This window comes from Pedobacter arcticus A12 (assembly GCF_000302595.1).
Taxonomy (GTDB): Bacteria; Bacteroidota; Bacteroidia; order Sphingobacteriales; family Sphingobacteriaceae; genus Pseudopedobacter; species Pseudopedobacter arcticus.
Window position 1 is genome coordinate 575,629 of sequence record NZ_JH947128.1, and the last position, 57,671, is coordinate 633,299.

The 57,671-nt window shown below is 37.6% G+C and carries 60 protein-coding genes (2 of these 60 only partly in view); 52 read left to right on the top strand and 8 right to left on the bottom strand.

The window, feature by feature from the left end; all coding sequences use genetic code 11:
• The 15 genes from B176_RS0118340 to B176_RS0118410 all read left to right on the top strand — a co-directional run.
• On the top strand, positions 1–779 hold the 3' portion of the coding sequence (locus B176_RS0118340) for a glucosaminidase domain-containing protein (protein WP_017260301.1). 46 nt of this gene lie to the left of the window's left edge; the window shows 779 of its 825 coding nt (coding positions 47–825); its start codon lies beyond the left edge, outside the window; it ends in the stop codon at positions 777–779.
• A gap of 4 nt (positions 780–783) precedes the next feature.
• Positions 784–1,527, top strand: a complete 744-nt coding sequence (locus B176_RS0118345) for a hypothetical protein (protein ID WP_017260302.1) — start codon at positions 784–786, stop codon at positions 1,525–1,527.
• A 72-nt stretch (positions 1,528–1,599) separates the two neighbouring features.
• Complete coding sequence (locus tag B176_RS0118350; protein ID WP_017260303.1) at positions 1,600–3,087, top strand: oligosaccharide flippase family protein; 1,488 nt, start codon at positions 1,600–1,602, stop codon at positions 3,085–3,087.
• Between the two features lie 5 nt (positions 3,088–3,092).
• The gene (locus B176_RS0118355; RefSeq protein ID WP_017260304.1) at positions 3,093–3,995 is read left to right on the top strand and encodes a glycosyltransferase; all 903 of its coding nucleotides are present in this window, start codon (positions 3,093–3,095) and stop codon (positions 3,993–3,995) included.
• Between the two features lie 19 nt (positions 3,996–4,014).
• Positions 4,015–5,199: an anhydro-N-acetylmuramic acid kinase gene (locus B176_RS0118360; RefSeq protein ID WP_017260305.1), complete on the top strand. Its 1,185-nt coding sequence runs from the start codon at positions 4,015–4,017 to the stop codon at positions 5,197–5,199.
• A gap of 88 nt (positions 5,200–5,287) precedes the next feature.
• On the top strand, positions 5,288–6,010 hold the full coding sequence (locus B176_RS0118365) for an SDR family NAD(P)-dependent oxidoreductase (protein ID WP_017260306.1): 723 nt from the start codon (positions 5,288–5,290) through the stop codon (positions 6,008–6,010).
• Positions 6,011–6,559, top strand: coding sequence for a hypothetical protein (locus tag B176_RS0118370; protein WP_017260307.1), 549 nt, complete (start codon positions 6,011–6,013; stop codon positions 6,557–6,559).
• Positions 6,560–6,565: 6 nt separating this feature from the next.
• The gene (locus tag B176_RS0118375; RefSeq protein ID WP_017260308.1) at positions 6,566–6,826 is read left to right on the top strand and encodes an acyl carrier protein; all 261 of its coding nucleotides are present in this window, start codon (positions 6,566–6,568) and stop codon (positions 6,824–6,826) included.
• Position 6,827: 1 nt separating this feature from the next.
• Positions 6,828–8,180, top strand: coding sequence for a beta-ketoacyl-[acyl-carrier-protein] synthase family protein (locus tag B176_RS0118380; protein ID WP_017260309.1), 1,353 nt, complete (start codon positions 6,828–6,830; stop codon positions 8,178–8,180).
• On the top strand, positions 8,177–8,989 hold the full coding sequence (locus B176_RS0118385) for an enoyl-ACP reductase FabI (protein ID WP_017260310.1): 813 nt from the start codon (positions 8,177–8,179) through the stop codon (positions 8,987–8,989). Before B176_RS0118380 ends, B176_RS0118385 begins: the two co-directional genes overlap by 4 nt.
• Complete coding sequence (locus B176_RS0118390) at positions 8,990–9,382, top strand: holo-ACP synthase (RefSeq protein ID WP_017260311.1); 393 nt, start codon at positions 8,990–8,992, stop codon at positions 9,380–9,382.
• 65 nt (positions 9,383–9,447) lie between these two features.
• Positions 9,448–9,951 carry a type II RES/Xre toxin-antitoxin system antitoxin gene (gene parS / locus B176_RS0118395; protein ID WP_017260312.1) on the top strand — a complete coding sequence of 168 codons (504 nt, stop codon included), beginning with the start codon at positions 9,448–9,450 and terminating at the stop codon, positions 9,949–9,951.
• Positions 9,952–10,410, top strand: coding sequence for an RES family NAD+ phosphorylase (locus B176_RS0118400; protein ID WP_026063448.1), 459 nt, complete (start codon positions 9,952–9,954; stop codon positions 10,408–10,410).
• Between the two features lie 5 nt (positions 10,411–10,415).
• A complete protein-coding gene (locus B176_RS0118405; protein ID WP_017260314.1) occupies positions 10,416–11,243 on the top strand; it encodes an alpha/beta fold hydrolase in 828 nt (275 codons plus the stop codon).
• The gene (locus tag B176_RS0118410) at positions 11,233–11,886 is read left to right on the top strand and encodes a lysophospholipid acyltransferase family protein (protein ID WP_017260315.1); all 654 of its coding nucleotides are present in this window, start codon (positions 11,233–11,235) and stop codon (positions 11,884–11,886) included. The genes B176_RS0118405 and B176_RS0118410 overlap by 11 nt, the downstream gene beginning before the upstream one ends.
• A gap of 250 nt (positions 11,887–12,136) precedes the next feature.
• Here B176_RS0118410 and B176_RS0118415 read toward each other — a convergent pair whose 3' ends face one another.
• Positions 12,137–13,321, bottom strand: a complete 1,185-nt coding sequence (locus tag B176_RS0118415) for a THUMP domain-containing class I SAM-dependent RNA methyltransferase (protein ID WP_017260316.1) — start codon at positions 13,319–13,321, stop codon at positions 12,137–12,139.
• A gap of 62 nt (positions 13,322–13,383) precedes the next feature.
• On the opposite strand from B176_RS0118415, the gene B176_RS0118420 reads away from it, so the two are divergent.
• The 3 genes from B176_RS0118420 to msrA all read left to right on the top strand — a co-directional run bounded on the left by B176_RS0118420 (position 13,384) and on the right by msrA (position 16,582).
• Positions 13,384–13,755 carry a DUF3127 domain-containing protein gene (locus B176_RS0118420; protein WP_017260317.1) on the top strand — a complete coding sequence of 124 codons (372 nt, stop codon included), beginning with the start codon at positions 13,384–13,386 and terminating at the stop codon, positions 13,753–13,755.
• A gap of 520 nt (positions 13,756–14,275) precedes the next feature.
• The gene (locus tag B176_RS0118425; protein WP_026063449.1) at positions 14,276–15,814 is read left to right on the top strand and encodes a YifB family Mg chelatase-like AAA ATPase; all 1,539 of its coding nucleotides are present in this window, start codon (positions 14,276–14,278) and stop codon (positions 15,812–15,814) included.
• Between the two features lie 93 nt (positions 15,815–15,907).
• Entirely contained in the window at positions 15,908–16,582 is a 675-nt protein-coding gene (gene msrA, locus B176_RS0118430; RefSeq protein ID WP_017260319.1) for a peptide-methionine (S)-S-oxide reductase MsrA, read from the top strand.
• A 92-nt stretch (positions 16,583–16,674) separates the two neighbouring features.
• Here msrA and B176_RS0118435 read toward each other — a convergent pair whose 3' ends face one another.
• The gene (locus B176_RS0118435; RefSeq protein WP_017260320.1) at positions 16,675–17,319 is read right to left on the bottom strand and encodes a hypothetical protein; all 645 of its coding nucleotides are present in this window, start codon (positions 17,317–17,319) and stop codon (positions 16,675–16,677) included.
• A 426-nt stretch (positions 17,320–17,745) separates the two neighbouring features.
• On the opposite strand from B176_RS0118435, the gene B176_RS0118440 reads away from it, so the two are divergent.
• From B176_RS0118440 to B176_RS0118490, 11 genes are all read left to right on the top strand, one after another.
• Positions 17,746–17,982 carry a DUF2249 domain-containing protein gene (locus B176_RS0118440; protein WP_017260321.1) on the top strand — a complete coding sequence of 79 codons (237 nt, stop codon included), beginning with the start codon at positions 17,746–17,748 and terminating at the stop codon, positions 17,980–17,982.
• Positions 17,983–17,990: 8 nt separating this feature from the next.
• Positions 17,991–18,938 carry an iron-sulfur cluster repair di-iron protein gene (gene ric, locus B176_RS0118445; protein WP_017260322.1) on the top strand — a complete coding sequence of 316 codons (948 nt, stop codon included), beginning with the start codon at positions 17,991–17,993 and terminating at the stop codon, positions 18,936–18,938.
• A gap of 52 nt (positions 18,939–18,990) precedes the next feature.
• Entirely contained in the window at positions 18,991–19,803 is an 813-nt protein-coding gene (locus B176_RS0118450; RefSeq protein ID WP_040540912.1) for a DUF2249 domain-containing protein, read from the top strand.
• Position 19,804: 1 nt separating this feature from the next.
• Positions 19,805–21,088, top strand: coding sequence for a hypothetical protein (locus B176_RS0118455; protein WP_017260324.1), 1,284 nt, complete (start codon positions 19,805–19,807; stop codon positions 21,086–21,088).
• Positions 21,085–21,408 (top strand): metal-sulfur cluster assembly factor, encoded by a 324-nt coding sequence (locus B176_RS0118460; protein ID WP_017260325.1) that lies wholly within the window; start codon positions 21,085–21,087, stop codon positions 21,406–21,408. Before B176_RS0118455 ends, B176_RS0118460 begins: the two co-directional genes overlap by 4 nt.
• 3 nt (positions 21,409–21,411) lie before the next feature.
• Positions 21,412–21,843, top strand: coding sequence for an RrF2 family transcriptional regulator (locus B176_RS0118465; RefSeq protein ID WP_017260326.1), 432 nt, complete (start codon positions 21,412–21,414; stop codon positions 21,841–21,843).
• Positions 21,844–22,023: 180 nt separating this feature from the next.
• Positions 22,024–22,155, top strand: coding sequence for a hypothetical protein (locus tag B176_RS21515; RefSeq protein ID WP_017260327.1), 132 nt, complete (start codon positions 22,024–22,026; stop codon positions 22,153–22,155).
• Between the two features lie 12 nt (positions 22,156–22,167).
• Positions 22,168–22,356 (top strand): carboxymuconolactone decarboxylase family protein, encoded by a 189-nt coding sequence (locus B176_RS21315; RefSeq protein WP_202803363.1) that lies wholly within the window; start codon positions 22,168–22,170, stop codon positions 22,354–22,356.
• Positions 22,357–22,477: 121 nt separating this feature from the next.
• Positions 22,478–23,002 carry a DUF488 domain-containing protein gene (locus B176_RS0118475; RefSeq protein WP_017260329.1) on the top strand — a complete coding sequence of 175 codons (525 nt, stop codon included), beginning with the start codon at positions 22,478–22,480 and terminating at the stop codon, positions 23,000–23,002.
• A 24-nt stretch (positions 23,003–23,026) separates the two neighbouring features.
• The gene (locus B176_RS21320; protein WP_017260330.1) at positions 23,027–23,809 is read left to right on the top strand and encodes a hemerythrin domain-containing protein; all 783 of its coding nucleotides are present in this window, start codon (positions 23,027–23,029) and stop codon (positions 23,807–23,809) included.
• 474 nt (positions 23,810–24,283) lie between these two features.
• On the top strand, positions 24,284–25,003 hold the full coding sequence (locus B176_RS0118490; protein WP_017260332.1) for a ThuA domain-containing protein: 720 nt from the start codon (positions 24,284–24,286) through the stop codon (positions 25,001–25,003).
• Between the two features lie 6 nt (positions 25,004–25,009).
• On the opposite strand, the gene B176_RS0118495 is transcribed toward B176_RS0118490, so the two are convergent.
• From B176_RS0118495 to B176_RS0118515, 5 genes are all read right to left on the bottom strand, one after another.
• Positions 25,010–25,603: a hypothetical protein gene (locus B176_RS0118495; protein WP_017260333.1), complete on the bottom strand. Its 594-nt coding sequence runs from the start codon at positions 25,601–25,603 to the stop codon at positions 25,010–25,012.
• A 164-nt stretch (positions 25,604–25,767) separates the two neighbouring features.
• Positions 25,768–26,325, bottom strand: a complete 558-nt coding sequence (locus tag B176_RS0118500) for a GNAT family N-acetyltransferase (protein WP_017260334.1) — start codon at positions 26,323–26,325, stop codon at positions 25,768–25,770.
• A 15-nt stretch (positions 26,326–26,340) separates the two neighbouring features.
• Positions 26,341–27,795: an FAD-dependent oxidoreductase gene (locus B176_RS0118505; RefSeq protein ID WP_017260335.1), complete on the bottom strand. Its 1,455-nt coding sequence runs from the start codon at positions 27,793–27,795 to the stop codon at positions 26,341–26,343.
• 318 nt (positions 27,796–28,113) lie between these two features.
• Positions 28,114–28,812, bottom strand: coding sequence for a DUF421 domain-containing protein (locus tag B176_RS0118510; RefSeq protein ID WP_026063453.1), 699 nt, complete (start codon positions 28,810–28,812; stop codon positions 28,114–28,116).
• A gap of 8 nt (positions 28,813–28,820) precedes the next feature.
• Positions 28,821–29,222: a hypothetical protein gene (locus B176_RS0118515; protein WP_017260337.1), complete on the bottom strand. Its 402-nt coding sequence runs from the start codon at positions 29,220–29,222 to the stop codon at positions 28,821–28,823.
• A 212-nt stretch (positions 29,223–29,434) separates the two neighbouring features.
• On the opposite strand from B176_RS0118515, the gene B176_RS0118520 reads away from it, so the two are divergent.
• Genes B176_RS0118520 through B176_RS0118550 form a run of 7 tightly spaced genes read left to right on the top strand, consistent with a single transcriptional unit; the run spans position 29,435 to position 36,848 of the window.
• Positions 29,435–31,111, top strand: a complete 1,677-nt coding sequence (locus B176_RS0118520) for a GMC oxidoreductase (RefSeq protein ID WP_017260338.1) — start codon at positions 29,435–29,437, stop codon at positions 31,109–31,111.
• Positions 31,112–31,113: 2 nt separating this feature from the next.
• Positions 31,114–32,559: a Gfo/Idh/MocA family protein gene (locus B176_RS0118525; RefSeq protein ID WP_017260339.1), complete on the top strand. Its 1,446-nt coding sequence runs from the start codon at positions 31,114–31,116 to the stop codon at positions 32,557–32,559.
• A gap of 10 nt (positions 32,560–32,569) precedes the next feature.
• A complete protein-coding gene (locus tag B176_RS0118530; protein ID WP_017260340.1) occupies positions 32,570–33,142 on the top strand; it encodes a gluconate 2-dehydrogenase subunit 3 family protein in 573 nt (190 codons plus the stop codon).
• Between the two features lie 16 nt (positions 33,143–33,158).
• Positions 33,159–33,854: a 3-keto-disaccharide hydrolase gene (locus B176_RS0118535; RefSeq protein ID WP_017260341.1), complete on the top strand. Its 696-nt coding sequence runs from the start codon at positions 33,159–33,161 to the stop codon at positions 33,852–33,854.
• A gap of 6 nt (positions 33,855–33,860) precedes the next feature.
• Complete coding sequence (locus B176_RS0118540; protein WP_017260342.1) at positions 33,861–35,090, top strand: nucleoside permease; 1,230 nt, start codon at positions 33,861–33,863, stop codon at positions 35,088–35,090.
• Between the two features lie 4 nt (positions 35,091–35,094).
• Positions 35,095–35,973 carry a hydroxypyruvate isomerase family protein gene (locus B176_RS0118545; protein ID WP_017260343.1) on the top strand — a complete coding sequence of 293 codons (879 nt, stop codon included), beginning with the start codon at positions 35,095–35,097 and terminating at the stop codon, positions 35,971–35,973.
• A 5-nt stretch (positions 35,974–35,978) separates the two neighbouring features.
• Entirely contained in the window at positions 35,979–36,848 is an 870-nt protein-coding gene (locus B176_RS0118550; protein WP_017260344.1) for a sugar phosphate isomerase/epimerase family protein, read from the top strand.
• A 136-nt stretch (positions 36,849–36,984) separates the two neighbouring features.
• On the opposite strand, the gene metK is transcribed toward B176_RS0118550, so the two are convergent.
• Positions 36,985–38,238, bottom strand: a complete 1,254-nt coding sequence (gene metK / locus B176_RS0118555) for a methionine adenosyltransferase (RefSeq protein ID WP_017260345.1) — start codon at positions 38,236–38,238, stop codon at positions 36,985–36,987.
• A 192-nt stretch (positions 38,239–38,430) separates the two neighbouring features.
• On the opposite strand from metK, the gene B176_RS0118565 reads away from it, so the two are divergent.
• From B176_RS0118565 to dxs, 16 genes are all read left to right on the top strand, one after another.
• On the top strand, positions 38,431–39,312 hold the full coding sequence (locus B176_RS0118565) for a diacylglycerol/lipid kinase family protein (RefSeq protein ID WP_017260347.1): 882 nt from the start codon (positions 38,431–38,433) through the stop codon (positions 39,310–39,312).
• Between the two features lie 11 nt (positions 39,313–39,323).
• Positions 39,324–39,683 (top strand): translation initiation factor, encoded by a 360-nt coding sequence (locus B176_RS0118570; protein WP_017260348.1) that lies wholly within the window; start codon positions 39,324–39,326, stop codon positions 39,681–39,683.
• Positions 39,684–40,110: 427 nt separating this feature from the next.
• Positions 40,111–40,938: a MotA/TolQ/ExbB proton channel family protein gene (locus tag B176_RS0118580; RefSeq protein WP_017260350.1), complete on the top strand. Its 828-nt coding sequence runs from the start codon at positions 40,111–40,113 to the stop codon at positions 40,936–40,938.
• 64 nt (positions 40,939–41,002) lie between these two features.
• Positions 41,003–41,614, top strand: a complete 612-nt coding sequence (locus B176_RS0118585) for an ExbD/TolR family protein (RefSeq protein WP_017260351.1) — start codon at positions 41,003–41,005, stop codon at positions 41,612–41,614.
• Between the two features lie 18 nt (positions 41,615–41,632).
• Positions 41,633–42,184, top strand: a complete 552-nt coding sequence (locus B176_RS0118590) for an ExbD/TolR family protein (protein ID WP_017260352.1) — start codon at positions 41,633–41,635, stop codon at positions 42,182–42,184.
• A gap of 50 nt (positions 42,185–42,234) precedes the next feature.
• A complete protein-coding gene (locus B176_RS0118595) occupies positions 42,235–43,056 on the top strand; it encodes an energy transducer TonB (protein WP_017260353.1) in 822 nt (273 codons plus the stop codon).
• A 236-nt stretch (positions 43,057–43,292) separates the two neighbouring features.
• Positions 43,293–44,186 (top strand): PstS family phosphate ABC transporter substrate-binding protein, encoded by an 894-nt coding sequence (locus B176_RS0118605; protein ID WP_017260354.1) that lies wholly within the window; start codon positions 43,293–43,295, stop codon positions 44,184–44,186.
• A 22-nt stretch (positions 44,187–44,208) separates the two neighbouring features.
• The gene (locus B176_RS0118610; RefSeq protein WP_026063455.1) at positions 44,209–45,885 is read left to right on the top strand and encodes a tetratricopeptide repeat protein; all 1,677 of its coding nucleotides are present in this window, start codon (positions 44,209–44,211) and stop codon (positions 45,883–45,885) included.
• A gap of 131 nt (positions 45,886–46,016) precedes the next feature.
• Positions 46,017–47,072, top strand: coding sequence for a glutaminyl-peptide cyclotransferase (locus B176_RS0118615; protein ID WP_040540915.1), 1,056 nt, complete (start codon positions 46,017–46,019; stop codon positions 47,070–47,072).
• Between the two features lie 42 nt (positions 47,073–47,114).
• On the top strand, positions 47,115–47,429 hold the full coding sequence (locus tag B176_RS0118620; RefSeq protein ID WP_154648043.1) for a DUF6660 family protein: 315 nt from the start codon (positions 47,115–47,117) through the stop codon (positions 47,427–47,429).
• A 159-nt stretch (positions 47,430–47,588) separates the two neighbouring features.
• Complete coding sequence (locus B176_RS0118625) at positions 47,589–51,953, top strand: CusA/CzcA family heavy metal efflux RND transporter (RefSeq protein WP_017260358.1); 4,365 nt, start codon at positions 47,589–47,591, stop codon at positions 51,951–51,953.
• 4 nt (positions 51,954–51,957) lie between these two features.
• Entirely contained in the window at positions 51,958–53,160 is a 1,203-nt protein-coding gene (locus B176_RS0118630) for an efflux RND transporter periplasmic adaptor subunit (RefSeq protein ID WP_017260359.1), read from the top strand.
• Between the two features lie 872 nt (positions 53,161–54,032).
• Entirely contained in the window at positions 54,033–54,737 is a 705-nt protein-coding gene (gene pyrH / locus B176_RS0118635; RefSeq protein WP_017260360.1) for a UMP kinase, read from the top strand.
• Positions 54,738–54,805: 68 nt separating this feature from the next.
• Positions 54,806–55,369, top strand: a complete 564-nt coding sequence (gene frr / locus B176_RS0118640) for a ribosome recycling factor (RefSeq protein WP_026063457.1) — start codon at positions 54,806–54,808, stop codon at positions 55,367–55,369.
• A 209-nt stretch (positions 55,370–55,578) separates the two neighbouring features.
• Entirely contained in the window at positions 55,579–55,767 is a 189-nt protein-coding gene (locus B176_RS20005) for a PLDc N-terminal domain-containing protein (RefSeq protein ID WP_017260362.1), read from the top strand.
• 127 nt (positions 55,768–55,894) lie between these two features.
• A protein-coding gene (dxs, locus tag B176_RS0118650; RefSeq protein WP_017260363.1) for a 1-deoxy-D-xylulose-5-phosphate synthase crosses the window boundary here: on the top strand, positions 55,895–57,671 show its 5' portion. The gene runs 155 nt beyond the window's last position; 1,777 of the gene's 1,932 nt are visible here — the first part of the coding sequence; its start codon is at positions 55,895–55,897; its stop codon lies beyond the right edge, outside the window.

Genomic DNA, 57,671 nt, shown 5'->3' on the forward strand with positions numbered 1-57,671 from the left:
CTTGCTCCTCAAAAAAAAGCCTACATCATCAAAACAAACAGATTGAAAAAGTAGCCAACAAGCAAACAGCTGGCAACTACACCAATTATACAGTGACAAGCTATATCCAAAGATTTAAGGGAATTGCCATTACAGAAATGAACCGTTATGGAATCCCAGCCAGCATTACCATGGCACAGGCGATTTTAGAATCAGGAACCGGAAAAAGCGATTTGGCAAAATATGCCAATAACCATTTCGGGATAAAATGTACAAGCGATTGGAAAGGCAAAGGCTATTATAAAGATGATGATAAGAAAGACGATTGCTTCCGAGTATATAAAAACCCAGAAGAGAGTTTTAGGGATCATTCCGAATTTTTAAAAAGAAAGCGTTACGCCTTTTTATTTGAGCTAGATAAAGATGATTACGTTGGTTGGGCAAAAGGACTTAAACAAGCTGGCTATGCTACCAATCCCAAATATCCAGATTTGTTGATTAGTTTGGTGGAACGTTATGACCTTCATCAGTTTGATAAACCTGAAGGAAAATATGAAAAAATCAAACGTGAGGACAAGGTGTTATCAGACATCAACAGAAACATCCCTAACGAACCTAGAAAAGACAAGGAAAAAGATGCTACACCTATTTTAGCTGGCGACAATTACCTGGTGCAACAAGGCGATACACTTTATAATATTTCTAAACGTTTTGGACTCACCGTTGATGAGCTAAAAGCATTAAACAACATGACCGATGATTACATCAAAATTGGTCAAGCCTTGAAGGTTAAAAAATAATTTATTGAAACATTTAATAACGTTACTTACCTTGATTTTTATTGGCGTAAAGCTTTTTGCACAGCAAGAACCTTTAGCAGGATTGGTATTTGACAAAGACACCAAACAACGGTTAAACCGGGTAAGCATCACTAACCTGCGAACAAATGAAACCGTTTACAACAACAGTAAAGGTGAATTTTCAATAGCCGTAAAACCAGGAGATTTTTTAATAAGCAAACTGAACAACTACAAAAACGATACGCTAAAAATCAGCAATCAAACTGCGCTAATTATTTACCTCCAGCGTTTAGCCATTCCTTTACCCGAAGTGCTTTTTAAAGATTCTGTTTTGCAGGCAAAAGCAAAGTACGAAGAAACAAAAAAAGCTTTTAACCAAGCGGTAAGGCTGGGCAACAATAAAGATATTTTGAACATTAGCAACGGAAATGTAGGTTTAGGTATTGATGCAATATGGAGTGCTTTTAGCAAAGAAGGGAAAAACGCCCGACGCTTAATGGAAATTATGGAGCGTGATTATCAAAATAACATGATTGATCAAATTTTTAATAAGGATTTGGTAAGTCGTGTAACTGGTTTAAAAGGAGACCAGCTTTTGGTTTTTATGCTCAACTTTCGTCCTTCTTATGCCTTTGTAATGCAGGCCAATGAATATGCTTTGGGCAGTTTTATTAAACAAGCCTATATGCGCTTTAAAATGTCGCCCAACTTTCAAGATTTAAGTTCTTTCAAGCCCATTAAAGAATAAATTCAGCAAACATCAAAATGTTTATCTTTGCCCTTTAATTTTTGCCTAGAATCAAAAACTAAACTATAAACATTGAACCTATTAAAAAAACAAGGCTTCTTTAACAGCATTACACTTTATATAGGTACAGGGCTCGGCTTTTTTAATCTTATTATTTTATTTCAAAGGTCGTTAACAGCAGAACAAATAGGTTTTTTCGGCTTAATGACCTCTGTTTCTTTGTTATATACACAATTTGCCGCACTGGGTTTTAACAGCGTAATTACCCGTTATTTTCCTTATTTTAGATCCGAAGACCGTAAACATCAAGGTTTCCCAACATACGTTTTCAAAATCACCAGTATTGGCTTTTTAATAGTAACTGCTGTTTATGTTTTTGGAAAAGAGTTTGTGATCGACTTTAAAGGAGGTAATAAAGGCTCGTCTTACTACTATCAATATTACTACCTTATTATCCCAGTTGCACTTTTTACCTTTTGGTATAGCCTTGCAGAAACTTTTGCCCGCACCACTTACCATAATATTCTCCCTTCTTTCTTGCGAGAAGTATTGCTTAAAGTTTTTACAACTATTGGAGTCGGTTTGGTTTATTTCCAGTGGTTGGATTACCAGGATTTTGTTTATTGGTATGTGATAGCCAACGGAGTTATTCTACTAACTTTATTGGCCTATTTAAAAAAGCTTGACTTATTACGGTTTAAAGCTGTTGAAGCACCGGTAAAAGAAAAATCATCAGAGATTTTACGTTATGGGCTTTATTCTATGTTGGCTGGTAGTTCCATCACCATGATTCAGAATATAGATACCATTATGCTGAAAATTTACACCAGCGAAGAAATGGTAGGCTATTACTTCACGCTTTTTGCGATGGCATTGGTGATTAACTTACCTGCAAAAGCTTTCGGGATAACATCATACCAAATTATTGCGGATGCTTGGAAAACAGATGATTTAAAGAGAATCAACAAAGTATACAGCAAAACATCTTTAGTGCAGTTTATGATTGGCTGTCTGTTTTTAGTTGGTTTAATTGCCAACTGGCACAACATTTTAATTATGTTGAAAAAACCAGAATATGCAGATTTCTATTATGTATTTATTGTAGTAGCACTGGGTTTTTTAGTAGATATTACTGGCGGTTTAAACGGAATCATCATTATATTTTCTAAAAAATTCAAAATAATGATGCCTATATTATTAAGCGCTGTAGCATTATGTGCTTTATTAAACGTAATTTTTATTCCCATGTTTGGGATATTAGGCGCCGCATTAGCTTATAGCATTACCACACTGGCACTTAATTTTACCTATTGGCTTTATTTATTATTAAAATACGGTTTACAACCTTTTAGCTTTGCTTTTATTAAACTAATTATCATTGCTTTAGCGGTACTTTTCATCGGGATTTATCTGCCAGTAAGCGATAGTTTCTTTTTAGATGTTCTATTTAGATCTAGCTTAATGGCAGTAATTTACCTTTGTGCCGTTTACTTTTTACACATTTCAACAGATATTAACGAGGCCATTAACCAAGTTTTGAATAAATTAAAATCTAAATAAAAGTAATGAACAATTTAGCTCCCATTGCACTTTTTGTTTATAACAGGCCAGATCATACCCGCCAAACCGTAGAATCTTTAAAAGCTAACCATCTAGCTTCAGAAAGTGACTTCTTCATTTTCGCGGATGGTGCTAAAACCGAGAAAGATGAAGAAGCTGTAAAGCAAGTGGCAGATTATATTGCAACCGTTGATGGATTTAAGTCGGTGAATATTGTTAAACAGGAAAAAAACCTTGGACTTGCTAATTCTGTTATTAACGGAGTTACACAATTAAGTGAAACTTACGGAAAGTTTATGGTTTTCGAGGATGATTTGATTTGCTCTGAACACACCCTAACTTACCTTAACGAAGCTTTAGACCGGTATAAAGATGAAGACCGAATTTTACACATTTGTGCTTCCATGCATCCGCTAAAGTTAGAAGATAATATGCCAGAAACCTTTTTATATCGAGCGCCACATAGTTGTGGTTGGGCAAGCTGGAAAAGAGCTTGGGATAAATTCAATCCAGATATCGACGATTTAATGTCGCAGTTTGATGAGCAAAAAATCAAAGATTTTACGTTCGACGGAAAAATGAATTTCTGGAAACAGATGAACGATTTCAAAAACGGCAAAAACAACTCTTGGGCTATTAGATGGTATGCTTCTGTTTTTTTAAATAAAGGTTTAGCATTAAACGTAACGCATTCTTTAATCAAAAATATTGGTCATGATGGTTCTGGCGTACACTCAAATATTGAAAATACGTACGATGTAGAAATCTATCCAAAGCCAATTACGGAATTCCCGAAAGAGATTAAAGAAAATAAAACCATGTACAATGTGGTAAAATCCTTTTATGCAAACAGAAAAGGAAGCTGGCTTGATCGTGGGATTAGGTTTCTTCGTCAGAAACTAGGTTAACTCAAGCTAAATTCTTTCTATGAAAACCTGCATCACAAAACTCAATACAATTTCCTTAAAAAAAGAACGCTTAATCATTGGATTAATGTCGGGGACTTCCTTAGATGGTTTAGATATCGCTTTGTGCCGATTAAAAAACAGCGGATCGGCAACCCAAGCTGAGATTATTGATTTTGAAACTATTCCTTACAGCTTATCCTTTAAAAACGAAATCAAAAAAATCTGCTTTAAGCAACAAATTGATTTAGAAAAGCTTTGTTTGTTAAACGATGAAATTGGGAAATTACACGGCAACTTAATCAAGCAATTTTTAATAAGCAGAAACATTGATGCTACAACCATTGATTTAATTGCAAGTCATGGCCAAACCGTTTTCCACTCACCAAAACGACTTCGCAAAGCAGATGATTACGGAAATGCCACTTTACAAATTGGAGATGCAGACCAAATTGCAACAATTACTGGTATTATCACGCTGGCAGATTTCCGTCAGAAAAATATTGCAAATGGTTACGAAGGTGCACCTTTAGCTATTTATGGCGATTATTTGTTATTTAACTCCAATGAAGAAAATCGTGTTCTACTAAATATTGGAGGCATAGCAAACTTTACGCTATTACTTAAAGATCAAAGTTTTGAGAACGTTTTAAGTACAGATACTGGTGCAGGGAATACGTTAATGGATCAATATGTTGCTCAAAATTTCGAAAACCTTCCGTACGATAAAAATGCGGAAATCGCTTTCAAAGGTAAAGCAGATGAAAACCTTTTGAATTCATTATTGAATCATCCTTTTTTTGGTGCTTCCTTACCAAAAACAACTGGACCCGAGTTATTCAATTTAGCGTATTTAAATCAGGCATCACAAAATTCAGGAAGTCTAGGATTATCACATCACGATATTTTGGCTACCCTAAACAGATTTACAGCTTGCGGTATTGCTAGCGCAGTTAAAAAAGCGAATTGCCCGAACGAAAGTGTAGTTTATTTAAGCGGTGGAGGCGCTCATAATCCGTTACTAACAGTGAATTTAAAAAACTTACTCCCTAATCTAACTTTTAAAAACCTAAGCGTTTTAGGTATAAATCCGGATGCTAAGGAAGCATTGCTTTTCGCCATTTTAGCAAACGAGACCATCGCTGGAAATCAATCTGTTTTTGGAAAAAAGAGTTTGAGCATGGGTAAAATAAGTTTGCCACATTAGCAGAAGAATAATTAGGCATTTTTTCGGGATGTCGCGTATTATAACGTATATTTTCTATTTTTGAAATATTGTTTTAAAAGAAATATTTGTGGGGAAACCAAAAGTTTTAATTACCGGGGCAAGTAAAGGTTTAGGTTTAGCAATGGCAAAAAAACTAAACAACGATTACTGTTTGATTTTACATGCTTCCAAAGCCGAAAACATAACGGAATTCACCGATGGCAACTACATTTTAGCTGCTGATTTATCAAATCCGGAAGAGCTCAAAGAATTTTGTAAGCAAGTCAAAAACGAACATGGCGATGACTTGTACGCAGTAATTAACAACGCAGGTATGTCTTTGGATAAACCCCTAACCTTCCAGCCCGAAAAAGATATTGATACCATGATTGCGGTGAATTTAAAGGCACCCATTATGATCTCAAAAACAGTAGCTAAAATTTTTGGATTAAAGGGCAAAGGCGTAATCATCAACGTAAGTTCTTGCGTTGCAGAAACAGGCAATGCTTTTCAGTCTGTTTATGCAGCTACAAAAGCAGGATTAATTGCATTCTCAAAATCACTAGCAAAAGAGGTTGGCATACTTTACCATAACCACCAAATCAGAATTTTAAGTATTTCACCAGGGTTTATACAAACGCCAATGACGGATGCCATCCCCGAAACAGAAAAAGAGAAATACCTAAAAATGATACCTGCACAAAGATTCGGCAATGCCGATGAAATAGCGGAAACGGTTGCTTTTTTGATTTCAGACAAGGCATCGTATATCAACGGAAGTAACATTGACATCAACGGAGGCCTTTTTTAAATGGAAAACTTAATCGGTGCTTTACCCAAAGACTTTCTTTTACACGGTGATACAAAAAGACTATTAGACAATTACCATTGGCATGAACCAAAGATTGGAATTGCAGCCAGCTATACGCCCACTGCTTTTGATGTAAATGATCATTTCGGGGTTTTTAGAGGGGTAGATCAAATTGAAGCATTCGCCCAAGCCACCATTGTTTCTTGCGCTACTTTTTTAGAGTGTGAGAAACAAAAATGTACACCCGAGGATTTAAAAACCAATTTTATCCCCGCATTTATAAGTATTGGAAACGTATATTTCCATAACTATATACAAGAAGGTGATACTTTTCTAAGTTTAGGAAAAATCAAATTCTATAAATTTAGGCAAATGGTTGCCGATGGTAGAATTTATAAAGTATCAAAAGATTTAGATTTAGACCTTTACTTTAGCGATTTTAGCGAAACAAAACTAGATAATTACGAACTAAGCGAAGATTTCACTTTAGTAGCCGAACTATTTGATATAACCGGCAGAGCACTAAAGAAAGAAGCATTTAAACAATAAAACAACATGGAAAGACAAGAAATTATTGACGGCATAGTAGAAATACTAAAGACCGTAAGAACAATAGATCAAGAAAAATTAGCAAACATTACAGAAGAAACTGATTTTTTAACCGACTTAAACACACCATCAACAGAATTAATCAATATCGCTGCTAAAGCAGAGCAAAAATTCGGCGTTGAGTTTGAAGATGACGACATTGACGATTTAGGGTCAACAGTAAAAGATATTGTAGATTTGATTTTAAGAACTAAAGAAAGAGGGTAAGATGATATTAGGGGGTAGAAAAGTAGCAGTAGTTGGCATGGGTGGCGCATTTCCCACATGTTCTAACCTAACCGATTTTTCTGATAAGCTTTTCTCAAACCAAAGTTTAATTAGAGAATGGGATGTAGCAGTAGCCCGAAATAAACAAGTTCGTTCCACAGTTTCTGGCTTTATCAGCGAGGCAGAAATGAATCTGGAAGCAATTTACTCTCCTCTTTCAGACACCTATCCAGAAGTTTATATCGATTTACTGAAACGTATTCCCGAAATCAATTTATCTACTGCAGATGTTGGCAGTATTTGGGCAATGTTGGGTTCGCTCGACGCTATAAAAATGGCTGGCTGGACAGATGTGGAAACGCAATCTGAAGGAACAGGCGTTTTAGTTGGCTCTGGTGGTGGCGGTCACGTTATACAGCGTAACGCTTGGCACAGCTTTTTTGAAATGGGCAAAAAATCGCGTTTGGCCGGTTCGCACACGGTAGATCGATCTATGGTTTACAGAGATGCGGCGAATGTTTCTTGTTTGATTAAAAACCGTGGCGTTTGCGAATCAATAGGTTCTGCTTGCGCAACTGGGTTAGGAAATATTGGCTATGCCTACCGTTTAATTGCTTTTGGACTGCAAGACCGAGCTGTTGCAGGTGGTGTGGAAGGCACTTCGCTGGAAACATTCATTGGCTTTGACGCCATGCAGATTTTAAGCCGTGGTTTTAAACCAGAGGAAAGTTCTCGCCCATTTGATAAAGATAGAAACGGTTTTGTTTGTTCCTTTGGCGCAGGCATTGTTTGTTTGGAAGAATATGAAATGGCGAAAGCCCGGGGCGCAAATATCCTAGCTGTAATAGATAATTATTTCAATAATTCCGATGGTGATGGGGATATGTTTTATCCGTCTTTTGCTGGTCAGAAAAGGTTATGGAAAGGCTTGCTAGGTGATTCTGGAATCAAACCTGATGTCGTTAAAGTTCACGGAACATCAACCCCTGTTGGCGATGCTATCGAATTATTAAGCGTAGTGGATGTTTTAGGCGCTAAAGATTACCATATTTCTGCACCCAAATCTCAATTCGGCCATATGTTAGGCGCTGCCGGTGCGGTTGAATTTATCACTGCCGTGATGATGCTACAAAAACAGGAAGTTTTACCTTGTTTAAATTCAGATAATTTAAATGAAGATCTAGAGAAGTTTCAACTAACAGAAAAATGGGAAGGTTCAAAATCTCCCTTAGCCGCTTACCGAGACTTATTGCCGAAACAAAGTTTAAAAAAAGAGATCAATAGTATTACTTGCTTAAATTACGGTTTTGGCGGTACTAACAGTGCTATTTCAATTTCAAAAGACAATTCATGATCAACAATCAAAATAAAGTAGCGGTAGTTTTTGGCGTAAGAAATGACAGTTCTATTGGCTTTCAGGTTGCCCTAAAACTACATCAATCTGGTTGTAAAGTTGTGTTAAATTACGTTGACGATACCAAAGCTGATGTTCTTTATTTAATGGAACAACATGGAATGGATAGCGCTTACGCTGCAAATGTTGATGTACGGAATGAGGAAGAAATCAAATCTTTTTTAACCGCTATTTATAAAAATCTAGGACCAATAGATTACGTATTACATGGCGTTGCTTTTGGAAGCCAAAATGTGATGTGTTACAGTTTGCCTGGTAGTGATGAACCTGCACCTTCATACATTGATATTCCTTTCGAAGAATTAATGGATTCGTTTAATATTAGCGCTTATTCTTTATTGAGGATTTGTAGGGTTGCCGAGCCTTTGCTGGCAAAAAATGCATCTGTTTTAACTTTAACTTATAATGCATCTCAAAGAGTTTTTCCTGGTTATGCCGGAATGGCTGTAAACAAAGCTGCTTTAGAAAACATCATGCTTTATCTGGCTAGTTATTTTAGGAAAAGTGGTGTAAGAGTAAATGCAATATCTGCCGGATTGGTGATGACAACCTCTGCTGGAGGTATAAATGGTGTGCGTAAGTTACGGAAGCTAGGTAAAGTAACCGCTCCTTTAGGAAATATTGCAGCTTCTGATGTTGCAGACGCTGCGCTCTATTACTTCTCAGATTTATCGAAAAAAGTCACTGGGAACATCCATTTTGTTGATGGTGGCTTTAATATTATGGGCGTAGCTATCGAGGATATCTAAATGAAAACATTGGTTGACGAATTAAACAACAACCAAGAATTTGCCGTAGGCAATGATGTGGTTTTTTTACCCACCTTTAGCCATTCGTTTAATCCATTATTCCAGAATAAAGTTTACACCGAACAAGAAATTGCCTACTGTGAGCAGTTTGATGAGCCTTTATTAAGATACGCCTCTACTTGGGCGGCAAAAGAAGCCGTTTATAAAGCCATAAAGCAAATAGAATCCAAACCTCTTCCGTTCAAAAAAATAGAAATTTTGCGGGAGAAAATTGCTGGAAAACCAACAGTAAACTTGCCTCACTCCTATGTTCATTTTAAAATAAGCCTAAGCATAAGCCACGACGGAGATTACATTTGGGCAGTTGCAGTTTTAAAGTTGGAGAAAGTATAAGAAAAACTTGCAACCTTAAAACATTTGTCTTATTTTTATGGACAGGTGTCTAAGAAAATGAAGCTATGGTTGGCAAAAAAAACAGTTTTGAGTACAAAATAAATAAACAATTAAATTCTTTGTTTAACGAGCCAGAGGTGGCAGGTTATGCAGTTAGGCAAAATAAAAACATCACCTACACTGATTTTTTTGAAGATAAAATGATGGTTATCGCGGCTATTAGAGCTGGCGTTCCTTACGCATTATTTGACGTAATACAAGAAAACGCTCCTTTCTCGGAAGATAACTGGGCTGATTTTTTAGATGTTTCAACCAAATCATTACAACGCTATAGAACCGCAGACTCATTTCATTTTAAACCAATACATTCAGAAAAAATACTGGAAATGGCTGAAGTTACTAGTCTTGGCTTAAGTGTTTTTGGCAATATGGAAAAACTAAAGCTGTGGCTAAACACACCTAGTTATGCTTTGGGCAATTTAAAACCTATCGAGCTCATCAGAGATTCTTATGGCAAAGAATTGGTAATTGCAGAACTCACAAGAATTAACTACGGCATACTGGTATAAATGGAGGTTTTTAGACTTTCGAGAGAAATGTATGCAGATGAGCTATCGGGAGCTGGTGCTGCTATAAAAGGGGGGCGTTGGAACTCCATAGGCTTTGAGCTTATTTATACCGCAGGCAATAGATCTTTAGCAATGGCCGAAGTTGCAGTGCATTTTAGCTTGGCTACGTTGCCTGATGATTATATGATGGTAACTATCGATATTCCTGATAATTTACTGGTTAAGGAATTTTACGAAATTGATTTACCCAGAAACTGGAATGCTTTCCCACACCCTTCATCGACGCAGAAATTAGGTGATCAGTTTATCTTGAAAAACAAATATTGTATCGCTAAAATACCATCGGTTGTTACTAAAGGCGATTTTAACTTTTTAATTAATCCTAATCATAAAGAATTTAAGAAAATAAAAATCAACGAGATCGAAAAATTTCCTTTTGATAAACGGATATTTAGATAACAGCAATGACCAATCACTACTTTGAAAATAAGCTGGTAAAAATGCACTATTACCAATTTGGTAATGGGCCTAAAGCCATGCTCTGCTTTCATGGTTACGGAATGCATGGTAAACAGTTTCGCCAATTGGAAGAACGTTTTGGAGCTAACTATACCTTTTATGGTTTTGATCTGTTTTTTCATAAAGAGACCAAGTTATTGGATGAGAGCGTTGCGAATGTTAAGCAAGGAATCACGAAAAAAGAACTTACGCAACTATTTTTAGACTTTTGTAAAAGCAAATCAATAGATAAATTTTCTATCCTTGCTTATTCAATGGGGAGTTTTTATGCCTGCACTTTGGCAGAAGAGGTTGCCGAAAAAATCAACGAATTTATTGTTGCAGCGCCAGCTAGTTTAAAACCCGGTAGAATAATCACTTTTTTTAGTAAAAATACCATCGGGAATAAATTATTAGAACATTTAGCTTTGAGCAATAACGGGATGACAAATCTCCTTGCCACTTTAAAAAGAGTGAAAGTAATTGACGCAAAAGCACATGAAATTTTATACCGAGAAATTGCAACACCAGAATTACGTTTTAGCTTTTTTGCCTGTGCTACCTATCTCCGTTTTTTAAAATTAGACATTCAAAAATTTACCGAAGAGCTAAATCAACACAACGTAAAAAGTATTTTTATTTTTGGGAAACGAGATCATAGCTATCCTGCTAAAATCGGCGATAATATAATTTCTAAAATAACGAATGCGCAACAACTCGAGATTGATGAAAACCACGATATGATTAACCAAAACTTTGCACAAACATTAGCAACGCTATTAAATGATCATTAAGGAAAAAAAAATCCCTAGACTATTCTTCAAAATCGGCTGGTTTTTTATCAGTTGGCTGGTAGCTCGGCGTTTTAACAAATTGCAAATCCATCCTATCGATATCGCACCCAATAGCTCCTATCTATTGTTATGCAATCATTTTAGTTTTTGGGATGGATTTTTAGCAGCTTATCTGGTAAAACATTCGATCAATAAAGCCCAAAGAGTAAACGTAATCAATTTTATGTCTGTCAAAAAACAGATGCAAATGAATCCTTGGTTAAGGTATACAGGTTCTTTTTCGGTATCGCCTGGAAAAACAAGTTCTGGAAAAAGTGTTGCATACGCATCAGAAAAATTAAATACACCAGGAAATGTATTGGTTTTATATCCTCAAGGCAACTTAGAATCTTGCCATGTTCGAGAAATAGCCATGAAAGACGGAATTAATGCGCTTATCCCACAGATTAAAGGTAATTGCCAGATTATTTGGAGCAGTAATTTACTCGAGTATTTTGAAGGTTTAAAACCATCCATTGATTTCCACTTACTCGATTGTGGCACAAACCACAGTTTCAATTTCGAGAACCTAACAGAAAAAGTTAATCAACACCATCGTTTAGCATTGAAAAAGCAAATTAGGTTTACCGAAGAAAAGCTATAAACAGACTCACCATTTCTTCTGCATCACATAATTTCGACGACAGTGAAACATCCCACATGCGAAGTCTGCTTTTAGAAAGTGACACTTACTTGTGAGATGTTTCACTATCGTTCGACATCACGCAGACTAGAAACATAATTCAAATACCAAGTTTAAATTTCGCGTTAACGATAGTAGCGACATCCTTTTTGTTTGTTATGCAAAAAGATATAGCGCAAAGCGTATTAAAACGCCCTAAATAAAAACCTACCTAAACTGCTTCCTCTACTGGCTTTTCTCGCTTGCTACCGTCGTAAAGTTCGTATTCTAACAATCTACAATCTAATTTTCCATTATAAAACTCAATTCTTTTCGACGCTCTTAATCCAATTTTCTTCGCTAAATCTGGGTTGCCGGTAAAAATATAACCGTTATAACCTTTGCAACTTTGCTTCATAAAATCGCCCATACGCTTATAAGTTGCTTCCAATTTAGAATGAACTCCTAAACGTTCGCCGTATTCTGGATTAAACATAATTACACCTTTACCCTCTGGCATTTCGGTGTCTGCAAAATCACAAGAGTAAAACTCAATTAATTGGTCTACACCCGCAGTCTGCGCATTTTTTACAGAAATATCTACCGCATCATCAGAAATATCTGTAGCGATAATTCTAAAATCAATCTTCTTTACAATCTGGTCTTTCAATAGCCTTCGCTCCGCAAAAAACACTTCCTCATCGTAACCTAAAATATGCATAAATCCATAGTTCATACGTAGCAAACCAGGTGCTCTTTTAGTCGCAATTAAAGCGGCCTCAATAGCCAAAGTTCCGGAACCACACATGGGGTTTACAAAGTTAGATTGTTGGTCCCAACCGGTTGCAAAAATAGTCCCAGACGCTAAAGCCTCCAACATTGGTGCTCTTCCTGGGATTTTACGGTAACTGTGTTTTGCTAAAGTTTCACCAGCGCTATCTATAAAAATCTCTGCTTTTTCATTCTTCCAGTAAAGGTGAATTACAGCTTTCGAATAATCAGAACCGGAATCTGGACGAATCTTATGTTTTTCTTTAATCCGATCTACAATTGCATCCTTAACTCTTAGGTTTGCAAACAGCGGAGTAGTGATTGTAGGGTTATCCACATTTGAAGTCACAGAAAAATATCCACTAAAATCTATCAAATTTTCCCATTCCAATTTCACCAGTTCTTGATGTAATTCATCATGGTTTTCGGCGTTAAATTCATGTAACCGGTAAAGAACCTGACTGGCACAGCGTAGATTGAGGTTCAGCTTGATACAGTCGTTAAGACTTGCTTTTAATTCGAGCCCAGTGGGAAAAACGCGGATAGGCTTAAAGCCCAAATCTACCACCTCTTTTTCGAGGTAAGTTGATAGTCTTTTGTTGCAAGTGATGATAACCTTTGCGGGAGTGTTGAAAACTTGATTCATATAGGCGCAAATTTACTGAAATAAATTTTAGAGATTTGGAACAGATTCAAACGATTTAATTTATGGATGTCAAAGGAAAAGTTCATTTCGTATCTGATGTAATTAATGTTACAGATACATTTAGAAAAAGAGAGTTAGTGGTAGAATTTGCTGAAAACCCTCAGTATCCCGAATTTGTGAAATTTGAAGCAATCCAAGACCGTGTATCTTTAATGGATGACGTTAAAGTTGGTCAGGATGTAGAAGTTTTCTTCAATTTAAAAGGAAGAGAATGGACAAATAAGCAAGGTGAAAAACAATATTTCAACACTTTGCAACTTTGGAAGGTTAACGTATTAGGCGCAGCAGAAGCTGGCTCTCAAGCTACACCAGCTTACGCACCACCAGTTGATATTTCATCAGCTCCGGGCGAAGATGACGACCTTCCGTTCTAAACAGCCTATTTTCTAATTACAATGCGATAAAAAGCGGCTTCAACATCCCACGTTGACCCGCTTTTTTTATGCCTTTTTTTCAGAGATTAATATGGGTTTGTCCTGGCGTTTTAACACGCTATACGTTTTATCTTTTTTTGTGTCCTTCGACACCGCTACCATTGACGTTATTTATAACTTCCTATTAATAGCAGAACGGTTTTGTCCTGCTGAGCCCTCCGACAGGCTCAGGATAAACTTAGTCGAAGCATAAAGCCCATCGCTCCCCTTCGACTCCGCTCAGGGTGACACCCCCTTGTATTGTTGATAAATCATGAGTTTTAACGTCATTTCATATTGATTTATATGAAATATATTAGACCTCAGGATGACAAAAAAAGGATGCCACTGCTGTCGTTAACGCAAATCCTTGGTGATTGAAAATAATTTCTAAAGCGAATTGCCATTAGGATTAAAAATTTTCATAAACCAATTACAATTTTACTAAATTCAGCCATCTAAACTTTCGGACTAAATTATGATGCCTGTAAAAACCTATGGAAGTGCAGTTTATGGTGTGGAAGCCATTAACATTACCGTTGAAGTAAACATCACCTCGGGCAGCAAATATTTTGTGGTGGGTTTGCCCGATAATGCGGTAAAGGAAAGTATTTTGCGAATTGAAAGCGCTGTAACTTCTAGTGGTTGCCGTATGCCACGACAAAAGATTGTGGTAAACATGGCTCCAGCCGATATCAGAAAAGAAGGTTCGGCTTATGATTTAACCATTGCAACTGGCATATTGGCAGCATCAAACCAAATTCCTTCCGAAGAAATTGGGCACTATTTAATTATGGGCGAACTTTCTTTAGATGGCGAAGTAAAACCGATTAAAGGTGCTTTGCCCATCGCAATCCAAGCAAAAAAAGAAAAATTTAAAGGATTTATTTTGCCTTTGCAAAATGCTAGGGAAGCTGCAATTGTTAGTGATATTGAAATTTACGGGATTAGCCATGTTAGAGAACTGATTGATTTTTTTGGAAAAGGGATTAAACCAGAACTCACCATTGTTGATACCCGCGACGAATTTTACCACGCCATAAACGATTATGACGCAGATTTTGCTGATGTGAAAGGTCAGGAAAATATTAAACGGTCTTTGGAAATTGCAGCTGCCGGCGGACATAATGCAATTCTAATTGGCCCGCCCGGAGCAGGAAAAACGATGTTAGCAAAACGTTTACCAACGATTATGCCTCCGTTAAATTTATACGAAGCTTTAGAAACCACAAAAATCCACTCTGTTGCAGGCAAACTCTCTGCTTCTGATGCGTTAATTACTCGAAGACCTTTCCGTTCGCCACACCACACAGTTTCTGATGTAGCTTTGGTGGGCGGTGGCACAAACCCACAACCTGGAGAAATTTCCTTAGCACATAACGGGGTTTTGTTTTTAGATGAATTGCCAGAATTTAAACGCTCGGTGTTGGAAGTAATGCGCCAGCCCTTGGAAGAACGCCGAGTTACGATTGCTAGAGCAAGAATGTCCGTAGATTATCCGGCTAGTTTTATGCTGATTGCTGCGATGAACCCTTGTCCTTGTGGCTATTACAATCATCCCGAAAAGGAATGCGTTTGTGGACCAGGAGTAGTGCAGAAATATTTAAGCAAGGTTAGCGGACCGTTATTGGACCGGATTGATTTACACGTTGAGGTTACTCCAGTTAATTTTGATGAACTAGCATCCGAAAGAAAAAGCGAAAAAAGCGAAGTCATCCGTCAACGTGTAATTGAAGCTCGATTGATGCAGGAAAAACGTTTTGAAGACCATGAGAATATTTACTGCAACGCACAAATGAGTCCGCAGATGGTTAGGGTAATCTGTAAAATTAACGATGCTGGTCAGCTTTTATTAAAACGGGCTATGGAAAAATTAGGATTATCTGCCCGAGCTTACGACCGCATTTTAAAAGTTGCCCGTACCATTGCAGATTTATCGCAAAGCGAGGAAATTGGTTTGGAGCATTTGGCTGAAGCTATCCATTTTAGAAGTTTAGATCGAGAAAACTGGGCTGGATAATGACAATCTGATTAAAAACTTTTTCATAGCTCTTTACGTTAATCTTGTAGAATTTAACAATAAAAATCATTTAATCTTTATTGAATTTATAAGATGAAAAAGTATATCAAATTATTAAGTCTCAGCTTATTTGCCATTATCATTTCGGCTTGCAATAGCAACGGGCAATCAAACAATACTAAAAACCAAAAAGATTTAAAAATGGACTTGACACCCCCAAAAGGGGAAGCCGTTGTAGCTTTTGCAGAAGGTTGTTTCTGGTGTAGTGAGCATATTTTTGAAGCTGTAGTTGGTGTAAACGATGTAATTTCTGGTTACGCAGGTGGCACAACTTTGAATCCTACTTATGATTTGGTAAACACAGAAACCACTGGCCATGCAGAAAGCATTCTGGTTTATTACGACCCAAAAATCATCAGTTATGATGAACTGGTAAAAGTTTTTTTCGCATCTCATGATCCAACTACCCCAAATCAACAAGGTCCGGATAAAGGAAGCTCTTACCGTTCTATCCTTTTTTACCAAACGCCGGCAGAAAAAGAGATTGCAATGAACGAGATTAAGCAAATCAGCGGTTCTGACCGTTTTCCCAAATCTTTAGTGACAGAACTGAAGCATTTAGATGCGTTTTATAAAGCCGAAGATTATCATCAGGATTATATCAATGGAGGAAAGGGACTCATGAATCCTTATGTAAAAGGTGTTTCTATTCCGAGGTACGAGAAATTTAAGCGAGAGTATAAAGGGAAGTTGAAGAAGGGTGCTTAGTACGGATCTGTTTTCACAAGTGACTTTTTTTGATTTAAAAGGTTCGACAAGCTGCGAACCTTTTAATTTATACTTACAGATTTGTTTTAAACCTATTTAGCGTAAGGAAAGTTTCTGCTTACTTTTCTCATCATTCTCTCAATCAAATCGTCGGTTGATGACATGATATTATCGTCCATCGTTTTAAAAAATCTCCACAATAGTTCCCCATCGGAACCATTATTTATCGTCAAAATAGACGTTCCAGATCCAGTTTTTCCCCCAAAGCCACCAAATACAACAGCACTAGCAATTGCGCCAGCCTCGGACTTTGACTGTTCAGATTCAAATGTTCCACCAATCACCGCGTCTGCACCTAAAGCCTTTGCAACTTCGTCTTTTGTAAACTCATCTAACTTGTCTAACATTCCAGCTTTTTTAAGTAGAATATTTGTTTTATCGACATCTTGGAAATCTACCGTGTAGTCCTTCTGCCTTCTCAAAAGAAACGTATACATACTATTTTGAACCGATTTGGACATGGAGTTTTCTTGCTCTTTATTTGCCTCGATACTAAAATTTTTAGGCTGTTTACGATACTTAATCGAAACTTTAAAAGGTAAAATAGCAACAATTTTATGTTTGGCGATTTCACTTTTCAATTTTGGGCTTTCAAAAATTTGTTTTGCTGATTCTTGCCCATAAGAATTTAGCGCTACACCTAGTGTAACAGCTAGCATAATTAGATATTTTCTCATATTGTTTAGTGAAGCGAAATTATAAATATTTCTTAACCTTCAAGTCTCAAAACGATTTTTTTTTTCGATACAGATTAATATTTATATTGTAGTGAACTATCAATTTAATATTTATCGATTGATAGCTTTAGATTATCACAATTAGAAAGGCCGATAAAATTAGGGTATACTGGCTGAGTCAATTTGAAGCCTGCTAACGGTAGATGACAGCACTACTTACCGACTTGCTTTTTGGGTAACAACTTGAAAAAAACTAGACCAAAGCTTCTAAAGAATACAGAAAAGTTCCGTTAGACTTACAGACCAAATATCACAACCAGAATCAGTTTTTGACATTCATATTAAATAATAAAAGTACTTCAATACTTTTATTAAGAAAATAAACCTACCTTTACTTCCATATTAATCACCCAAATCAAATAAACAATGGAAAATACAACAGAAAACATTTTAGATGTTACCAAACTAGCACCACAACAAAAGCACCCTACAATTTTCGAGCGTTACGATAATTTAAGCGCTGGCGAATCGCTTATACTTCACAACGATCACGACCCAAAACCACTTTATTACCAATTGGTAGGTTTACGTGGCGATGTATTTACTTGGGAATATTTAGAACAAGGTCCCGCTTTATTCAGAATTAAAATCACTAAAAAATAATAACCATCATGGAAGCTGTATTAGAAAACATTTTAAACGTTACACTTTTAGAACCAAGGGTAAAGCACCCTACAATTTTTCAACGTTATGATGACCTGGCAGAAGGCGAAACTTTAACCATCCTCAACGACCACGATCCAAAACCTTTATACTATCAACTTTTAGGAGAAAGAGGAAACGTGTTTACCTGGGAATACTTAGAAGAAGGACCACAATGGTGGAAAATTAATATCCGTAAAAACATTGCGGGCGAAAACGAGGAAACCTTAGGAGAAATCGCTGTTAAAGACTTGCGTAAAGCAGAGATTTTCAAAAAATATGGAATAGATTTCTGTTGTGGTGGTAAAAAAACCGTAAAAGAAGCTTGTGCAGAAAAAGGCTTAGATGTAACCAAAATAGAACAAGAGCTACAACAGATTGACAAAGCTCCAATTACCAGAGGTGTACCTTATGACGAATGGGTAATTGATTTTTTGGCAGATTATATCGTGAACACACACCACAGCTATGTTAAAAAAAGCCTTCCTGATCTTTTGACTTACACCAAAAAAATTATGCAGGTACATGGTCATGCTCATCCAGAATTGGTAGAAGTTAGCGACCTTACCACCTCAATCGCCAAAGAAATGACTCACCATATGGGCGAAGAGGAAGAAGTAGTATTTGCTTATGTTAAAGAATTGGTAAAAGCAGATAAAGACACTGTTTTAGATACCGACAAAATCGCTGTTATCGCAGAAATGGAAAAAGAGCATGATGCTGTTGGTAGAATGTTGGAACGGATAAGGCTAATTACCAAGGAGTACACTTTACCAGCAGATAGTTGCGCCAGTTATGCACTTACTTTTAAATTGCTACAAGATTTTGAAGCCGATTTATTCCTGCACATCCATTTAGAAAACAACATTCTTTTTCCGAAAATGGTTAAATTACAGGAAAGTTTGCAAACAAACTAAGCTGAATTCCGTCGGGCTTTTGCCCGACGATAATAATTTGGAAATAAAAACCATGGAAAAGATAGATGTAAATTCGAAAATCGGGAAAATTATAAAAGCACATCCAGATGCACTGGAAGCAATTATAAGTATAGATCCGAAATTGGAAAAGCTCAGAAACCCGGTATTAAGAAAAATATTGGCCAACAGAACCAGTATTGCCATGGCCTCAAAAATGGTGGGACATAGCGTTGAAGCATTTTTCGCCAAGCTAAAACCTCTTGGTTTCGAAATCGATGGCGAAACGGCACCCATTGAAATTGAACAGCAAGACATTCCGGCTTTTGTTTTACAGATTACAAAAGAACAGGTTATTGATTTTGATGTCCGCGAACTATTGACTTCTGGTCAAGATCCTCTAAAACTAATCCTAGAAAAAGTACAATCGGTAAAAGCGGGTCAAGCGCTTAAAATCATCAATACATTTGAACCTATTCCCTTGGTTAAAATGCTCGAGAAAAAAGGATTTATCATTTATATCGATAAAGTAGCCGATGACCTGATTGAAACGTATTTTTACAAACCTAACGATGCTAAAGACCTCACAGAAGACCCTGTCGAAGCCACAGAAGGCAGTGGCTGGGGCGCTTTAATTACCCGCTTTAAAGATAAATTGGTAAAAATTGATGTTAGAGAATTGGAAATGCCCCAACCCATGCACACCATTTTAGGCGAGTTGGAAAACTTACCAAAAGACAAAGCGCTGTTTGTTTACCATAAAAGAATCCCTGTTTTTTTATTGCCAGAGCTGGCAGAACAAGGTTTTGAATATCGTATCCAAGAAATAAGCGATGGCGAAGTACACCTTTTGATTTATAAAGACTAAAATGTTTATAGCAGGCGCAAATAGTCCGATTAAAAACACCGATTATCGTGTGGTTCTTCCTTTTTATGCTTACGCGGCCTTGGCTTTTTTAGTTGCTACGGTGTTAATGATGGCAGATGTTGGTGCTTTTACGCAACATCATTTCAATGCAAAAGCTTTAGCCATTACACATACCATGGCTCTGGGCTGGGGCACCATGATGATTTTAGGTGCTAGCCATCAGCTGTTTCCAGTGTTAATTGAAGGTAAACTGCACAGCAATACCTTAGCTTATCTTTCCTTTATCTTTGGGGCAATCGGCATTCCAATGCTGGTATACGCCTTTTATACTTTTAATTTTGGGCTAGTAGCACAAGCCGGAGCAATCGCGGTTAATCTTGCCGTAATCAGTTACCTGGTAAACTTAACCATTAGCATTGTGCAAACTAAAAAACACAACGTACATGCCGTATCGGCTTTTACCGCTGTAATCTGGTTACTGGTGACAACGCTTGTGGGCTTGTTGCTGGTCTATAATTTTCAAACACCAATCTTTACACAGGCATCTATTCATTATCTATCGCTCCATGCACATTTAGGTATTATAGGCTGGTTTTTATTAATGATTATTGGTGTTGGCGCAAGGTTGATTCCCATGTTTTTAATCTCTAAATACGAGAATCAAAAAACCTTATGGTGGATTTATTGGCTCGTCAACGGTGGCTTAATCAGCTTTATCATCATTTTTATATACGGCGGCAATTTCCTAATTACTTTAATCCCTGTTGCGCTAATTGGCGCTGCAGTAATACTATTTGGCCGTTTTATCTACAAAGCTTATCAAAAAAGAATCAGAAAAAAAGTAGATGAACAGGTACAAACCTCTATGCTCTCCGTAGCTTTAATAGGCGTTCCCTTAGTCATCATTATAGGTGTAATCCTTATCTTTTCTACTTTAGGAAACCAGCAGTTTGTAACCCTATATGGTTTTACCATATTCTTTGGTTGGATTACCGCTATTATCCTGGGGATGACTTTTAAAACCCTCCCCTTCATCGTTTGGAACAAAGTATATCATGATATCGCCGGTTTAGGCAAAACACCAAACCCAAAAGAGCTTTTTAAAAATAATATCTTCATTGCCAATATCATCAGTTACCTTTTAGGCTTCGTAATTCTTAGCTTTGGAATTATCAACAGTAACATCATCGCGTTAAATATTGGTGCAGGGCTGTTACTATTAAATGCATTACTTTACAATATCAATGTATTCACAATTCTATTTCATCAATCAAAAATAAAATGAGCGTTGCCACAAATAACGAACTAAAAAGCACTATTGCTTTAACCGGTTTATACCACGTAATAGATCCAGAAATTGGATTGAATATTGTTGATTTAGGTTTAGTTTACGAAATTCAGTTTAATGAAGACGAACACGTAATCACGGTAATTATGACGCTTACTACACAGTTTTGCCCCATGGGCGAATCTATTGTAGATGCAACCAAGCAAGCTATGCAAGAAAGCTTTCTGGATTACGAGATAAAAGTAGAACTGATTTTTGTACCGGCTTGGAGCCCCGATATGATTTCTGAAGAAGGTAATACATTTTTAAACGGATAAAATATGTTAAGCAATACTTGTAAAACTGCGATAAAAGCAGTGATCTACCTAGCATCAAAAGAACACCAGAATGAGAAAGCTGGTGTAAAAGAAATTGCGCAAAACATCGACGCAAGTGAACATACCGTGAGCAAAATTTTGCAAAATTTAGTCAAACAGAAAATCATAAATAGCATAAAAGGCCCAACAGGTGGCTTTTTTATTTCCGAACATCAACGCCAGCAACCCATTATAAATATCATCAATACTATTGATGGGGTTGATGTTTTTACCGAATGTGGTTTGGGCTTAAGCAAATGTTCATCTACACATCCTTGCCCCATACATGATCAATACAAAATAGGACGAGAAATTTTACAGACCATATTTACACAAAACAGCATCAATGTTTTATGCGAGCCTGTAGAAAACGGTTTGGCGCATTTAATAGGTTAGTGTTTACATTTTTTCCCGATGTTTATTTAGGGCGCTTTTACACGCTTTCCGTTATATCTTTTTTGTCTCCCGGGCGCTTAGTCCAAAACAACAAAAAAGGATGCCACTGCAATCGTTAGCGCAAAAACAAGCGCTAGAAAACAATTTTCACTGTATTAAAATAATTAAATAACATACATTATGGACAATCAATTATTCCCAGAGACTACTGCAGAACTTTTAGAAAAAAAAGGAAAACTAGCTCCAGAAAATCTAGAAGCTTGGCGAAATTTCAGTAAAACCGTATTTAAAGCAGGTGCGCTTAGTGAGTAAACCAAACAATTAATTGCTATTGCCGTTGCACACGTAACCCAGTGCCCTTATTGTATCAGAGCGCACACCAAACAAGCCATGCGAAAAGGTGTAACCAAAGAAGAAATTATGGAGGCAATTTGGGTAGCTTCAGAAATGCGGGCAGGCGCCGCTTATGCCCACGCAACAATTGCAATGGACGAAATGGAGAAATTCGGTTAATATTAAGGAAAACCTGTACCATTAACCAATATCAGTCCTCCTACTTTTAGCTTTATACTTTTGACTTAATACTTTACACTTATTCCAATACTAGCATGGTTTATGAGCGACTCATATCATCATGAATCATCAACAAAAAACCATTTGGACAGTTGGGCATTCAACCCATAGCGCAAACGAGTTTCTCAGTATTTTACAACATTACCATATTGAACTATTGGTAGATGTGAGACGTTTCCCAGGTTCAAGGAAATTTCCATGGTTTAATCAGAATGTGTTAAAAAGCTTTTTGAGCGATAATGGAATTAATTATGTTCATCTTGGAGATTTAGGCGGAAGACGTAAACCTAGTGTAGATTCTGTAAATACAGTTTGGCGGCACCCTGCGTTTAGAGCTTACGCAGACTTTATGGAATCTGATGAATTTAAAGTAGGTATTAAAGAACTGCAAGAATTAGCATCCGTACAAAAAACGGTAATCATGTGCTCGGAAGTACTTTGGTGGCGATGTCACCGTTCTATGATCGCCGATTATTTAAAAGCACATGACTGGGAGGTGATGCATATCTTGTCAATAGAAAAATCAACCGAGCATCCATATACACAGCCTGCAAAAATAGAAAACGGCGGGCTAACCTACCATTGAGCAATAATTTAAAATTAAGCAATCATGAAAACACCAACTTATTACGACACTGTTAGCGAAGCGATAAACGAACTCGCCAAAAAAGGCTATACCACAGATTTTGAAGTGCTGAAAGAACACGACTGTTTGGTTTGTAAACAAACAGCACAACAACTTTCTCCAGATGAATTTGTGATTGATGAAACCCATCGTTTTGAAGGCGAAACCGACCCTGGCGATGAAATGATTGTTTATGCAATATCTTCGCAAAAACATGGCGTAAAAGGAATTGTTATCAATGGCTATGGCACTTATGCCAATCCCGATGTTTATAAAATAGTGGAACGTTTAGAGAAGAAAACATCAGTAAAAGAAAAGCCCATTAAACGCAGTGAAACTCTAAAGCCATTGAGCAGAGAGCATCACCATGCTTTGCTATTGTGCTGGAAAATAAAAAACGGCTTTAACAAAGGCGCTTCTGCCGAAAGGATAAAAAAATATGCCGACTGGTTTTTTGAGAATCACCTTCTACCGCATTTTGATATTGAGGAAAAATATGTTTTTACTGTTTTAGGCGATGAGCACCCCATGGTAAAACAAGCGAAAGCAGATCATCAAACTCTAAAGCAACTTTTTACAGCAGGTAATAGTTTAGAAAGTGACCTGCGCAAAATTGAAGAAACGCTACAAAATCACGTAAGGTTTGAGGAACGTACTCTGTTTAATGAAGTTCAAAAATACGCTACAGCAGAACAACTGAGTGACATTGAAATGTTCCATGTGGAGGGTAAATTTATAGATAATGTGGAAGATCCTTTTTGGGAGTAAGAGCCTGTTTAAAATTTATATTGTAATTTTTTATAGGTCTCTTTTGAGCAAGAGAGCGCCCGCTACGTTGAGGTCTAATATATTTCCTACAAATCAATATGAAATGACGTTGCTTATTTGTTGGTAATTCTTTTTGATCTCGCCATTGAAATTAATCTCTTGACAATAATCCTCGTAGAGGCTACCGCTTTGTAAGTCAATATATGACAGAAAGGCTCCGTAGGAGCTACCCAGCCCGCTTTGTAGATAAAAGACTGCAAAGGGTAGCTCCTAACGGAGCAAATACCTATATAGTAGCCGAGGTAAAAAGCGGTAGCTCCTAACGGAGCAGGACAGGATCTAAGTATTTAAATTAGTTTTATAACGTGGGTTATTTAGTTGTTAATTTTTCCAGAAACGGAATTGTTTTTTAGGGAACTCAATACGACTTAATACGACTTAATACGACTTAATAAAATAAGCCTAGCTTTAAGCATGAAAAAATTTATCAGCCTTCTTTTCCTAACCGTGTTTGCAATTGCTGTAAATGCACAAACCAATGTTCTAATTTTTAGTAAAACAAATGGCTTTAGGCATAAGTCTATTGAAAATGGTCAAAATATGTTTAAAACCTTGGCAAAAGAACACAACTGGAAACTTACATTTTCGGAAGACTCGCTGATCATCAACAACAAAATTCTGGCAAAAACCAAAGTATTAGTCATTTTAAATACTACGGGAGATATTTTTGGAAGCAAGGAAAAGAAAGCGCTACAAAAATACATCCATAAAGGTGGTGGAGTGGTAGCAATACATGCCGCTACCGACACTGAAATGGAATGGAAATGGTACGTTGACATGGTTGGTGGCGCTTTCAAAAGCCACCCTAAGCAACAAAGTGCAACCATAAACATCGTCAATCATGATTTTAAGGCTATGCAGCATTTTGATAAAACTTGGATCCATTTTGATGAATGGTATAATTTTAGAAATCCGGTTAACCCAAATGCAATAGTATTGGCCACAGTTGACGAAAAAACTTATGAAGGTGGAACAATGGGTGCGCATCATCCAGTGGTTTGGTATCAAAACTATGATGGTGGCAGAGTTTTTACCACCACTTTAGGACATACCAAAGAAAGTTATACAGATGCGGATTTTGTAAAAATGATAACGGAAGCGGTGATTTGGGCGGGTGGAAGAAAACCTAGATAACGCTATTTAGTTTAAAATCTTAAAATCCCACTGCAGTTTTTTAGTCTGGATTAATGTTCGCCAATTGATAAAAAAAAGGCAAAACAACATAACAAGTCCTAAAATCAAACCGGCTACAGACTGCCAGGACATTGCACCATCTATTAAACTCTGGGTATTCTTTGAGGCATAGTCGCTTAAATGTATGGCAACAGTATCACTTGTAAACTTCCCAACTAAAAAAGCTGGAATAATGTATCGTGGTTTTAATTTTGAGATTCCAGCTCCCAAAAAAAGTGGCGTAGTAGGCAGAGGCAATAACGAGTACGCAAGTACAACCAGCTGACCTTTCCAAACTTTCTCTCTCATGGTATCTCCCAAAAATTGAATATCTTCATTTTTCGAACTTTTTAGATACTTTTTAGCCAAAACTGGTGCATACAGAAGCAAAATATATCTTCCAAATACCGACCCGGCGACTCCTATTATAATAACTAGCCAAACATTTAAATCAAATATAATCTGGAAAAACATCATGATTGTAAACGCCGGCGGGAAAGGGAATGGCACAATATCAAACAATAGTGCACCTAAAAAAACGAAAATATACTGCCACCACATGGTTTAAAAAATTTGTTTTAAGAACATTTTACTTGATTTGGTACCGCTATTGAATTCCATAAACAGATCAAATGTTTCGAACACTACCTAAAATCAATCGAAGATATAACTTTAATTAGTCCCTTGATTATTTCATAAGTTTTTAGATAGAAGCCTTCCACAAATTACGGTTTCATTTGAAGATGTTTCAGCCGTTTCCCGAGCAAGCCTTTGTACCCAACCAACTCGAAACCTAAGCTCAAATACAATTTTTCGGCGTTTGGATTTTCTTCGTCCACTAATAAACCAAGCGTATATTTATTATCGTTAACGTATGTTTGAATGATGTATTTTAAAAGCTTTGTTCCAATGCCTTTCCCTTGATGTGTAGCACTTACTCCTATTGTATCGATATAATATTCGCCTTGTGCTGTCTCCTTCTCGGGATTAAACTCCTTTGCATAACACTGTTTGAGGTAAGCTAGAACAGGCGCTCTTAGTTGTTCTAATTTAGCGCCGTCGTAAATATTTAATGTGCCTATAACTTCGTTTTCTTCTTCGGCTACAAAACAGTTTTTATATGAATATTGATTGTTTTCCTGTTCCACAAAATATCGCAAAAAAGCTTTTGCTTTGGTGGAATCCTTGACCCCGATGAACCCATAAACAACATCTTGCATAGCAAGGAGCATATGTGCAGCAATAATTTCGGAGTCCTGTATGGTTGCTTTTCTGATGATCATTCTGATTGTTATTTATTAAACATCCTTTTTCTTAATAACCCTTCCTCGTGGCTCATCACCCTCGTAAAGTGCAATTTCCGAATGTAAGAACACTGCTGCATCCGCGGAATCTTTTACTTTAATAGCGCTGCGTTCTAACATTTCTGTTTCAAACTCATTTAACACAGCTTCTCTTAATCCTGTTTCCCGCCAGTTAGATAAGGATCTACAATTCCGAAAAACTCCTCGGGCTAATGAAAGTGCATCTAACAAAGCCTGATTGGCACCCTGTCCTTTAAACGGACTCATAGGATGAGCAGCATCTCCAATCATAGTCGCAGGACCGCCTTTACCTAACAATTCCGATGTTAATAATTCCCGATCATAAACGGGATAACCAGAAACTTGGGATTCTAGCGTTGCTGTTAAAATCTGAGGGATAGGACTGTGCCATTGTACTCTACGACACGCTTCTTCCTTAAGTGCATGGGCTCCGAGTCTACTCAAAGCTATCGCTTCTTCTTCTAGCATCGGAAAACTTAATTGCCACATTACCGCGTCGGTGGAATATGGCATCATGTAAATCCGCTCATTACCATTGGCGGTTTGAAACACTGTAGCCGAGTCCAACAACGCACTCTCAAGCCCCTGAAGAGCCACCAACGGACAAATACCCAATATCACAATACAGCCAAGATACCTTAAGGGTGTAATTTTCTCGCCAATTAACAAGTTGCGCACCGCACTACGAATACCATCTGCACCCACCAATAAATCGGCTTTAGCAGTTTTCAGTTTCCCATCCACTTCAAAATTTAGCTCGATACTTTCATCCTTGCATTTTTTAAAATCAATCAATTGGTGCCCCCATTTTACCACACTGTCTCTGCCCAGTTGTTCTAAAAGTGCTAAGCGTAAAGATTGTCTGGCGATATGCACATTAGTCCGTTTTGCATAGGGTATTGTAGCTTCCTGCATCCATTTTCTCACGCCCCACTCACCAATAATATCTCCATCGGGTTTGTGAACAACATGTTTTGTTGAAACCAAACCCTCTTTTAAGGTAAAAATCCCGAATCCTTCAATTGCTTTACTAGCTTGCTGCAAGGTAAGTCCATATCCCTGAGAACGGGACTCGAAGCCATAATCTCGTTCATAAAGGGTAAAGGGAATTCCTCTGTGTAAACAGGCCACCGCAAGTGCAACACCCCCAATTCCGCCACCAATAATAGCTACGTGTGGGTAAGTTTCATTCGGTGGGGGTGGGATATTGGAAGCCACCAAGCCGGATCCGCCACAATTCGGGCATGGGTATAAGCCGCCTTTAGGGATAACTGGAGGTATTCCTTCAGAACCAGTTTTTAAAAATTCATCTAAAGCAATCTGGTAGTGTAATCGTAGCTTTTTTCGAAGCTTACGCCTTTTTTTGCCCCGCCCTTGGCACTCAGCACAAACAGTCCAACTAGCGAATGCATTTTCTACCTTTTCCAATCCTGTTTATAATATTTTATTTGGAGTTTCTGTATAGGGCTTTGTAAATCCAATAATGCTTTTCATTTTCTATCTTACCAAAAGTGCCTCTAAATATCTATTTCAGATAATCGGCGCAGTAATCCTAAGCCCTTCAGAGCATTTGTGAGTATTTTTAAAAGTGTTCAAATTTTTTATGCTGAAAGCCTAGAAGACTTATAAAGACCTACAAATCTAATTATATTTAGGCAAATTATTCTGGTTAATCCAAGTGCAACAATCGGTCAAACCTATCTCAATAGAGATTTAACAGAGATTCATATCCGCTCGGAAAAAAAATTATGCTATCCTTAGCTCATCTGTAGCCATCACCCACTCGTCTTTCCCGCATCGGTCGCACTCAAGTTGCTTGGTTTCACTTACCGAATTGCAAATGTTTGCGCAAAATTTACAAGCGTACAGCTCGCCTACCTTAAACTGCAAAACAAGGTTATTAAATTGATGTGGTAAAATCGGTAAGCCAGGTTGCACTTCCTCATCTCTGTAAAAGAAAACACTAACCTGTCCGCTAGTTTCTAACAAGGCCAACTTTACCTGGCCAATATGTGTAACATTCCTTAACCTCAATTCGGCAAAAAATTCATTCTGTGCCAACGATTCCTTTTTAAACTTATCGATTGCAAATTCCCCTTCTTCTATTAAATAAATCGCTTCCCCTTCTAACCATTTTTCTATCCTTTTTGATTTGGTTATCAAAAAAGTAGTTAAACGATAAAGTATCATTATAAAAATGAAAACACATATGGTAGGTAATAAACCCACATTCTCATAAAAAAGAGGATCGCCAGCAGCAGAACCTAAGGTCAAAATAATAACCAGTTCAAAAACTGAAAGTTGCTGTACCCCACGCCTACCTGCCATTTTTAATACCAATAGCGCAACAATGTACATTACAATACACCTAAATAACACCTCAAACAGAAACACGTACGGCAACCCGTTCATCAGTAATCTGTCGGTCTCAAAAATTTCCTTCATATTATTCTTTAAATCATTCCACCTTGGCTATTCGATTCCACATAGGGAATATCTCTAGTGCTTTCAGGTTTATTGGTATAATCAGAGATCAGCCACAATACAAATACAAAAATTGCTAATCCTATAAAAAGCTCTTTAGATAAAAAACCATCAATGGTTCCTAGATAAAAGGCAACAACAACCAATGCTAAAGAAACAAAGAGCTCAATTTTTCCATGGATTTTAAATGGGATAAAATTCGTTAAACTGTATTCGTAATTTGTACAAATGGTCATTACTAAATGTATAACCGCCAAACCGTAACAGAAAATACTGGTGGTTTGCGCCACACCAAAAACACTCGGCGATAGGAACAGGAAAATGATAATTAGATAATCTATAATTCCATGTATTCTTGAATTAATTTTCATGATATAGGGTTTATTTTCATTCAAATATAATCAATAAACGTACCTAAATTAATCATCTAATTTCCTAATAACAAGATTTATAGACCATACGACAATCAAAACTCTATATAGTTTTTTCAAATAACCCTTAAACATTAATCTTTTTATTGCTAGCTTTAAAAAACCAAACCTTAGTGTTTAAAGCACACTAAATTATAGACTAAACGAAAACCATGTCAAATCAAAACTACGATGCTATTGTTATAGGCTCTGGTATATCCGGAGGTTGGGCAGCCAAAGAGCTTACAGAAAAAGGCTTAAAAACCATTTTATTAGAACGAGGTAAAAACGTTGAACATATAAAAGGCTACCCTAATGCTACAAAGGCTCCTTGGGATTTTAAGCATCGGGGTGGAAGAACGCAGGAAATGATAGAAAACTATCCTGTATTAAAAAGAGACTATGTACTTTCCGAGAAAAACACAGATTTTTGGGTAAACGAAAAAGAATCTCCCTATGTAGAAGTTAAGCGCTTCGACTGGTATAGAGGCTATCAAGTTGGAGGAAGGTCTTTACTTTGGGGCCGTCAATCTTACCGTTGGAGCAATATGGATTTTGAAGCCAATGCAAAAGAGGGAGTAGCAATAGACTGGCCAGTACGTTACGATGAAATTGCCCCTTGGTATAGCCATGTGGAAAAATTTGCTGGCATCAGCGGTTCAAAAGAAAATTTACTACATCTACCTGATAGTGAGTTTTTACCTCCAATGGAGCTTAACTGTGTAGAAAAAGACGTTGCCGAAAGAATCAGGAAAGAATATAATGATCACCGAAGAATGATTATTGGTAGGGTTGCCCACGTTACCGGTCCATTACCCGGAAGAACAAACTGCCAATACCGTAATAAATGTTCTTTGGGATGCCCATTTGGCGGATATTTCAGTACCCAATCATCAACTCTACCTGCCGCCGTTGCAACTGGTAACTTAACACTAAGGCCAGACGCCATTGTGACTAAAATTTTATACGATAAAGATAAAAAACGGGCTACAGGTGTACAGATTCTAGACTCCAAAACCAACCAAACCTATGAGTATTATGCAAAAGTGATTTTCTTATGTGCTTCTAGCTTAAACTCGGCTTGGGTACTCATGAATTCTGCAACCGACGTATGGGAAGGTGGCTTAGGAAGTAGCAGTGGCGAATTAGGGCATAACCTAATGGACCATCATTTTAGAGCAGGTGCCGGCGGAACCGTGGAAGGCTACGAAGACAAATATTATTTTGGACGAAGACCCAACGGCTTTTACATCCCTCGTTTCAGAAACATTACAGATAAAAGAGATTATACCCGCGGTTTTGGGTACCAAGGTGGTGCCAGTAGACAAGGTTGGTCTCGGGAAGTTGCAGAACTTGGCATTGGTGCAGAGTTAAAACAAGCATTATCAGAACCAGGGAAATGGACTATCGGGATGACTGGTTTTGGAGAGATTCTTCCGTACCACGAAAACCGAGCATTTTTAGATCCAAAAGTAAAAGATAAATGGGGATTACCCGTATTAGCTATAGATGCTGAGCTCAAAGAGAATGAGATAAAGATGCGCACCGATATGATGGAAGACGCAAAAGAAATGCTGGAAAAAGCCGGAGTAAAAAATGTTACTACTCACGATTCTGGTTATGGATTTGGGCAAGGAATACACGAAATGGGTACAGCCAGAATGGGTCACGATCCTAAAACTTCTGTTTTAAATAAGCATAATCAAGTTTGGGATGCACCCAACGTTTATGTAACAGACGGCTCTTTTATGACTTCTGCAAACTGCGTTAACCCATCTTTAACTTATATGGCATTTACAGCCCGAGCAGTAGATCATGCCGTTAGCGAGTTGAAAAAACAAAATCTATAAAAATGGCTACAGACAATAGTAAAAAAGACAGAAGATCTTTTATTAAAAATCTAGCAATTGGAACAGCTGCTTTTACCATTGTACCCCGTTTTGTTTTAGGTGGTAAAGGTTTTTTAGCACCAAGTGACAAATTATACATTGCAGGCGTAGGAGCTGGCGGTAAAGGTTATAGTAATTTAAAAAACTTTGCTGCCGGTGGAAATGCAACCATTTCATTTTTATGCGATGTAGATACGCGAAGAGCGGCCCGGTCTGTGAGTGAAAACCCCAAAGCAAAGTATTACCAAGATTGGCGAGAACTATTAGACAAAGAAACGAAAAATTTTGACGCTGTTTGTGTTTCAACACCAGACCATAACCATGCGATCATCACTTTGGCCGCCATGCAACTGGGCAAACATGTTTATGTAGAAAAACCATTGACACATGACATATACGAAGCTCGTGTTTTAGGTGAAGCCGCGAAAAGGTATAAAGTAGTTACACAGATGGGAAACCAAGGCTCCTCTCATGACGGTGTAAGACAGATGCAAGAATGGTACAACGCTGGCTTAATTGGCGAAGTAGAGCGTATCTATTGTTGGACAAACCGTCCCGTTTGGCCACAAGGTATTCCATGGCCACAACAGGCGTCACCAATACCAAAAGAACTAAACTGGGACTTATGGCTTGGTACTGCTCCCGAGAAAAGCTATGTAGATAAACTGGTGCCATTTAATTGGAGAGGTTGGTGGGATTATGGAACAGGTGCTTTGGGCGATATGGGCTGCCATTTAATGGAAGCTCCGTTCACAGTGTTAGGTCTAAAAAGCCCAGAAAGCGTTCAAGCGAGTGTGGGAAGCGTATATGTTGACGAATTTAAAAGAGGCTATTTTCCTGATAGTTGCCCACCATCAAGTCACGTAATTCTTGATTTTGCCCAAAATTCTAAAAAAGCGAAAAAGGTAAAATTGCATTGGATGGACGGAGGAATACAACCCGAAAGGCCCGAAGAGTTAGGTGCTGATGAAGCTTTTGGCGATAATGGCAATGGTATTTTATTCATCGGAACAAAAGGAAAAGTGCTAGCCGATACCTATAATGCCAACGCAAGATTACTTCCGCTGAGCAGAAACAGCGAAGTTAACGTAAAGCAAACCATAGAACGCGTACCGAACGGAGCGAATGGACACTACCAGCAATGGGTAGAAGCCTGTATTGCTGGTTACGGAAAAAAAGCAGTGAGTTCTCCTTTTGAAAAAGCCGTTCCTTTAACAGAAGCATTATTAATGGCAAACTTGGCTATTAGGGCACATGATATCAAAACCGAAGTCAATGGGAAAACAATTTTCCCTGGCAGAAACAAGAAACTGTTATGGGATTCAGAAAACATGAAGGTGACCAATTTTGACGAGGTAAACCAATTTGTAAAACGCGAATACCGTAATGGATGGGCATTAACCCTTTAATTAGAATTAGATGAATAGACGAGAAGCCATTTCCTCCGTTGCAGTATTGCTAGGCGGAAGTATTATAGGTGGAGAAATTTTTGCACTAGCAGGATGTACATCTACACCTAAACAGATAAATGATCTTTTTAACACTAAAGATGTAGACTTGTTGGATGAAATAGCAGAGACCATTATTCCCGAGACCAATACTCCTGGCGCTAAAGCCGCAAAAACCGGTGCTTTTATGGCCTTAATGGTAAAAGATTGCTACACTACAGAAAACCAGCAAGTATTTTTAAAAGGCCTAAAAGACATAGATACACAAGCTTTGGCTACCTATAAAACAAATTTTATAGAGTTAAAAGACGATGATAAAAAGGCGCTTTTGAACAAATTGGATACTACTCAGAAAGAGTGGCAGCAGAAAAAAGATAAAGAACAGCCATCTCATTATTTCCGCATGATGAAAGAATTAACCTTATTAGGCTTTTTTACCTCAGAAATTGGGGGTACAAAAGTGCTTTCGTATGTAGAAATACCCGGGAGGTATGATGCTTGTGTAGATTATAAAAAAGGAAATCCTGTTTATCTTAACCCTTAAGCCATCCGTTTTAAACATGAAAAAATACGCAATACCCATATTTAGCATCGCTATATTTTTTATTTCTTGTGGTACACAAAAATCTAAGTCGCAACCATGGGTCGATCTACTTTCAAACAACATTTCTCAGAATTGGCATACCTACGGACAACAAAAAGCTGGAACCTCATGGTCTATCCAAAATGGCATCTTGCACTTTAATCCAACAAATCAACCAAAGAAAGAAAGAGGTGATTTAGCGAGTAATGAGACTTTTGAAAACTTTCACTTAAAGTACGATTGGAAGATTGCTGAAAACGGAAATAGTGGCGTAATGTTCAATGTAAACGATGATGCTAAAAAATATGCTCAGCCCTATTTCACCGGCCCAGAAATGCAAGTGTTGGATAACAATGGCCACCCAGATGCTAAAATATTCAAACACAGGGCGGGCGATCTTTACGATTTAATTCCATCAAGTGTGGAAACCGCTAAACCATTTGATGAATGGAACAAAGCCGAAATTATTTTAAACAAAGGTGAATTACAGTTTATTTTAAACGGCAAACAGATAGTAAAAACCACGCTATGGGACGCTGAATGGGATAAAATAGTTCCAGCAAGCAAATTTAAAGAGATGCCAGATTTCGGAAAGTTCCGTTCTGGGAAAATTGTATTACAAGACCATGGCAACCAAGTTTGGTTTAAAAACATCCTCATTAAAAAACTTTAAATAATTATGAATAACAGCAATCGTTTCAAATTATCCTTAATGATGTTCCTCGAATTTTTCGTTTGGGGAGCCTGGTTTGTAACTTTAGGAACATTCTTAAACGCCAACCTAAATGCTACAGGAGCACAAACTGCTGCTGCCTTTTCTACGCAATCCTTCGGTGCTATCATCGCTCCATTTATCATCGGGTTAATCGCCGACAGGTATTTTAATGCCGAAAAAATTCTGGGAATACTGCACCTGATAGGTGCTTTGTTAATGTATTTCATGTTTAAAGCCAGCAATTTTGAGGATTTTTACCCCTATGTACTAGGCTATATGATTGCTTTTATGCCTACCCTTGCATTGGTAAACTCCATTTCCTTTAATCAAATGAACGATCCGGAGAAAGAATTTTCAACCATACGCGTTTGGGGCACCGTAGGTTGGATTGCTGCTGGTTTAACCATCAGTTATTTTTTCCATTGGGATTCCGCAACCAGCATATCCTCTGGGTTTTTAAAAAACACTTTCGCCATGGCGGGAATTGGATCATTGATTCTAGGTGTTTTTAGTTTTGCTTTACCACTTACACCACCAAAAGCAATTAAAGGCGAAAAGGTAACGCTTTCTGATATTTTAGGATTAGAAGCGCTTAAACTATTGAAAAGTAAAGACTTTTTAATCTTCTTCATCAGCTCTGTTTTAATCTGTATTCCCTTAGCTTTTTATTACCAAAATGCTAATCCATTTTTATCAGGCATAGGTCTAGAAAACCCAACTGGAAAAATGACGCTCGGGCAGATTTCCGAAGTACTGTTTATGCTATTATTACCCGTTTTCTTTAAAAAATTCGGATTCAAAATCACCTTACTTTTAGGCATGTTGGCTTGGGTGGCTAGGTATTTACTTTTTGCATATGGTAACGCTGGTGAACTTACTTTTATGTTATTAACAGGAATTGCATTACACGGTATCTGCTATGATTTCTTTTTTGTATCTGGTCAAATTTACACCAACGCCAGAGCTGGAGAAAAGAACAGAAGTGCTGCCCAAGGTTTAATTACTTTGGCTACCTACGGTGTAGGAATGCTCATCGGGTTTTGGGTAGCGGGACTAATAACAGACACTTACCAAGTCAACGGAATAATTAATTGGAAAATGGTATGGCTAATTCCAGCAGGAATTGCAGCGGCTGTATTGGTACTTTTTGCCCTCTTATTTTCCGAAAACAAAAGTCTCAAACAAAAAGCTTAAAAAAATGTCGAACAGAAGAGAAGTTATAAAAAAAATATTGGCAGGTTCTGCTTTATTAAGTTCAGCGCCTTTACTGAGTTCGTTTACTGCAATGGATAAAAAAATTAAACGGTCTACGTTAAAAGGAAATATCAACCATTCGGTTTGCAGATGGACTTATCCACATTTAAGCGTAGAAGAACTTTGCAAACTTTGTAATGAGATTGGCATAAAGGGGATCGATTTAGTAGGTCCAAAAGATTGGCCGATGTTGCAGAAATACAATATCCAATCTACCATGTGCAACGGTGCGGAGATTAATTTGGTAGATGGATTTGCAGAACCAAAATTCCACGAAACGTTAATTAGCAATTACACAAAAATGATTGCTTTGGTAGCAGCAGCCGGCTATAAAAACCTAATCTGCTTTAGCGGAAGTCGCCGAGGTATGGATGATGAAACCGGTTGGAATAACTGCGTAACCGGTTTGAAAAAACTGATGCCCTTGGCAGAAAAGCATGGCGTAGTGCTTGTAATGGAGCTTTTGAACAGTAAAGTAAATCATAAAGATTATTTTGCTGATAAAACTGCATGGGGCGTTGAACTATGCAAACGCTTAGGTTCAGAAAACTTTAAATTGCTGTACGATATTTACCATATGCAGATTGATGAAGGAGATGTAATTAGAACCATTAATGATTCTTCTGGATACATTGCCCATTACCACACTGCAGGAGTTCCTGGAAGAAACGAAATTGACGATTCGCAGGAATTATTTTATCCCGCAATTATGAAAGCAATAGTAAAAACTGGCTTTAAAGGATCTGTAGCCCAAGAATTTATTCCAAAAAACGAAGATAAAATTGCTTCGTTAAAAAATGCAGTACAAATCTGTGACGTTTAATTAATATGAAAAAAAGAGAATTTTTAACACAAATAGGTATTTTAACAGCGGGCGCTTTAGTTTTACCCTCTATAAATAGTTTTGCCGGCGAAAAACACATGCCGTTTGGCATCCAGCTATACTCTTTAAGAAACGAACTTCCAAAAGGCGTAGAAACTGTAATTAGCAAAGTCGCTAAAGCCGGCTACAGCTATGTAGAAGCTTACGGCTATTCTTTTGATAACGGATTTTGGGGCTTAAGCGCTAAAGAATTTAGAGTACTGCTTGATAAATATCATTTGACTTGCCCTTCCGCTCATTACGATTTTAACGATTATGAGAAATCTGGCGACGTCGAGATTATCAAAAAATACATTGCCACGGCAAAAACATTGGGGAGTGATTATATTGTAATCCCACATATCAATCCAAATATCTATAAAGATCTAGCGTTAACAAAAGCTTGGCTTGCTAAAATAAATATTGCCGCTAAAATGGTTAAAGATGCCGGCTTAAAACTAAGCTACCATAACCACGATTTCGAATTTGTTGATCTGGGAAACACAACTGCTTATGAAATGTTGCTGAATGGAACCAATCCAGACCTAGTAGATTTTGAAATGGATATTTATTGGGTAGTAAGAGCCAAGAAAGACCCTTTACAATTTTTCAAAGACCACCCCGGAAGGTTTAAACTTTGGCACATTAAAGACATGAAGAAAACCGATAGAACAAAAAACGCAGAGATTGGCGCAGGAACTATTGACTATCCAACGATCATTAAAGGAGCTAAAAAAGCTGGACTAAAATATGTATTTATGGAGCAGGAGAACTTTGATATTGATCCTTACATCAGTATCAGCATAAGTTCAAAATATCTTCAAAAAGTGCTCTAGTTCCCGAATTAGTGTCGCTTTTATTTTTGGTGAGATATATAACAGCCGAATGGTAAAGACAACCAAAACACCAGAAAACAAAAGAGCCTCAGAATTGATAAAAATTCTGAGGCTCTTCTTTAAGAATAATATAAAATTACAGACCGAAAGCAGATTTTACTTTGTCTACAAAATCTAATTTCTCCCAAGTAAACAATTCAACTTCTACTGTTTTTTCTTCGCCATTAGCACCTAAGAAAGTTTTCTTTACCACTTCATTCTTGCGTCCCATATGTCCGTAAGCTGCAGTCTCAGAATAAATCGGGTTTCTTAATTTCAGGCGTTGCTCAATAAAGTACGGGCGCATATCAAAAATTTCTTCCACTTTTTTTGCAATTGCACCATCGTTCAAGTCAACTTTTGCAGTTCCATTGGTATCAATAAAAATACCACAAGGCTCCGCAACACCAATTGCATAGGAAACCTGCACCAAAACTTCATCCGCAACACCCGCTGCAACCAAGTTTTTAGCAATATGGCGAGTAGCATACGCTGCAGATCTATCCACTTTTGAAGGATCTTTTCCAGAGAAAGCACCTCCACCATGTGCACCTTTACCACCGTAAGTATCTACTATAATTTTTCTACCGGTTAAACCAGTATCACCATGTGGGCCACCAATCACAAACTTTCCTGTGGGGTTAATGTGGTATTTGATCTGCTCGTTAAATAGCTTTTGAAGTTCTGGTTTTAATGTGGCTTTAACACGAGGAATCAGCACAGAAATAATATCGCTCTTAATCTTTGCCAACATTTTAGCTTCTTCATCAAAATCATCATGTTGTGTGGAGATTACGATGCTATCAATTCTAATGGGTTGGTGGTTATCGTCGTACTCAATCGTAACCTGAGATTTAGCATCTGGTCTTAAGTACTTAATTGCAGCATCTTCTCTTCTAACTGCTGCAAGCTCAATCAATAATTTATGCGCTAAATCTAAAGCTAAGGGCATATAATTATCTGTTTCATTTGACGCGTAACCAAACATCATTCCTTGGTCACCGGCACCTTGCTCTTCCGGATTTTTTTTATCAACACCTTGGTTAATATCCTGAGACTGCTCATGAATTGCAGATAAAATACCACAAGAATTAGCTTCAAACATGTATTCAGATTTGGTATAACCAATTTTCCTGATCACATCTCTCGCTATACGCTGAACGTCTAAGTAACTTTTTGATTTAACCTCACCCGCCAGTATCACTTGACCCGTAGTTACTAAGGTTTCGCAAGCCACCTTCGAATCCTTATCAAACGCTAAAAAATTATCAATTAAAGCATCTGAAATTTGGTCAGCAACCTTATCTGGGTGTCCTTCAGAAACCGACTCTGACGTAAATAAATAAGACATATTAAAAAAATTTAATGGTTAAATTAAAGGGGAAAGAAAAGAGGGAGATTGCTTTAAACCTAAAAGATAATGTTTTAGCATTTTTTTTACGTGGTTGCAATCATTTTCAAATCATTCCACTAATGTGGCACAAAGGTATAACATTTTTTATTTTTCAGAAAAATTAGAATTACTTTGTAGCTTATATTAACAATGGCTTTTTCTAAAAAACGTATACTTTTTATTGTAAACCCAATTTCTGGCGGTTTCAACAAGGTTTTTATCCCAAATCTAATTGATAAAAATTTGGACCATCAAAAATTTGACGCAAAGATTATATATACTACTCATCAGGCCCATGCAAAAGAATTGGCCCAAGAAGCCGTTACTAGCGACATAGAGATTGTGGTTGCGGTAGGCGGAGACGGCACCATCAACGAGGTAGCAGGAGTCCTAGAGTCTTCGAATAAAATCATGGCCATTGTTCCATGTGGCTCGGGGAACGGTTTAGCAAGAACCCTAGGTATATCGTTAAACAATGCAAAAGCAATCCAAAAAATCAACGACCTAAAAACTACCGCTATTGATGTTGGTCTTTTAAACAACAAAAAGTTTTTTAATATGGCAGGTATGGGCTTCGATGCTCACATTAGTGCGCATTTTGCAAAAAGTGTTAAACGGGGTCTTTTGGGATACATTAAATCAACCTTAAAAGAGATTTCGAATTACAAAGCCCAAACCTACGAAATCATCATCGATGGCAAGTCCATCATAAGGGAAGCCTTTATGTTAAGCTTGGCAAATTCATCGCAATATGGAAACAATGCCCATATTTCACCTACAGCATCAACGCAAGATGGACTGCTAGATATTTGTATCATCAAGCAGTTCCCTTTAAGAGTTTTCCCGATTCTGGGCTATCGTATGTTTACAAAAACGGCAAGTCGCTCTAAATATGTAGCTATTATTAAAGCGCAAAATTTTGAAATAATAAGGACAGAGGATGGGCCAGTGCATGTAGATGGTGAACCTTTTTCAATGGGTAAAAAGTTAACTGTTGGCATTAAACCACTGGCATTAAAAATTATCGTGTAAAAGTTATAAAAATGGATAGAGATAAAAAATCAAAGAAATTCACTGGATTTGATGGCTTGGTATTTTCTACCAATCCGGATCAGCAACTCGGTAATATTGACCACAGCGATGAAGAAACTTTAAACCCAAATCACCAACAATTACGCGTACAGTTAGATAAAAAACAACGCGGTGGCAAGGCTGTCACGCTAATTACAGGGTTTATTGGTAAGGATGAAGACTTAAAAGACCTAGGAAAACTCCTGAAATCCAAATGTGGCGTTGGCGGTACGGTAAAAGATAACGAGATTTTAATTCAAGGAGACTTTAGAGATAAGATTTTAACATTATTGACGTCAAGCGGTTATAAAGCAAAAAGAGTTGGTGGTTAAAGCCAGCTAAACACTCCATATCCTTTAAACCTTTGTGGTCAAATAAAACGCTCAAATATAATTATTTAACACCTAATTAACAACCTGTTAATGTTTGTTTACTAACAAAGAACAACGTTCGCCAAATTACAAACGGAAGTACTGTAACTTTTTAGTTTTAAATTGCAAAAAATCAAAATAAAGCGGTTTTAATTTGGTTTTTAGTAGTAAAATGTTTTTTATTGTAAAAGATTGTTCATCACAGAGCAATCTTTTTTAGGTTTTGTTGTTATATAGAGCAGAAGCTGAAAAAACGAGCTTTTAAACCAAATTAACCAATTTTTAAAAAAGTTTGATTTTAAAGGATTAATCATAAATTTGTTATTCGCATTAAATAAAAAACAATTATAAACACACACATTAAATTCAAAAACTAAAAAATCAAAAAATGGCAAACGCACCAACACCTACCACAGCTCAAAAAGAGAACTCAAAAGGCTCCGGGATTTTCGCAGGATTAGCAATCGTAATATGTATCGCAATAGGTTGGGCCCTATTCTTATTTGTGATGGGAGACGGTTCTAACTTTGAAGGCGGAGATAACGCAAACCAACCGATCCCTGGTAATTATTTCGGAATGATTTATAAAGGTGGATACATTGTACCTTTCTTAATGTCCATGTTTTTAATGGTAATCGTTTTTTCAATCGAACGCTTTTTTGTAATCAGCAAAGCAGCAGGAGTTGGAAATGTTGATTCTTTCGTTAGAAAAGTACAAAGCTCTTTAGCTTCAAACAATGTTGATGCAGCTATCAGCGAGTGTGACAAGCAAAAAGGTTCTGTTGCAGCGGTAATCAAATCTGGCTTACAAAAATACAAAGCTGTAGAAATTGACCCATCAATGGATACTGAACAAAAATGTTTAGCAATTCAAAAAGACATCGAAGAAGCAACTGCATTGGAGATGCCAATGTTAGAGCAAAACTTAACAATTATTGCAACTTTAGTATCAGTTGGTACGTTAGGTGGTTTATTAGGTACAGTAACAGGTATGATCAAGGCTTTCGCCGGATTAGCAACTGCTGGAGCACCAGATCAAGCACAATTAGCAAACGGTATTTCTGAAGCATTAATTAACACGGCTACTGGTATCGCAACTTCTTTATTTGCAGTACTTTCTTACAACTTCTTTACTTCTAAAATTGATAGCTTAACCTATTCAATTGACGAGGCTGGTTTCTCAATTGTACAAACTTACGCAGCTACTCACAAGTAGTCTACAGAAGTTGAGCTTACTTAAAAGCTCTTAATCAATTGATAAACAAATAAAAACTAAGAAGATGCCAAAAGTAAAAATTAAAAGAAAAAGCACCGTTACGGATATGACCGCGATGTGTGACGTGGCGTTCTTGCTACTAACTTTCTTTATCTTAACGGCAACTGCTCGTCAACCAGAAGCATTAGCAGTAGACACACCGTCTTCAACGGTTACGTTTAAACTGCCAGATACTGATATATCTACCCTAACCGTAGGGCAGGGTAAGGTGTTTTTTGGAGTTGTTGGCCAAGATATTAGAATAAATACTTTAGAGCGCATGGGCGAACAGTACAACCTTACCTTTACAGACGAAGAGAAAAAACGCTTCTCTGTAATAGACAATTTTGGGGTACCAATGGCCAGCTTAAAACAATTTATTGCAATGGATAATGCTGATCGAATGAAACTGGTACAGCCAGGGATTCCAGCAGATTCTGGCGCAAATAACCAGTTAAAGCAATGGATTTTACAATCTAGATATGCCACTAAAGAAATGCACAACGTTGATTTAAGATTCTCAATCAAAGGAGATTCTAAAGAGGAATATCCAACAATTAGAAGAGTTATCGATGTGCTTCAAGACCAGAAAATTAACAAATTCAGTTTAATCACTTCTTTAGAAGCTGCTGATTAATATTTAAAAATATAAACAATGGCAGAATTAGATACCTCCGGCGGGGGTAATAAAAAAGGCAAGAAAGTAAGAAGTAAAAAGCAATCAACAAGGGTAGATTTAACTGCCATGGTGGATTTGGCTTTCTTATTGATTACCTTCTTTATGCTAACTACTACCCTAGCCAAACCTCAGGCAATGGACATGTTCATGCCTGATAAAGATGATAAAAATCCTGATGAGGTTTTAGATGTAAAAGCATCAAGAACGATGACTGTTTTGTTGGGAGAAGACAACAAGATTGTTTGGTACATGGGAGTAATAGGGGATAATGCACCCACGGTAGATAATTTTGGAAAAAAAGGAATACGCGAATCACTTGTTCAAAACAACAAAAATGTGGTAGCTACAACTGGAAATCCAGAAAAAGGACTGATGGTAATTATCAAACCTACGGATCAATCAAATTATAAAAACTTTGTCGACATTCTTGACGAGATTAAAATTGCTGGTGTGCCATCTTACGGTATCAACAACAAAGTAGAGAATGCTGAGATTGGACTTATGAAAGCTCAAGGAGCATACAAGTAAAATAATTTGAAAATTAACTCGTTTAATTTTATACCTAAAAAATAAAAATTATGTCTAAACTGGACATCCTTAAAAAAGATTGGATTGATATAGTTTTTGCGGGTAGAAACAAAGAATACGGTGCTTACCAGCTTCGTAAAGAAAATGTTAAACACACCAATAAAGCTATTATCATTGGCGGCTTATTGTTTTCATTAGCAATAGCGTCTCCAATCATCATAAAGTATCTTCAGGGCTTTGCGCCAGAAGATGCGATTAAAAAAGAAAGATTAACGGAAGTTGTTTTGGCAACGCCTCCTCCTATTGACGAGAAAGCACCACCTCCACCTCCACCAGTAGAGCCACCTCCACCAAAAGTGGATCAGGTTAGGTTTCCGCCTCCGGTTGTAAAACCAGATGATCAGGTTGTGGAAGAAGAACCACCTACGGTAAAAGAATTGGAAAAAGCAGACCCAGGTCAGAAAACCATCAAAGGAGATCCAAACGCGGAAATCGTGATCAATACACCCGTAGGTGAAGGTCCGATTAACCAAGAGAAAACAGAAGATACGAATCAAATCTTTACTAACGTAGAGGTTTTACCTAGTTTCCCTGGCGGTATCGAACAGTTTGGTAAATTCTTACAGAAGAATTTAAGATTCCCACCGGTTGCTCGTGATGCAGGAATTCAAGGTAGAGTATTCTGCCAGTTTGTTGTAGAGAAAGACGGCTCCCTAACAGACATTAAAGTTGTTAGAGGTATCGGTGGCGGATGTGATGAGGAAGCTGTTAGAGTATTAAAAAATTCACCTAAATGGAATCCCGGTGTTCAAAACGGAAGAAATGTACGTGTATCTTACACCATTCCAATCTTCTTCCAATTGCAACAATAATTATTAAATGACTTATCAAAAGTTTTCAGAACGACAGAAATCGCCCACAAGGCGATTTCTGTCTATTTTAGGCCTAGTGATGTTTGTACTCTATTTCTTTATAGGGGTATCTATCATTTTCTGGGAAGAATTCCCCTTGTTATATGGCGTAGAACGGATTTGGAAGGTTGCCTTCGGCGTACTTTTAATTGCATATTCTTTTTTTAGATTTGTGCGACTCATCAACCAACAAAACCATGATTAAAAAAAGTGTAATAAACGTTTTTCTTTTATTACTAATTGTAAACTCTTTCTTATCTTCCTGCAACGAACAAAGCAGTAAAGAAGAGAGCATCACCTATGGCGAAAGCAAGTTATTAGCTGATGAATCTTTATATCCTATCGTTGATGATGAATATCAGATTTTCGCCAATAATTATAAAAGAGCCACTATTGAAATCACTTACTTACCCGAACAAGATGTGCTCGTTAATTTATTGAATGACAGCATTTCGGTAGCTATCCTTCCGCGTACACTTAGTAAAAGCGAAGCCAGTCATTTCGAAAACAAAAAAATCATTGTTAGAAGCACAAAATTTGCCACTGATGGTGTTGCACTGGTTACCGGAAAAAACAACACGGATTCTTTAATTACCATTGAAGAACTTAAAGAGGTGTTTAAAGGGAACGACAAAAAAGGACGTACTTTCGTTTTTGACAATCCAAAATCAAGTACGGTATCATACTTAATGCAAATTACAGGCGTTAAAGAATTTCCAAAGAACGTTTATGCTTTAAAAACAAATAAAGAAGTTATTGAATATGTCAACAATAACCCAAATAGCGTAGGTATTGTGAGCGTAGCTTGGATGAAAAGACCAACACCTGATATTGCCCCAGCAGTAGAGAATTTAAAGTTTTTAAGTGTAAAATCTGAAACTGGAAGTTATGAAAAGCCGACTCAAAGTAATTTAAAATTGAATAAATATCCTTTGGTTAGAGATTTATATTTAATAAATTGCCAAGGTAGGGCTGGTTTGGGCACAGGATTTGCATCCTTCCTAGCGGGTGAAATAGGGCAACGAATAATTTTAAAATCCGGTTTAGCACCCGATTCGCTGCCAAGCCGACAAATAAAATTTAGAAATTAACCTTTAAAAAACAAATTTGTATATGAACATAGTTAAGAAGATAGCATTAGGAACAATGAGCGTTATGTTTGTTGCTTCCGCTACCCACGCACAAAGTCTTGAGGACGCAAAGAAAGCAGTAAACGCAGAACAATTTCAGAAAGCCAAATCATTATTTGCTAATTTGGTTAAAAATCAACCATCTCCAGAAAATTACTTCTATTACGGAGACTTATATCTACAACTAAATATGCCGGATTCTGCGAAAGCAGTCTTTCAAAAAGGTATTGCAGCAGACGAAAAAGGCAAATATAAACTTAATCAAATTGGTTTAGGAACGGTAAATCTTTTCGAAAAAAATGCTACAGCAGCGCAAGAAAACTTTAGCAAAGCTACAGCTGATATGCGTAAAAAAGATTTCCAAGAATACATATACATTGGTAAAGCTTACACTTACGAAGATTCAAGAGATTTAACCAAAGCTTTTGAATGGTTTGATAAGGCCAAAGAAAATGGCGAAAAAGACCCGGAATTGCATATTTCTATGGGTAATGCTTACAAAGCACAAAATAAAAATAGCGAGGCCGTTGCCGAGTACCAAAGAGCCATGAACTTAAAAGACAATCTTTTAGGAGTTGAGGTAAACATTGGAGAAATTTGGACACAAGCTTTTAATTTTGAACTAGCAGAATCTACCTTGAAAGGTGTAATAGCAAAAGATGCAAATTATGGTCCTGCTTACAGAGCTTTAGCAGAAAACTATTACCGTTGGACGTCTGCAGCACCTGCCAGAAAACCTGAGTTTTTAACAAAAGCCAAAGAGAGCTATTCTAAATATTTAGATCTAACAGATAGATCTGTTGATTCTCGTTACAGATATTTGATCTTCTTATTAAATGCAGGTGATTATGCAGGTTTGGAAAAAGCAGCAACAGAATTTATTAATTCTCCAGGCTATAATAAAGAATACATTTTAGCAAAAAGATTTAAGGGTTATGCTTCTATTGAAGACAGCAACACCCAACAAGGAATTGAAACATTAAATAGTTTTATTGCTGAAGTAGATGCTAAAAGAATAATTGCCGACGATTATTTATACCTAGGTAAAGCTTACCAAGCAGAAAAACAAGATTCTTTAGCCATCCTTAACTACGTAAAGGGTTATGATTTAGACACCACCAACAACGAAGTATTGGGAAATATTGCTAAAACTTATTTTTCGGCTAAGCAATATGACAAGGCTGCAAACTACTATGGAAAATTAACTAAGCTGCCTAAAGCTTCATTTGTAGACTGGTTTTACTTAGGCTATTCTAATTATTTCCATTATGCAAACTTGGTAAACAACAAATCAAAAGACACTTTAGAAATTAAGAGAACTTTATTAGAAGCTGATAGCGCTTTTACCTATGTTGCAGAAAAAGCAGTAAATGCAGATGCTTATTTATACTTGGCTAGGGTAGAGTACTACTTAAACCCTATCACAGAAAACGATAAAGTAAAAGCTGCTTTCGATAAGTTTATTGAGATTACGTTGGCTAAAGAAACGTTAACAGATGCCAATAAGAAAAACCTTTCTGAGGCTTATTCTTCACAAGGTGCATATTATATAAAAACCGACAAAGTAAAGGCAAAAGAATATTTTGACAAAGCTTTGGCTTTAACGCCAGATAATCAACAGATTAAAGATGCCTTAAATGCGATAAAAGCAAGTAAGTAATCTTAAAATAATCAAAATGCCTTGGTCCAAAACGGATCAGGGCATTTTTGGTTTATACCGCCTTACGAATCTAATTTTAGGCGATGTTAAAACTTTCTACTATTTTAGCATATATCGTTATCGCTCAAAAAATGAATTTTAGAAATCTATCCTTACTCGCTCTTTCCGTTGCTGTTCTTGCCTTATACTCTTGTAATGGAGACAAACCTCAAAGCAGCAGCTCGTCTTATTTTACCAACCCAGAAACGGGTGCAGTGATTAAAGCAGGAGAAGAATTAGCGCTTAAAATACATTTTACAGATGAATCCATAGACTCTGTTGTTTACTTGGTAGATACCTTACAGGTTGGTCTTAGAAAAGACACTTCGCAGTTTAACTTTTCAACAACAAATACGCCACTAGGCAACCGACTAATTACTGCTAAAATTTACAGAAACGGCGTAACAGAAGAAGCAACTAGCAATATTATTCTGGTAAGTGCTACCAAGCCTGCTGCCTACAGCTATAAAATCATCAACACCTATCCGCACTCTATCACTTCATATGTAGAGGGCTTGGAGTTCCACGATGGTGTTTTTTACGAAAGTGCCGGAGATTATGGGCACTCGAGCTTAAGAAAAGTAAGTTTAGAAGGAAAAGTTTTACAGCAGCAAGATGTAGACAAGCAATATTTTGCAGAAGGTATGACCGTGATAGGAGATAAAATCATACAACTCACCTATCGCGAAAAAGTTGGTTTTGAATATGATAAGGAAACTTTTAAACTTTTAAAAACTTTCCCCTACAATTATGCTAACGAAGGTTGGGGCTTAACTTTTGATGGTGAAACCGTTTACAATACCGACGGTAGTAATACAATTTATAAGCTAGATAAAAACACCTATTTGCCAAAAGGAAGTATTGAAGTTTATGATGATAAAGGCCCCGTTACACAACTAAATGAATTAGAGTGGATTGATGGAAAGCTCTATGCGAACATTTACACTTCTGAGCTCATCGCAATCATCGACCCGAAAACAGGTGCTGTAGAAGCCTATATCAACATGATGGGTTTACCTCACGGCGAGCTAGGAGACCCCCAACAGGATGTGTTGAATGGCATAGCTTATGATAAAATTGGAAAGCGGATATTTGTTACGGGTAAAAGATGGGATAAATTATTTCAGATAGAAGTGATTAAAAAATAAATCTTCATGCGCTAAACCGAATTTATTGTATTTTTGAAGGCATTGAAATACTTTTCAACCATATTGCTTTTATTGGTATTGGCCATGAACTTTAAACCATGTGCCGATGAATTATTTGTAAGCAATAATAATTCAGACATTCCTATCATCAAAAATACGGCAGACCATCAGCATGATGAAAAAGATGACTGTAGTCCTTTCTGTTATTGTGCCTGCTGTTCGATAAGGTCTTTTTCCGCAACGGAATTAACCGTTACCTTCTTTTCCCCGCAAAGCGCTTTACAAAAACCCAGTTTTCTGGCAGCGCCTACACACCAAATAAGCTTGGCTATTTGGCAACCTCCACAGTCGGTTTAAAATTCCCTTACCCTTATTTCTTAAGCGTTTTTCCGAAATCAAAAGCTAACAATTTTATAGCCTTGCTATAATTTCTCTGTGCTTTGCTTTCTAAACCTTCGGAAATAGCCTTTCTAAAAGAAATGCAATTAACCTATTTGAAAACAAAACGAAAAAACAATGTTGAATAACATTATTAAATTTTCTATAAAAAACAAATTGATTATCAGCATTTTTACCCTTGCGCTTATTGCATGGGGTTCTTATGCGATTAAACAATTACCCATTGATGCGGTTCCTGATATCACCAATAATCAGGTTCAGGTATTAACCTCCTCGCCTAGTAACGGCGCCGAAGATATTGAACGCTTTATCACTTTCCCGGTTGAGCAAACCATGGCAACCATCCCAGACGTGGAGGAAGTCCGTTCTTTTAGCCGTTTTGGGCTATCGGTAGTCACGGTTGTATTTAAAGAAGATGTAGATATTTATTGGGCAAGGCAACAAGTAAGCAGCCGCTTAACGGATGCCAGCAAGGCAATCCCTGAAGGAATGGGAGCGCCAGAGCTAGCTCCTTTAACCACCGGTTTAGGAGAAATTTACCAATATGTTGTACACACCACTAAAGGTTACGAAAAAAAATACGATGCAACGGAGCTACGAACCATCCAGGACTGGATTATCCGCAGGCAATTGCTGGGTTTACCCGGAGTAGCAGATGTCAGCAGTTTTGGGGGCTATCTAAAACAATATGAAGTTGCTATAAATCCAGAAAAAATAAGGAGCATGAACATCAGTATTGCAGATGTTTATACCGCCCTCAAAAAAAACAACCAGAACACCGGTGGTTCTTATATCGACAAAAAACCAAATGCTTACTTCATTAAAAGTGAGGGCTTAATTGAAAGCATTGCCGACATCGAAAACATCGTTGTAAAAACAAACAAAAACAGTACACCCGTTTTAATCAAAAATGTTGCAACCGTAAAAATTGGCGCAGCAACCAGATATGGCGCTATGACCCGTAATACCGATGGCGAAGTGGTGGGAGGTTTAGTTTTGATGCTGAAAGGTGAAAATGCGGCAAAAGTAATTAGCGATGTCAAGCTAAGAATGGAGCAGATTTCCAAATCCTTACCAGAAGGCGTAGTGGTAGAGCCATTTTTAGACAGAAGCAAATTGGTTAACAACGCAATCAGCACCGTTACAAAAAACTTATTAGAAGGCGCTTTAATTGTAATTTTTGTACTCGTTCTATTGCTTGGAAATTTTAGAGCGGGCTTAATCGTAGCATCCGTAATTCCTTTGGCTATGCTCTTTGCAATTGCCATGATGAACCTTTTCGGCGTAAGCGGAAACCTCATGAGCTTAGGTGCTATTGATTTTGGACTCATTGTAGATGGTGCCGTAATTATTGTAGAAGCCACCCTACATCATTTAAACCTCAGGAAATCGAAAACGGCATTAACACAGTTGGAAATGGATGAGGAGGTTTATCAATCGTCTTCAAAAATTAGAACCAGCGCCGCATTTGGCGAAATTATCATCCTGATTGTATACCTACCGATTTTAGCCCTAATTGGGATTGAAGGGAAAATGTTTAGGCCCATGGCACAAACCGTAAGTTTTGCCATTTTGGGAGCTTTTATCCTTTCCTTAACTTACGTACCCATGGTAAGTGCGTTGTTTTTAAACAAGCAGGTCAGCACCAAAAAGAATATATCTGATAAAATAATTGCCTTTTTTCAGCGTGTTTACACACCGATGCTCAACTTTGCACTCAGAGCCAAAATGTTGGTTTTAGGTATTGCTTTTGGATTATTGATCATCGCACTTCTTATATTCCATAGTTTAGGTTCAGAATTTATTCCAACTTTAGATGAGGGAGATTTCGCTGTAGAAACACGGGTGCTCACCGGAAGTAGTTTATCGCAAACTATTGAAGCCGCTACTCGATCTGCCAAAGTGTTACAAGATAATTTTCCGGAAGTAATTGAAGTAGTTGGAAAAATAGGCTCGAGCGAAATACCAACAGACCCGATGCCTGTGGAAGCCTGCGACTTGATGATTATTTTAAAACCTAAAAAAGAATGGACAAGTGCAAAAACCCGAGATGAACTTGCGGATAAAATGCAAGCCAAACTGCAACAATACGTCCCGGGTGTAAATTACGGCTTCCAACAACCTATCCAAATGCGTTTTAATGAACTTATGTCTGGAGCAAGGCAAGATGTAGTGGTAAAAGTTTATGGCGAAGATTTAGATAAACTGGGTGCATATGCTAAAAAGATAGGGAAAATTGTGAGTAAGATCAACGGTGCTGAAGATGTTTATGTGGAACAGGTTTCGGGATTGCCACAGGTGGTTATCAAGTTTGACCGAGCAAAAATCGCTTCCTTCGGCCTTAACGTGGAAGACGTAAATACGGTAATCAACACTGCTTTTGCAGGTCAATCTGCAGGTTTGGTGTTTGACGGCGAAAAACGCTTTGATTTGGTGGTGCGTGTAGAAAAAGACAAAAGACAATCGCTGGATGATATTAAAAACATTTATGTTACCGCCCCCAACGGGAACCAAATTCCGCTAAATCAATTGGCAGCCATTGATTACAAAATGGGTCCAAACCAAATCCAAAGAGACGATGCCAAACGTCGGATTTTAGTGGGGTTTAATACCCGCGGACGGGATGTAAAGAGCATTGTTGAAGAAACTCAAAAAGCCATCGCGGCACAGATCAAATTTGAGCCCGGTTATTATCCAACCTACGGTGGCGCTTTTGAAAACCTCGAAGCTGCAAATGCCCGATTAGCGGTGGCGGTTCCGGTGGCATTGCTACTCATCTTCTTTTTACTTTACCTTACTTTCAAATCTGTGAAACACGCCTTATTAATTTTTACGGCAATTCCTTTATCCGCAATCGGTGGGATTTTTGCCTTAAGCTTACGCGGAATGCCTTTCAGCATCTCTGCTGGTGTAGGATTTATCGCCCTTTTTGGGGTAGCAGTTCTAAACGGAATTGTGCTTATTGCCGAATTTAATCGATTAAAAAAAGACGGACTTACCAATTTGGTCGATATTGTAAAAACTGGAACCGCAATCCGGTTAAGACCGGTAATGCTGACAGCTTTGGTAGCTTCTTTGGGGTTTTTACCCATGGCACTTTCAACGAGTAGCGGTGCAGAAGTGCAAAAACCCCTGGCAACAGTAGTAATCGGTGGGCTATTAACCGCAACATTGTTAACACTGCTGGTTTTACCAATTCTATATATTGTTATCGAAAAATATAGCCTTAAAAAAACATCCAAAATTATAGCTCCGGTAACTATTATTCTGGTGATGTTCGGTTTTTCTGCAAAGGCACAAACCCAGTCGCTCACTTTAAAACAAGCGGTTGAAATTGCTAAGAAAAACAATCCAAATTTACAGTCTGCAAATTTACAGGTAGCACTGCAACAGGCAAAAACAAAGGGAACAACGGACATCCCAAAAACAGAATTCGGCTTGCAGTATGGCCAAAACAATAGTTTGGTTAAAAACGACAATCATTTTACGGTTTCACAAACCCTTCCCTTCCCTACTCTTTTTAGTAAAAATAAAAATTTGGCTTCCGCCAGATTAGAAAACGCCAAACTACAAACGGCGGTAGCTGAAAATGAGTTGGAATACCAGGTGAGTTTAACCTATCAAAATCTTGTTTACTTATACGCACAGCAAGCTTTGATCAACCAAACGGACAGTATCTTTTTAGGTTTCAATAAATCAGCAGATTTACGCTACAAAACCGGGGAAAGTACACTTTTAGAAAGTACCACTGCCAACACGCAACGCCTACAGGTTCAGAACAGAGCTTCCGAAAACCAGAGTGAGCTAGATAAGGAATTGCTAACCCTCAAGGCACTATTAGGTTTAGACGGCACAATCAGCATTTCTGAAAAAGAAATAAAAACGGGTTCAACAACTATTTCGGAAAACCCAAATTCGCAGAACAATCCATACCTAAACCAGTTGAAACAGGAAGGCGAGATCGCTCACAAAGAGAAATCGGTGGAAACTGCAAAAATGCTACCCGATTTAAAAATTGGCTACTTTAACCAATCAATTATCGGTACTCAGGAAGTTAACGGACAAACTGTGTTTTTTGATGGCGATAAGCGTTTTCAGGGAATCAACGTCGGCTTATCTGTCCCTTTGTTCTATGGAGCTTATCGTTCAAAAATAAAAGCTGCAGAAATCCAGAAAAGCATCGCGTCCAAAAATACAGAAGCTTATGAAAACCAGCTCAACAGTGAGTTAAAGCAAGCTTACACCGAGTATAAACAACAGCAAAAGAACATCAGATATTACGAGGAATCGGCGCTGAAAAATGCCAAAGTAATTGAGCGGAACAGTAACCTTGCCTACCAAAGTGGCGAGATTGGCTATTACGAACACCTTACCAATTTAAAAACCGTAATAGAAATTAAAGAGAATCATCTTTTAGCAATCAAGAAAACAAATCAAAGTATTTTACAGATCAACTATTTGTTAGGCTTTCCAAAAAATTAAGATTATGAAAAAGACACATCAAATCATTGCTTTCCTGTTGCTGATTTTTATCGCGATGGCCTGCACAAACAATCAAGAACACAAGGAAGAACACAACGAGGCTGGCCACAGCAACGAAGAAGAGCATAACGAAAATGAGGTTACCTTAACTCCAGAACAATACCAAACCGCCGGAATTGAGTTGGGTTATGTAAGTGAGCAATCTTTAAGTGGCGCAATAACCGTTAACGGACTATTAGATTTACCTCCGCAGAGTAAAGTTTCCATTTCTACTCCTTTTTCTGGAATTTTGAAAAGTACCAAAATGCTACCCGGTGTAAAAGTGAGAAAAGGTGATTTAGTGGCTGTTTTAGAACATCCAGATTATATCGAGATCCAACAAAACTACTTGGAAATCAATAGCCAACTTGCCTATCAGAAAGAGGAATATGAGCGTCAGCAAAAATTAGCTAAAGAAGAGGTCAATGCTAAAAAATCGCTACAGAAAGCACAAAGTGACTATCAAATTTTATTGGCTAAACACCAAGCTTTAAAAAGTAAGCTAAGGCTGATGAATATCAACATCACTAACCTGGAAAAAGGGAATTTGGTAAATACAATCAATATTTTTTCGCCTATTAATGGCTATGTAACTGAAGTAAACACCAATATTGGTGCAATGGTAGACCCAACAACCGTATTATTCGAAATTGCTGATACAGAACACCTCCACGCAGAACTAACGGTTTATGAAAAAGATATCCCGAAAATAAAAATTGGTCAAAAAGTACGGTTCACTTTGGCTAATGAGCAAAAAGAGAGAATGGCAACGGTGTACCTTATTGGCCGACAAATTAGTGCCGAGCGGACCGTAAACATACATTGCCATTTAGACCAAGAAGATGCGCAACTTTTACCGGGGATGTACCTTACGGCATTGGTAGAAAGCGGCGCCAAAAAGTTACCGGCTTTACCCGATTATGCAATTGTTGATTTTGAAGGAGATAAATACATTTTTATAGCCGAGGAGGCGAAAGCAGCCAATCAAAAAGAACATCATTTTGAAATGGTAAAAATAAAACCGGGTGTTAGCGAACTTGGCTATACACAGATTGATGTTGAAGGCGCAACCGACTGGAAAGAAAAAAAAGTAGTGTTAAAAGGCGCTTATGACTTATTGAGCCAGTTGAAAAACACCGAAGAAGAAGGTGGAGGGCATGCGCATTAGTATAAAGCGATATTAAAAGGTGTTTAGTTTGATGCTTCGGGTGAGTTTTCCCTGTAGTACAGTATATTCAACGCACCACAGCATATTTTATACGAACACCAATCCATTAACCGTCTTTCCGAACGAGGTACGAGGAGTAATCTGTCTGTTCCTTCGGCGAACTAAGCGATTGCAAATAATGTACAGATCTCTCCTATCGTCGAGATGACGCTAGAAGAATTTCCAGTCCAAGCAGGGGGCCTTTTGTCCACGCAGGGTCTCTCTTTTCGAGGACCCTGCGTTTGTAGAGAACCAATTTCTCAGAAACTTCTTTCCTACTCATCGAAATTTTTTGTCCACGCAAGGTCTTTCGCAGAAGACCCGTTTGCGAAGAACCATTTTCCTATAAACTTATCCACTGAGGCTAGTAATATTCCTGTACAATACCTTTTCAAAAAAGACCTTTATTTTTAAAATTTTGTCCACGCAAGGTCTTGTCCACGCAAGGTCTTTCGCAGAAGACCCTGCGTTTGCGCAGAGCCATTTCCCTATAAAACTTATCCACTGGGGCTAGTAATATTCCTGTACAATACCTTTCAAAAAAGACCTTTATTTTTAAAATTTTGTCCACGCAAGGTCTTTCGCAGAAGACCCTGCGTTTGCGAAGAATCATGTTCCTATAAACTTATCCACTGAGGCTAGTAATATTCCTGTACAATACCTTTCAAAAAAGATCTTTATTTTTAAAATTCACATTCGATTTAACAACCAACAATAATTTTCATATTTTTGACAAAATTCCCTAAACTGAGATGTATAAGCATTGATATCTTTAAACAACACAAGACGAAGCCTAAGCATTTCATCCAATCCAAAAAATTTTAGCTGAAAACATGAAGTACAAGAGAATCCTTTTAAAATTAAGCGGCGAATCCTTAATGGGCGAACAATCTTACGGGATTGACAATGCTAGAGTGCTACAATATGCACAACAGATTAAGGCAATTCAGCTATTGGGAGTAGAAGTGGCGGTAGTCGTTGGAGGCGGAAACATTTTTAGAGGTTTAAGTGCCGAGAAATCTGGCATGGACAGAGCCCAAGCAGATTATATGGGAATGTTAGCAACCGTGATCAACTCTATGGCTTTGCAAAATGCGCTAGAAACTTTAGGGGTTTACACGCGATTGTTATCCGCTATTAAAATGGAGCAGATTTGCGAACCTTACGTTCGTAGAAGAGCGATGCGTCATTTAGAGAAAGGCCGTGTGGTAATTTTTGGAGCTGGAACTGGCAATCCATATTTCACTACAGATTCTGCCGCAGCGCTAAGAGCAATTGAAATTAAAGCGGATGTAGTTTTAAAAGGAACTAGAGTAGATGGTATTTATACCGCCGATCCAGAAAAAGACCCTAACGCTACAAAATTCGATACTTTAAGTTTTGATGAAGTTTACGACAGAGAATTAAACGTAATGGATATGACAGCTTTCACTTTATGTGATGAGAACAGCTTGCCGATTATTGTTTTTGACATGAACAAAGAAGGTAATTTGATGAAATTAATGCAAGGCGAAGCCATTGGCACCTTGGTTAAATAATAAAAAAGCGTAAAGCAAAAGGCATAAAGCCGAAAGCCCAGTGCTAAACTTATATAAATTAAAGAAGCATGAATGAATTTATAAAAATGGAGCTTGAGGATGCTACGGTATCTATGGAAAAAGCAGTTGCCCACACCGATGCCGAGTTTCTAAAAATTAGAGCAGGAAAAGCTAGTCCGGCCATGTTAGACGGAATTATGGTTGATTATTATGGCGCACCTACTCCGCTAACACAAGTTGCTAACGTAAACACACCAGATGCCCGTACTATTGTAGTACAGCCCTGGGAAAAAGCAATGATCAGCCCCATTGAAAAAGGAATTATGGAAGCGAACATTGGTTTAAATCCACAAAATGATGGAATCGTGATCCGTTTAAATGTTCCACCTTTAACAGAAGAACGCAGAAGAGATTTAGTGAAACGTGTTAAAGAAGAAGCAGAATCTGGGCGTATTGCGATTAGAAATATCAGAAAAAACACCAACGAAGGCATTAAAAAGCTAAAGAATGATGGTGCGTCTGAAGATGAGATCAAACTTGGTGAAGCTGAAGTACAAAAGCTGACAGATGGTTTTATCTTAAAAGTAGATCATCTTGCCGAAGTGAAAGAAAAAGATGTGATGACCATCTAATAGCTTTACAAAATGCTGCTATAGGGAATAGGCTTACAACTTATTCCCTTTCGCGTTTAATAAAAAGCTGGATCAGTTAATCATCGTTAATAAAATCGAAAACGTTTGAAACACCAATACTTATTAATGTTAACGCGGGATTTTGTTGGAATATCAATCAAGAATTTAATAACGAGTTTGGTTTTTAATCAATATTAAGAGAAGATATAATGAGCAAGTTTGTTTTAATGGGATTATTCTTTTTCCCTTTGTTAGTGGCCCTACTAACCGTAAAAGACATTTTCGAAAACAAAACTTTAGAGAATAGCCAAAAATTAATGTGGATTGCTGTAGTGATCTTATTGCCTTTGGCGGGCGCAATTATCTATTTTTTCTTCGGTAAACGCAAGCAACTTTAAATTTAAGTGATCTGCGCTAAATAATTTTCTATAAATACGCAGCCAAGGCAAACATTATTTCAGCAAATTTGTCTTACTATTTAATATATAATTTATTACTTTGTGTATCAAACACCCCAAATAAAGCATGGAAGTACAGGCGGGCGAGCTCTTATCAACAATAAATTACCCCTCGGACTTAAGAAAACTGAGTGAAAAACAGTTAGAAGAGGTTTGTAAAGAGCTGAGGCAATATATAATTGATGTGGTTTCCGTTAATGGAGGTCACTTTGGCGCCAGTTTAGGGGTGGTGGAATTAACGGTTGCGCTTCATTATGTTTTGAACACACCAGATGATCAGTTAGTTTGGGATGTTGGTCACCAAGCGTATGGTCACAAAATATTAACCGGCAGAAGAGGTGTTTTTCATACCAATAGAATACACAACGGCATTAGTGGTTTCCCAAAAAGAAGCGAAAGCGAATATGACACCTTTGGCGTAGGGCACTCTTCAACTTCCATTTCTGCAGCATTAGGAATGGCTGTTGCCTCACATTACAAAGGCGAGACAGACCGTCAGCATGTTGCTGTAATTGGAGATGGCTCTATGACTGCTGGAATGGCTTTTGAGGCTTTAAACCATGCGGGAATTGAGAATACGAATCTTCTGGTTATCCTCAACGACAATTGCATGTCGATAGATCCAAATGTTGGCGCACTTAAGGAATATTTGACCGATATCAGCACCAGCAAATCATACAACAGATTTAGAGACGATGTTTCTGCGGTACTGATGAAAATCTCGGAACTGGGACCCAATGCTCACGAAATTGTTAAAAAAATTGAGAAAAGCATTAAAGGAACTATCCTTAAAAAAAGCAACTTTTTCGAAGCCTTAAAATTCAGATATTTCGGTCCGATTGATGGTCACGACATCCATCATTTGGTAAAGGTTTTAGAAGACCTTAAGCATATCCCTGGTCCAAAGCTACTTCATTGTGTTACGGTAAAGGGAAAAGGTTATGCATTGGCCGAAAAAGACCAAACACTTTGGCATGCACCAGGTTTATTCGATAAAATAACGGGTGAGATTAAAAAAAGCTTTTCTGACAAACCACAGCCACCTAAATATCAAGATGTTTTTGGCCATACCATTGTGGAGTTGGCAGAACAGAATGATAAGATTATGGGGGTTACGCCGGCAATGCCTTCTGGCTGCTCCTTAAATATCATGATGAAAGCAATGCCAAACAGGGCTTTCGACGTAGGTATTGCAGAGCAACATGCGGTTACTTTCTCTGCTGGCTTGGCTACACAAGGCTTAATTCCTTTCTGCAATATTTATTCGAGCTTTATGCAGCGTGGTTTTGACCAAGTGGTGCATGATGCTGCTATTCAAAAGTTACCCGTAGTTTTCTGTTTAGATAGGGCAGGAATAGCTGGAGCTGATGGGCCAACCCACCACGGCGCTTATGACATCGCATTCTTTAGGTGCATTCCCAATATGATTGTATCCGCTCCGATGAATGAGGAAGAATTGCGTAACCTGATGTACACTGCTCAGCTAAAAGATCATGGAGGACCTTTCTCTATCCGTTACCCACGAGGAAAAGGCGTAATGGTAGATTGGAAAAGACCTTTTAATGAAATTGAAGTCGGTAAAGGCAGAAAAATTAGCGACGGTGAAGATATTGTGATTTTAACAATTGGTCACATCGGGAATGAAGCTGTTAAAGCTTGTTTAGAGATTAATGCGGAAGGCTATCATCCAGCGCATTACGATATGAGGTTTGCAAAACCCCTTGACCAAAAATTACTGAAGGATATTTTTTCTAAGTTCGATAAAATTCTGACCATAGAGGACGGTTGCATACAAGGTGGTTTCGGAAGCGCTGTATTAGAGTTTGCTGCGGATCAACTTTATA

Excerpts from the sequence above, each read along its gene's own strand:
- B176_RS0118610 (WP_026063455.1), top strand. The coding sequence starts at position 44,209 with ATGAACATAGTTAAGAAGATAGCATTAGGAACAATGAGCGTTATGTTT.
- B176_RS0118360 (WP_017260305.1), top strand. The coding sequence starts at position 4,015 with ATGAAAACCTGCATCACAAAACTCAATACAATTTCCTTAAAAAAAGAA.
- B176_RS0118460 (WP_017260325.1), top strand. The coding sequence starts at position 21,085 with ATGAGCGTTGCCACAAATAACGAACTAAAAAGCACTATTGCTTTAACC.
- B176_RS0118590 (WP_017260352.1), top strand. The coding sequence starts at position 41,633 with ATGGCAGAATTAGATACCTCCGGCGGGGGTAATAAAAAAGGCAAGAAA.
- B176_RS0118370 (WP_017260307.1), top strand. The coding sequence starts at position 6,011 with ATGGAAAACTTAATCGGTGCTTTACCCAAAGACTTTCTTTTACACGGT.
- B176_RS0118630 (WP_017260359.1), top strand. The coding sequence starts at position 51,958 with ATGAAAAAGACACATCAAATCATTGCTTTCCTGTTGCTGATTTTTATC.
- B176_RS21515 (WP_017260327.1), top strand. The coding sequence starts at position 22,024 with ATGGACAATCAATTATTCCCAGAGACTACTGCAGAACTTTTAGAAAAA.
- B176_RS0118580 (WP_017260350.1), top strand. The coding sequence starts at position 40,111 with ATGGCAAACGCACCAACACCTACCACAGCTCAAAAAGAGAACTCAAAA.
- metK (WP_017260345.1), bottom strand. The coding sequence starts at position 38,238 with ATGTCTTATTTATTTACGTCAGAGTCGGTTTCTGAAGGACACCCAGAT.
- B176_RS0118490 (WP_017260332.1), top strand. The coding sequence starts at position 24,284 with ATGAAAAAATTTATCAGCCTTCTTTTCCTAACCGTGTTTGCAATTGCT.
- B176_RS0118435 (WP_017260320.1), bottom strand. The coding sequence starts at position 17,319 with ATGAGAAAATATCTAATTATGCTAGCTGTTACACTAGGTGTAGCGCTA.
- B176_RS0118530 (WP_017260340.1), top strand. The coding sequence starts at position 32,570 with ATGAATAGACGAGAAGCCATTTCCTCCGTTGCAGTATTGCTAGGCGGA.
- B176_RS0118375 (WP_017260308.1), top strand. The coding sequence starts at position 6,566 with ATGGAAAGACAAGAAATTATTGACGGCATAGTAGAAATACTAAAGACC.
- B176_RS0118380 (WP_017260309.1), top strand. The coding sequence starts at position 6,828 with ATGATATTAGGGGGTAGAAAAGTAGCAGTAGTTGGCATGGGTGGCGCA.
- B176_RS0118450 (WP_040540912.1), top strand. The coding sequence starts at position 18,991 with ATGGAAAAGATAGATGTAAATTCGAAAATCGGGAAAATTATAAAAGCA.
- pyrH (WP_017260360.1), top strand. The coding sequence starts at position 54,033 with ATGAAGTACAAGAGAATCCTTTTAAAATTAAGCGGCGAATCCTTAATG.
- B176_RS0118410 (WP_017260315.1), top strand. The coding sequence starts at position 11,233 with ATGATCATTAAGGAAAAAAAAATCCCTAGACTATTCTTCAAAATCGGC.
- B176_RS0118400 (WP_026063448.1), top strand. The coding sequence starts at position 9,952 with ATGGAGGTTTTTAGACTTTCGAGAGAAATGTATGCAGATGAGCTATCG.
- B176_RS0118425 (WP_026063449.1), top strand. The coding sequence starts at position 14,276 with ATGCCTGTAAAAACCTATGGAAGTGCAGTTTATGGTGTGGAAGCCATT.
- B176_RS0118520 (WP_017260338.1), top strand. The coding sequence starts at position 29,435 with ATGTCAAATCAAAACTACGATGCTATTGTTATAGGCTCTGGTATATCC.
- B176_RS0118550 (WP_017260344.1), top strand. The coding sequence starts at position 35,979 with ATGAAAAAAAGAGAATTTTTAACACAAATAGGTATTTTAACAGCGGGC.
- B176_RS0118465 (WP_017260326.1), top strand. The coding sequence starts at position 21,412 with ATGTTAAGCAATACTTGTAAAACTGCGATAAAAGCAGTGATCTACCTA.
- B176_RS0118535 (WP_017260341.1), top strand. The coding sequence starts at position 33,159 with ATGAAAAAATACGCAATACCCATATTTAGCATCGCTATATTTTTTATT.
- B176_RS0118585 (WP_017260351.1), top strand. The coding sequence starts at position 41,003 with ATGCCAAAAGTAAAAATTAAAAGAAAAAGCACCGTTACGGATATGACC.
- msrA (WP_017260319.1), top strand. The coding sequence starts at position 15,908 with ATGAAAAAGTATATCAAATTATTAAGTCTCAGCTTATTTGCCATTATC.
- parS (WP_017260312.1), top strand. The coding sequence starts at position 9,448 with ATGGTTGGCAAAAAAAACAGTTTTGAGTACAAAATAAATAAACAATTA.
- B176_RS0118525 (WP_017260339.1), top strand. The coding sequence starts at position 31,114 with ATGGCTACAGACAATAGTAAAAAAGACAGAAGATCTTTTATTAAAAAT.
- B176_RS0118540 (WP_017260342.1), top strand. The coding sequence starts at position 33,861 with ATGAATAACAGCAATCGTTTCAAATTATCCTTAATGATGTTCCTCGAA.
- B176_RS0118455 (WP_017260324.1), top strand. The coding sequence starts at position 19,805 with ATGTTTATAGCAGGCGCAAATAGTCCGATTAAAAACACCGATTATCGT.
- B176_RS0118440 (WP_017260321.1), top strand. The coding sequence starts at position 17,746 with ATGGAAAATACAACAGAAAACATTTTAGATGTTACCAAACTAGCACCA.
- B176_RS0118390 (WP_017260311.1), top strand. The coding sequence starts at position 8,990 with ATGAAAACATTGGTTGACGAATTAAACAACAACCAAGAATTTGCCGTA.
- B176_RS21320 (WP_017260330.1), top strand. The coding sequence starts at position 23,027 with ATGAAAACACCAACTTATTACGACACTGTTAGCGAAGCGATAAACGAA.
- B176_RS0118420 (WP_017260317.1), top strand. The coding sequence starts at position 13,384 with ATGGATGTCAAAGGAAAAGTTCATTTCGTATCTGATGTAATTAATGTT.
- B176_RS0118605 (WP_017260354.1), top strand. The coding sequence starts at position 43,293 with ATGATTAAAAAAAGTGTAATAAACGTTTTTCTTTTATTACTAATTGTA.
- B176_RS0118615 (WP_040540915.1), top strand. The coding sequence starts at position 46,017 with ATGAATTTTAGAAATCTATCCTTACTCGCTCTTTCCGTTGCTGTTCTT.
- B176_RS0118595 (WP_017260353.1), top strand. The coding sequence starts at position 42,235 with ATGTCTAAACTGGACATCCTTAAAAAAGATTGGATTGATATAGTTTTT.
- B176_RS0118475 (WP_017260329.1), top strand. The coding sequence starts at position 22,478 with ATGAATCATCAACAAAAAACCATTTGGACAGTTGGGCATTCAACCCAT.
- B176_RS0118355 (WP_017260304.1), top strand. The coding sequence starts at position 3,093 with ATGAACAATTTAGCTCCCATTGCACTTTTTGTTTATAACAGGCCAGAT.
- B176_RS0118515 (WP_017260337.1), bottom strand. The coding sequence starts at position 29,222 with ATGAAAATTAATTCAAGAATACATGGAATTATAGATTATCTAATTATC.
- B176_RS0118570 (WP_017260348.1), top strand. The coding sequence starts at position 39,324 with ATGGATAGAGATAAAAAATCAAAGAAATTCACTGGATTTGATGGCTTG.
- B176_RS0118565 (WP_017260347.1), top strand. The coding sequence starts at position 38,431 with ATGGCTTTTTCTAAAAAACGTATACTTTTTATTGTAAACCCAATTTCT.
- B176_RS0118495 (WP_017260333.1), bottom strand. The coding sequence starts at position 25,603 with ATGTGGTGGCAGTATATTTTCGTTTTTTTAGGTGCACTATTGTTTGAT.
- ric (WP_017260322.1), top strand. The coding sequence starts at position 17,991 with ATGGAAGCTGTATTAGAAAACATTTTAAACGTTACACTTTTAGAACCA.
- B176_RS0118500 (WP_017260334.1), bottom strand. The coding sequence starts at position 26,325 with ATGATCATCAGAAAAGCAACCATACAGGACTCCGAAATTATTGCTGCA.
- B176_RS0118405 (WP_017260314.1), top strand. The coding sequence starts at position 10,416 with ATGACCAATCACTACTTTGAAAATAAGCTGGTAAAAATGCACTATTAC.
- B176_RS20005 (WP_017260362.1), top strand. The coding sequence starts at position 55,579 with ATGAGCAAGTTTGTTTTAATGGGATTATTCTTTTTCCCTTTGTTAGTG.
- B176_RS0118510 (WP_026063453.1), bottom strand. The coding sequence starts at position 28,812 with ATGAAGGAAATTTTTGAGACCGACAGATTACTGATGAACGGGTTGCCG.
- B176_RS0118415 (WP_017260316.1), bottom strand. The coding sequence starts at position 13,321 with ATGAATCAAGTTTTCAACACTCCCGCAAAGGTTATCATCACTTGCAAC.
- B176_RS0118385 (WP_017260310.1), top strand. The coding sequence starts at position 8,177 with ATGATCAACAATCAAAATAAAGTAGCGGTAGTTTTTGGCGTAAGAAAT.
- B176_RS0118625 (WP_017260358.1), top strand. The coding sequence starts at position 47,589 with ATGTTGAATAACATTATTAAATTTTCTATAAAAAACAAATTGATTATC.
- frr (WP_026063457.1), top strand. The coding sequence starts at position 54,806 with ATGAATGAATTTATAAAAATGGAGCTTGAGGATGCTACGGTATCTATG.
- B176_RS0118545 (WP_017260343.1), top strand. The coding sequence starts at position 35,095 with ATGTCGAACAGAAGAGAAGTTATAAAAAAAATATTGGCAGGTTCTGCT.